The following is a 57,671-nucleotide window of genomic DNA, read 5'->3' on the forward strand; positions in this document are numbered from 1 at the left end:
GGGCGCGGCTGTCGCGGGCGGGCAGCGAAAGGGCGCTGGCGCGCTGGCAGGGACTGCCGGGGGGCGCGGCGCCCCGGGTCTGCGGCACCGTCCAGGTCGAGCGCGATGCCGGCCGGTCGGCGGCGCTGGCGGGCACCCTGGAAGCGCTGGCATTTCCGGCGGACTGGGTGCGCCAGGTGACGCGGGAAGAGGCTGGCGCATTGGCCGGACTGCCCGTGGCGCGGGGCGGCGTGTTTTTTTCACAAGGCATGCTGGTGCAGCCCGGGCTGCTGATCGAGGCGCTGCTGGCCGCGGCCGGCGCGGCGGTGATTGCCGGGCGGGCCAGCCGCGTGTCGTCCGCGGGCCAGGGGTGGCGGGTTCTGGACGCCTTGGGGACGGAACTGGCCCGGGCAGACACCGTGATCCTGGCCAATGCCGCCGGTTCGCGCGAGGTACTGGCAGCCAGCGGCTTGCTGGACCCGCTGCCCCGCGTCGCCCAGATGCACGCGCTGGCCGGCGAGGTGACGCTGATCCCCGCGGCGGCCCTGGACGGCGGTCCGCGGTGCATCGTTGGCGGCGAAGGCTATCTTCTGCCGGATATTGGCGTGGGCTGCGTGGTCGGCAGCACCTATGTCCACGGCGCCGCCGAGGCCTCGGTGGGCGCCGAAGGGCAGCGTGTCACATTGGGCAAGGCGGCGGGGCTTCTTGCCGGCCACTTCCCGGCATTCGACGCGCTGGTTCCGGGCGATCTGCCCGGCTGGGCCGGGTGGCGCGCCGTCCTGCCTGGCCGTCTGCCAGCCGTCGGCGAGCTGCCTCACGCACCGGGTCTGTGGCTGGCCGCCGGCTACGCGTCGCGCGGATTGTCGTGGTCGGCGCTGATGGGGGACCTGATCGCGGCGCGTCTGATGGGCGAACCGCTGCCGCTGGAGACCGATCTGGTCCAGCTTGTTTCACCACGATGAAAAAAAATTAATGCGCCCGGGGCGGCACGCCCGGCTGGCGTAGAATTGTAAGAATTGCCGGAATTTGGCGCCAATAGGCCGCAATTGACCTTTCGGGCCGGCAATTCGGCGACTCGGCGGCATCTGCGCGCCTGACGCAGGCCAAGGGCTTTATGCCCCTTTTTTGGATGAAATAACCGTCCAAAAGAGGGATCGAGTTTATTTCAAAGCTCAAATCCGTCAAAATAGCGTCTTTTGATGGTTTTTGGCTTAAGCCGGGGGATGCTCTGTGCCGCCCAAGTTCGACTTTGCCCATACTACCCAGCTCGATAATGCCGAGCTGCTGACGTCCCGCCCCAGTCGCATCGATTTCGACGCGGGCGATGGGTTGCATCTGGTAGTCGAGGCGCATGCGCCTGGAGTTTTTCGCCTGCGCTGCGGCGAGGCGAACCACTTCAATGATGACAAGCCGGGCGCGCGTGCGCGCGCCGTGGCCGAAATGCTGCTCGCGCGCCAGGAGGCGGTGGGCGAAGCGACCATCGCGCCTCGCGATGGCGGGGACGGCTGGCGTATCACCCAGGGCGACGTCGCCCTGGAGATCCAGGCCAATCCCGTTCGCATCGCCCTGTACCGCAACGAAGACCGTGTCTTCGAATCCGAGGTTTCCGCGCATACGCCCGCATTTGGGCACAACGCGCTGGACCAGGCCGACGACGCCGTGTGGACGGCCGGTTTCACGTTGGCCGCCGACGAGCGGGTCTACGGCCTGGGTGAAACCCCGGGGGACCTGAACCGCCGCGAGGAATCGGTGGTTTCCGACGACCCCGAACACCGCGCGCTGCCGCTGGCCTGGAGTCCCCGAGGCTGGGGCGTCTATGCCAATACGATGCGCCGCGTGGAACATTCAGTGGGCGTCGCGCCGGCGGACTCGGCCTATGTGCTGACCGTCGATGACGCGGTGCTGGACCTGTTCCTGTTCGCCGGCGAACCCGCCGAAATCCTGAATCAATACACCGCGCTGACCGGCCGCGCCGGCCAGCCCGTCCTGTGGGCCATGGGCGCGTGGCTGCAGCAGGCCGCGGGCGAAATGCCCACGCAGACGGTTGCCCTGGTGGCGCGCATGCGCGAAAACCAGATTCCGGTGGACGCCGTGACGTTGGCCCAGCCAATCGCGTGGGGCTTTCAGGCGGACAAGACGGTTTTTGAATGGGATGCCCAACGCTTTCCCGACGCCAAGCAGATGCTGGCGCTCTTTCACAAACACAACGTGCATGTGGCGGCCTCCGGCTTTCCGGGCGTCATCAAGACCAGTCCGCTCTTTGAAGAGCTGGAAGACCGCGGCTGGCTGCTGACCAAGGACGACGGCGCTGCCCAGGTGTTCGACGGCAACGCGGCGACGTCCGGCCAGCCCTACGGCCTGCTCGACCTGACCTATCGCGACATCTACAACCTGTGGGTCGAGCGCCACCGCCAATTGGTGGAAGACGGTCTGGATGCGCCCGCCTGCGACGCGCAGATCGCCATCCCCGATGGCGTGACCGCCCGCAACGGCGAGACCGGCCCGGCCCTGCGCACGATGTATCCGCTGCTGGTGCGCCGCGCGCTGTTCGACGCGGTGGCCGGATTGAAGGTGCCGCCCGAGGGCGTCGTGCCCAGCGCGGACCTCTTCCCGGCGGCCCAGCGCCTGCCGTGGCAGGTGGGACCGCAGGTCGACAACACCTGGGAAGGCCTGCGGCACACGCTGCGCACGTCCCTGTCGATCGGTTCCAGCGGCGTGCCCGTCCAGGTGCACAACATTGGTTCGGCCGCGCGCGACCGCGCCGGCATGACGCCCGAGCTTTACCTGCGCTGGCTGACCGCCGGCGTGTTCTCGGCCAATTTCGCCTTCCAGGGCGTGGAAGGGCTGATGCCCTGGGATTTCGGCGACGAAACCCTGTCCCACGCCAAGACCTGGATGCAGTGGCGCTACCGCCTGGTGCCCTACGTGCTGGGCGCCATCGAGGACTCGGCCCGCACCGGCCTGCCGGTGCAGCGCTCCATGGCGCTGTCGTTCCCGAACGATCCGCACGCCCACGAATGGGATCTGCAATACCTGCTGGGCCCGGCCCTGCTGGTGGCGCCGGTCACCGAACCGGGCAATCAGGTGCGCGTGTACCTGCCCAAGGGCGAGGCGTGGTGGGATCTGAACACCGGCCATCGCTACGAGGGCGGCACCACCTGGACCATCGATTGCGAGCTTGGCCAGTTCCCGGTGTTCGGCCGCGAAGGTCACATGCTCTGTCTCGGTCCCGCCGCGCAGCATACGGGCGAGTTCAACTCGGCCCGCATCCTGGACGAGGTCTGGATGTTCGGCATGCCGGTGCATAACCCGGTCGTCATGCGCAACAAGATCCGCGTGATGCAGATGCAGGGTTCGAGCTACATCAAGGGGCTGGAAGGGCTGCGGATCTCGCCGTCCGAAGGCCTGGAAGTGAAGCGCCGCGGCGCGGAAGTCCGCATCTCGCGCGCACGCTGAACCCGGGTCGGCCGCAAGCCGGCCGCCGAAAAGAAAGGGCAGTCAGGAAGGCTTTCCTTCCCGGCTGCCCTTTGTGTCTTTGCCGGATCGCCATTGGCGAGGCGTTTGCGCGGCTTTCCAGAAGCCTCGCGGCGTCGGGTCGGCAGTTGATATTACTTGTAGTTATTAAAAATGGAAAAAACGGTCGTTCTCTTTAGAAGAGAAAAGATACAAAATCGCTTGCCATGATTCACATCGAGAACCTATCCAAGACCTACGCCACGCCGCATGGGGAATTCCAGGCGCTGCGAGGCATCAACCTGCACATCGAGCAGGGCGAGGTCTTCGGCATCATCGGTCCCAGCGGGGCCGGTAAAAGCACGCTGGTCCAGTGCATCAACCTGCTGGAACGTCCCAACCAGGGCAACATCTCCATCGGCGGCCAGGCGCTGACCGGCCTGACCGAAGCGCAGCTGCGTGAACAGCGCCGCCGCATCGGCATGGTGTTCCAGGGATTCAATCTGCTGTCGCGGCGCACGGTTTACGGCAACGTCGCCCTCCCGCTGGAAATCGCGGGCGTGTCCAAAGCCGAAATTCCAGCGCGCGTGGAGCGTCTGCTGGCGCTGGTCGGGCTGGAACACCTGCGCGACCGTTATCCCAGCCAGATCAGCGGCGGCCAGAAACAGCGCGTCGGCATCGCCCGCGCGCTGGCCAACAACCCCGATGTGCTGCTGAGCGACGAAGCCACGTCGGCGCTGGACCCCGAAACCACGCACAACATCCTGGCGCTGCTGCGCGACATCAACCGTAAGACCGGCGTGACCGTGGTCATGATCACGCACCAGATGGAAGTCGTGCGCGAGGTCTGCGATCGCGTCGCCGTGCTGTCGCAGGGCGAGGTCGTCGAAATCGGCAGCACCCGCGAGGTCTTTGCCCAACCCCGCCATGAAGTGACCCGCAACATGGTGTCGGCCGCCACCGCCTCGGAACTGACCGACGCCACGCTGGCCGCCGTCAAGGAACGCATCCAGGCGCTGGCCGCCGCCAAACCCGGCCAGACCGTGCGCCTGTTGCGCCTGTCGCTGACCGGCACCGACGCATCGGGCGCCTTCCTGTCCGACCTGACCCGGCAATTCGGCCTGGACGTCGGGCTGGTGCAGGCGCGCGTTGAAGACATCCAGGGCGTGGCCGTCGGCACGATGTTTGTGCTGGCCCAAGGCACGCCCGCCGCGCTCAAGGACGGGATTGCCGCCTTGAACGCCCGTGACATTACCGTTGAAGAAATAGCTCATGAGTCCGCAACTGATCGACCTGCTTATTACGTCGCTGCTTGACACCCTGCTGATGGTGGGCGTGGCCAGCGCCATCGCGGTGATCATCGGCATTCCGCTTGGCGTCACGCTGACGGTGACCGCGCGTGGCAACATGCTTGAAAATCAGCCCGTGAACCACGTGCTGGGCGCCATCATCAACGCGACCCGTTCGGTGCCGTTCGTGATCCTGATGGTCGCGATCATCCCGTTCACGCGGCTGGTGGCGCAGACGTCCATCGGCACCACCGCCGCCATCGTGCCCTTGTCGGTGGCCGCCATTCCCTTCATGGCGCGCATCGCGGAAAACGCCATGCGCGAGGTCGATCCGGGCCTCATCACCGCGGCGCGCGCCATGGGCGCATCGCCGATGCAGATCATCATGAAGGTGCTGCTGCCCGAAGCCCTGCCGGGCCTCATCGCCGCCACCATCGTCACCGTGGTCAGCCTGATCGGTTATTCGGCCATGGCCGGCGCCATCGGCGGCGGCGGGCTGGGCGACCTGGCGATCCGCTATGGCTACCAGCGCTTCCAGTCCGACGTCATGGCCGCGGTCGTAATCGTGCTGATCGTTCTGGTCCAAGCCATCCAGAGCCTGGGCGACCGCTTCGTGCGCCGCATGTCGCATCGCTGATCTTCTTCGTTTTTTCCTACTTCCGTCATATCGGGATATCGCAACATGAGCATCAAGGTTTTGAAGTCGCTGGCCGCGTTCGCTTTGGGCGCCGCCGTATTCGCCCAGCCCGCGCTGGCCCAGGACAAGCCGCTGAAGGTCGGCGTCACCGCCGGCCCGCACGCCCAGATCTTTGATGTGGTCAAGGCCGAAGCCGCCAAGCAGGGCTTGAACCTGCAGGTCATCGAGTTCTCGGACTACGTGCAGCCGAACGTGGCGCTCGCCGCTGGCGACCTGGATCTGAACAGCTACCAGCACCAGCCCTACCTGGACAACGCCAATGCCGACCGCGGCTACAAGCTGGTCAGCATCGCCAAGACCGTTATCTTCCCGATCGGCATCTACAGCAAGAAGATCAAGTCGCTGTCCGAGCTGAAGGAAGGCGCCCGCATCGCGCTGCCGAACGACCCGACCAACGGCGGCCGCGCCCTGTTGCTGCTGCAGGCCAATGGCCTGATCAAGCTGCGTCCGGAAGCCGGCCTGAAGGCCACGCCGATCGACGTGGTCGAGAACCCCAAGAAGCTGCGTTTCATCGAACTGGACGCCGCCCAACTGCCGCGCTCGCTGGATGACACCGACGCTTCGGCTGTGAACACCAACTTCGCGCTGGAAGCCGGACTGAACCCGACCAAGGACGCCATCGCCCAGGAATCGCCCGACTCGCCTTACGCCAACGTGCTGGTCGTGCGTGAAAAGGACAAGGACCGTCCCGAGTTCGCCAAGCTGGTCTCCATCTATCACAGCCCGGCAGTGAAGCAGTTCATCGAAACCAAGTTCAAGGGCGCGGTGGTGGCTGCCTGGTAATCCCGCGCGCCGCACGACCCGCAAACGGCCGCCGCGAGCGGCCGTTTGCTTGCCTGGCTTCGCTGGCAGGATGGCACGCTGTCATTTTTTGACAAGCCCTTTGAATTCCGCCATAATTTCGGGCTTCGGTCGGGTTGTTAGCTCAGTCGGTAGAGCAGCGGACTTTTAATCCGTTGGTCGCGAGTTCGAGTCTCGCACAACCCACCACCCCAATTCGCGCAAGCATCGAATCGAACGCCGCTATATCGTTAGCGGCGTTTTTCGTTGGTGCCAATCTTGCGCCAAATACAAAACGCCGCTATCGAAATAGCGGCGTTTTGCTTTGCCCGGCGTTCGTGTACGTCTTAGTACCGCCAGGTCATGTGGACGGAACCGGCGTTTTCCCGGTTGCCGCCGCCAAACTGGCCGGTGTAATTCAGGCCAATGGTTGCATTGCGCGTGAGCGCGGTTTCGACGCCGAGCTCGGCCAGCGCGGCATCGCGCGCGATGGGAGCGCCGGCCACGGTGAAGGCTTGGCCGCCATCGAAGTTTCAATTCATTTGAGGCATTTCGCGTTCGATAAGTGAATTTAGCTGAGGCGGAATGGCGCAACTCTTGAAAAGAGCCATGACGCACGTGAAGGGAAGGCGGGGATGTGAGGGATGCTGTGGCCTCGATGCTCGGGAAGCCTGCGCGTTGGGGCGCGCTCAAAAGATCTTACGCTTTGCAGAGAAACTCAAAGCCAAAAAAACACGGGTGTTGACGGCTATATTTCTCATTATGGTGCGACCCCAATTTTGATGCCGAGGGCTTGGTCTTCCGTTTTTCAGGAGCATCGCGTATAACTTCTGAACGATATGTGCACCGCAACATGGCGCATATCGCAGTCACACCGATCGCAAGCTCACCCCCAGCCTCCCGCAAGGAGTTCCGCCGTGGCCCGATCCAAAGCGTCAGCGACTGCCCGCGATCCCGTCTTGATCGATCTTGCGCTGCAGGGGGGAGGCGCGCACGGCGCCTTCACCTGGGGCGTGCTGGACCGGCTGCTGGAAGAATCGTGGCTCGGCATCGACGGCATCTCCGGCACCTCGGCCGGCGCCATGAATGCCGCCGTGATGGTGCTGGGACATGCGCGCGGGGGCGCGCAGGGCGCCCGCGCCGCGCTCGAGGACTTCTGGCGCCGCGTGTCCGACGCGGCCCGCTTCAGTCCCTTTCGCCGCAGCCCGCTCGACATCCTGATGGGTTCGTGGTCGCTGGACAATTCCCCCATGTTCATCGCCTTCGACATGGCGTCGCGGGTGTTCTCTCCCTATGACCTCAGCGCGTCCGGGGCCAATCCCCTGGCCGCCATCCTGCGGGAGGTGATTGATTTCGACGAACTGGCGCGCGCGCCCATCCATCTGTTCGTCACCGCGACGAACGCGCGCACGGGCCGGGGCCGGGTGTTCAAGAATGCCGAGGTCAATGCCGACGTGCTGCTGGCGTCGGCCTGCCTGCCCACGCTGTTCCGCGCCGTGATGATCGACGGCGATCCCTATTGGGACGGCGGCTACAGCGGCAATCCGACCATCACGCCGCTGGTGCGGGACTGCCAGTCGCACGACACGATCCTGGTGCAGATCAATCCGGTGGAGCGGGCCGGGTTGCCCAGCAGCGCCCGCGAGATCATGAACCGCCTGAACGAAGTCACCTTCAACGCATCGCTCCTGAAGGAGCTGCGCATGATCGCGCTGCTGCGTCAGGTGGCCGACCCCGGCAATGGCGAGGGCAGGATGTGGGCGCAGATGCGGATACACCGGATCTCGTCCGACCTCATGGTGGAGCTGGGGTACTCGTCCAAGCTCAACGCCGAATGGCCGTTCCTGTGCATGCTGCGCGACGAGGGCAGAAAGGCGGCCGAGCGCTTCCTGGCCGAACACGGCGACGACCTGGGCAAACGGTCGTCATTGGATATCGACGAATTGCTGGGCGAGGTCTGATCATGGGTCTGTTCGGTATTCTGCTGGCGCTGGTCCTGCTGATCGGGCTGGCCTATCGCGGCTGGAGCATCCTGCTGCTGGCGCCGGCCGCGGCCATGGTGACGGCTGCCGCGGCGGGGGAACCGCTGCTGGCCCATTGGACGCAGACCTTCATGGGCGGCGCGGCCGGATTCGTCGCCCAGTTCTTTCCCTTGTTTCTACTGGGGGCGCTGTTCGGCAAGCTCATGGCCGACAGCGGCTCGGTCACGGCGATTGCCGACGCCATGACGCGCAAGCTGGGCGCGCGGCGCGCCATCCTGGCCGTGGTGCTGGCCGGGGCCATCGTGACGTACGGCGGCGTCAGCCTGTTCGTGGCGTTTTTCGTGCTGGCGCCCATGGCGCATGCGCTGTTCCGGTCGGCCGGCATTCCGGTGCGTCTGATGCCGGCGGCCATCCTGCTTGGCACGTCAACCTTCACAATGTCCGCATTGCCGGGCACGCCAGCGGTGCAGAACGCCATTCCCATGCCGTTTTTTGCGACCACGCCGTTCGCCGCGCCGGGGCTGGGCATCGTTGCCAGCGCAATCATGCTGGGCTTCGGGCTGTGGTGGTTGAGCCGGGCGGAAGCGGCCGCGCGGCGGGCGGGTGAAGGCTACGTCGCGCCCGCGGGCATGGCCGCCGACGTGGCCGGCGACGTGCTGGTGCGCGAGCGCGCCACCGTCGCGCGCGAGTTCGACCCGGCCGAAATGCAACATGGGCAGCGTAGCCCGGACGCGCCCTCGGTGCTGGTGGCGGCGACGCCGCTGGTCGTGGTGATCCTGGTCAACCTGCTCATGACGCTGATCGTCCTGCCGCGCATGGACACCGCGTGGCTTGCCGAGGCACGCTGGGGCGGCACCAGCCTGGCCGCGGTGGGCGGCGTCTGGTCGGTGATCACCGCGTTGCTGGCCGCGATCGTGGTGCTGGTGGTGTTGAATTTCCGGCGCCTGCCGTCGCTGCGCGACACGATGGACGCCGGCGTGAACGCGTCCGCGCTGCCGCTCCTGAGCGTCGCGAGCCTGGTGGGATTCGGCGCGGTGGTCGCCTCGCTGCCGTCGTTTGCGGCGGTGCGCGACTGGGTGCTGTCGATCGAGGGCGGGCCGCTGGTGTCGCTGGCCGTGGCCACCAACGTGCTGGCGGCCTTGACCGGGTCGGCGTCGGGCGGCCTGACCATCGCCCTGCAATCGCTGGCTGGCACGTACATGGAGCTGGCGCAAACCCTGGGCATCGATCCGGCGCTGATGCACCGCGTGTCGGTGATCGGCGCGGGCACGCTGGACAGCCTGCCGCACAATGGCGCTGTGGTGACCTTGCTGGCGGTGTGCGGGTCGAACCACCGGGATGGCTACATGAATATCGTCGTGGTGGGCATCGTGGGACCCATCATCGGGCTGGCGGCGGTCATCGCGCTGGGCAGCGCGGTGGGATCGTTCTGACGCGACGCCCGTCAGGACAGTGTGCGCGCGGGCAGCGCCGCCGACAGGTCGTTCAAGCTCAGGCCGCAGCACCGCGCCCGCTCGGCTAGCGTCTCGCTCTGCGCCAGGGCGCGGCTGCTTTCCTCCAGCAGCACGTCCAACTGCTCTTGCGGCGTGGCGGCCATCGCCCACGCCCGGTCCGCAAAGCGCACGGCAAACTGGTCCACGCACGATTTGCAGATGGCCGCGCCGTTCTGCTCGAGCAGCGGCGCGCCCTGCGCGAGCGTCGATTGGCAAAACTGACAGGCGAGGGCGTGGTTCATGCGTCGGGCGGCCGGGACGAGAGTTGGCAAAAACGGCCCCGGAAACGACGGGGCCTATCATTGAACAACGGCCGCGCACGCCCAGTCTTAAATCGCGGGGCTTGGCGCCTTAATCGACATTGAAGCCGCCCGGCCCCGCGTGCCCAAGCAATTCCCGGGCGCATTGGACCGCTTCTCCCGGTGTCGCGACCGCCAGGAACGGCAGGCCGAAGGCGCGAGCCATCTTTTCGCCGCGCTTGCGCAGCTTGTCCAGCGCCTGCGCATCGCGTTCGACGGCGATGAACGCCCGGCATCGCGCCCGCAGGCGCGGCATGTTGGCGGTCTGCCATTCGATCATGGCCCTGCGGTCTTCGTGCGCGGCCTCATGGCGCGTGTCGGGCACCACCATGACAAAGGTGCGCGGGTTCTCCACCAGCAGCTCCATTTCCCGGATCCACGTGGCCGAATAGCCGAGCGGCGCGCCGCCGTGCCGGGCCGTCACGATGGGAAACTGCGACAGGTCGTGAAAGAAGAATTGGTCGTGATTCATTCGAAGGCTCCGTGGGGCAGGGCAGGGTCGTCCGTGGCGCAGCCGCAGCTGCCGTAAAGCACGAGACTGTAGGAATCCAGTTCAAAGCCGCAGCGCCGCGCGATCTTCCGGACCAGCTGCGCCGTGGCGGGGTCGCTGGACTCCCGGATCTGGCCGCAGCGTGTGCAGACCAGGTGGTCGTGATGCCCCTTGTCGTTCAGTTCGAACACGTTGGTGTGCGAATCGAGCTGGGTGCGTTTGACTAGGCCGGCGTGCTCCAGTTGCGTGATCACCCGGTACACCGTGGCCAGGCCGATATTGCTGTGGTCCGAGATGAGGCGGCGGTAGATGTCCGCGGCGCTCATGTGCTCGTCGGCATGGCGGTAGAAGATGTCCAGGATCTTCAGACGCGGAAAGGTGGCTTTGATGCCGGCGTCGCGCAGCCGTGTGTGGTCCATCACATTTCTCCATTGGGGGGCGAATATCCCAATGATGAGAATGATGTCCATTTTCAAATGGACCCGCTAACGGGAACCCGTCAACCTGTACCTCAAACCTGCCAACCATGCATGAAGCGGCTGCCTCTCCCCCTCTGCCCGACGTCCTGCTGACGCCGTACAGCCTGCGCCGGCGCAGGGAGTCCAAGGGCATTTCGGTGCCCGCGCACGTCCATGCCGAGGGCATGCTGGTGCTGGTGCACGAGGGACTTGTCATGATGGAGTGGGGCGATCGCGTGTTGACGGTGCTGCCGGGCAGCCTGGGCTGGATTCCGCCCGGCGTGCGCCATGGCGCGCGCTGGTTTGGCGAGGCGCGCGGCTCGTGCCTGCACGTGCATCCCGACGTGTGCGCGCGCTTGCCGCCGCATTGCCGGGCGTGGCCGTCCTCGCGGCTGATCGAGGCGCTGGTCGAGCGCTTCATCGAAGGCACGTCGCGGGAGACCCCGGCGGCCTATCAGGCGCAACTCTTTGACGTGCTGCTGGAAGAGCTGCGACAGCGCAGCGCCGAGGCGACCGTGCCGCTGCCGATGCCGGCCGACCCGCGCCTGCAGGATCTGGCCAACACGCTGCTGGATACGCCGGACGACACAGCTGGCATCGACGAATGGGCGCAGCGGTTGAACATGTCTTCGCGCACCCTGATGCGGCGCTTTCGCCAGGAAACCGGCGTGACGCTGGGGCAGTGGCGTCAGCAGGCCAGGCTGCTGCGGGCGCTGGAGATGCTGTTTCGCGGCGGATCCGTCACGCAGGCGGCGTTGTCGGTAGGCTACGAAAGCACCAGTGCATTCATCGGCAGCTTTCGCACGGCGTTCGGCATGACGCCCACGCGCTATCTGGCGGGTCGTGCCTAGGGAATGACCGGGAAGCGTTCGCCGCGGCGCGCGTCAGGCGGCCGCGGGCTGGTCCGGATGCAGCGGGCCCTGCGGGTCGTTCTCGGCGTCGGGCCGGGGCGGCACGGGGGCGAGCCCCAATCCCAGTCGCAGGCGCTGGCAATCCGGATTGGGCGATCCGTCCGGCATCCAGATGTCGAAGTCGCGGCACGGCGTGGGCCGGTTGTCGTAGATGTCGCAGTGAATGCCGGGCTTGCCGAGTTCTCCGCGCAGCGAGATGCAGCGCCCGCCGCCCATCTCCGTGCCCTTCATGCAGGCGCGCAGGGGGCTCATCTGGGTGACCAGTTCCAGTGGCACCTGGCCGCCGTTTTCGCCGGCCAGTTCACCGACGTAAAAGGACACGCGAAAGTGCGCGCAACATGCGCCGCAGTCCAGGCAGGGATTGGCGGACGGGTCGTCGCCGGCCAGCACGGCAGGCGACACGAAGGTAACGAGCGAAGTCAGTGGCAGGGACATGGGGCGAGGTCCGAAATGGCCTGTCCGGCTCCCCGTCTTGGCGCATGCCTGGCCTGCGATGCGCCGGCCCGCCGCGCTGATCCGACGGTGCGCGCGGCACAGGCCGGCGCCGAATCAAGGCCGGAAATATTATCTGGATTTGCGTTGCGGCCGCTACGACTTTTTTCAGGGACGTTGCTGGAGTAGCATCGGTAGCCCGTCAGCCGTAAGGAGCGATCCCTTGTCCGCCAAAACCGATTTTCCAGATGGCCTTGCCCGTTGCGGCTGGGTGGACACGTCCGCCGAATACATGGCCTATCACGACACCGAATGGGGCCACCCCGAAGGCGACGATCGCGCGCTGTTCGAACAGCTTTGCCTTGAAGGTTTCCAGTCCGGGCTCAGCTGGCGAACCATCCTGAACAAGCGCGAGGCCTTCCGCCGCGGCTTCGCCAACTTCGACCCGTCCATGCTCGCCGCCTTCGGCGAACAGCAAGTCCAGGCGCTCTTGGCCGATCCGGGCATCGTGCGCCATCGCGGCAAGATCGAAGCCATGATCAACAACGCGGCCCGCGCGCTGGAAATGATCGACCGCGAAGGATCCCTGGCCGCGTATTTCTGGCGCTTCGAAGCGCCGCCCTCCAAGGTGTCCACCTACGGCGCCTCGACCTCCGAACAGTCCGAAGTCCTGTCCAAGTCGCTCAAGAAGCTGGGCTGGAAGTTCGTGGGGCCGACCACGGTGTACGCCTTCATGCAGTCCGTGGGCATGGTCAACGACCACAGCCCCGGCTGCCATTGCCACGCGCTCGTCGAGAAAAAGCGCAAGGCGTTTGTTCGGCCGGGTGTCCGGTCAGCCTAGGGCGCGGTCTGCACCGGCGCCTGCGTGGGCAAGCTGTAACGCCCCTCGCGGTAAGCCCAGCTTGGCCACAACGCGTGGGCCAGCGCCTCGGTTGCCAGTTCGGCGTTCAGCGGCGCGGGCGCGTAGTCCTCGGGCGCGGTGTAGCGGTACTGAACCGGGGGCTTGTTGGGCGCCAGCACCAGCAGGTCGTCTCCCTTCAGATAACCGTAGGTGCTGTCGTACTGCATGATGGCGCGTCCGGGCGTGCTGCGGGTCAGGTCGTGGCCGATCATCGGGTGCTCGGTATCCACGCCAATCAGCGACAGCAGGGTGGGGGGCAGGTCGATCTGGCTGATGATGCGGTCGTCGCGCCGCGCCTCGATGCCGGCGCCCAGGATCACGGCAGGAATGTGGAAGTGGCGCACCGGCACCAGGCTGGCGCCAAACACGCGCGAGTCATGGTCCGCCGCCACCAGGAAGACCGTGTTTTCCCAATACGGAGACGCCTTGGCGCGTTCGAAGAACCGGCCCAGCGCCCAGTCGGCGTAGCGTACCGTGTTCTCGACGGTGGCGGGATTGCCGTCGGTTTCGATGCGGCCCGCGGGGTACTCCCAAGGCGTATGGTTGGACACGCTGAACGCCAGCGTGAAGGTCGGCTGGTCGCCGTCTTCGCGCAGCAGGCGGTCAAGCTGGTTGAACATGTCCTCGTCCGACGCGCCCCACGTGCCGACGAACGCGGGGTCGACAAAATCAGGCCGGTCGACGATCTGCTTGAAGCCGTTGCCCAGGAAGAAGCCCTTCATGTTGTCGAAGTGCGACTCGCCGCCATAGATGAAGCGCGAGTGATAACCGTGCCGCCCCAGCAGGTCGGCCAGCGAAAAGAACCCGCGCTGCGAGCGCGGCAGTTTCAGCACTGCTTGCGCGGGGGTGGGCAGGAACCCGGTGGTGACGGCTTCCAGTCCGCGCACCGAGCGCGTGCCGGTGGCGTAAGCGCGCGTAAACGTCCAAGCCTCGCGCGCCAGCGCGTCCAGCTCCGGCGTCAGGTTGGCGCCGCCCAAGGCCGCGCTGTACTGCGCGCCCAGGCTTTCTTCAAGGATGATGACGAGATTGAGCGGGCGATGCGTCTTGCGCGTGGCCGGCTGGCGATGCAGGCTGGGGTAGTCGGGATTCGGCGGCGGATACGGCAGCCCGGACTTCGCCAGCACCAGGGCGTGCATTTCGTCGTCGTCCATGCCGCCATATACGGCGGAGGCCGACTTCTCGTTCTTCATGCTGTAGACCGCATAGAACACGTTGTACAGCGAGTTCAACGCCAGGGTGTTGAGCATGCCGTCGGAGCTGTAGGCCACCGAGGACGGGTTGATGGGACGGTGGCCCAGCGTGCCGCGGATGGCCAGGATCACCACCGCCAGGATCGCCACGCTGGCTAGCGGCATCTGCCACCACGTCAGCGGCGCATCCGGACGCGCGTGGCCCAGCAGCGCCCATGCGGCCCAGCCAATCAGCGCCAGCGCGCCCAGCCCGCCCAGCAGGGCGCCCTTGTACCCACGCCACAGCATGCCCGAGACTTCGCGCGGGTGCTTCAGGTATTCGACGAACAGGCGGTTGGGACGGGAGTCGTATTCGATGATGAAGGGCGGCGTCGCCACTTCCAGGAACGCCAGCAGGACGAACGCCACGATGTACCAGACAGCGGTGATGTCCGCCGCCACGGGTATGTGGCCGAACAGCGGCGACAGCACGGCCGGCAGGGCCGCCAGTACGGCGATCTGATGCGCATCGATGCGCAGTCCCCGCAGCAGCAATGGCGCCAGGCCGCCTGCATTGCGCACGCGCTGCCACTGCCAAAGCGCCAGCGCCAGGCGGCTGAGCGTCAGCAGCGCGAAGGCCGCCAACACGAAAATCAAAGTCGAGTGCCGCATCGGGCCTCCAGGTTGTCCTGCACTTGCGCCCGGTCAGGGCGGATTTGGTCATTTGGCATTGGAACCGCGCCGGCGTCAAAAATTCGGCAACCGGGCCGGATACGGTTACTACGACCCAGCCGCAGTCGTCTCTCTTTGTAACGGCGCGCACATTGCACGGGCACGCCGCTTGCTGCGCAGCGGTGCGGACGTTCGCGCCGTTGGCATGCCTGCATGGCGAGTTCGCCCGGAAAAATCCGCACACATTATGGCGTCGTTCCGTCCGACCGTCGCTGCCGGCCGCGATACCCTGGGGTAGTGATCCGGCCTGCGCAGTTCGGCCGGGCAGCAAAGCCAAGGATAGTAACCATGACGCGAACAAGAAAAATAGCGATCGGGATTGTAGGGGGCATTGCCCTGCTGGTGGCGGTAATGGTGATCGTGATCGCCACGTTCGACTGGAACCGCGCCAAGCCCATGATCAACGAACGGGCCACGGCGGCCATGGGCCGCCCGTTTGCCATCAATGGCGACCTGAGCGTGCGATGGCAGCGCGAGGCGGGAGAGGGCGGCTGGCGCAGCTGGGTGCCGTGGCCGCGCGTGGTCGCCAACGACATCACCATCGCCAATACCGAATGGGGCAAGGCGCCGCACTTCGCCACCCTCAAGCGCGCGGAGTTCAGTCTATCCCCCTTGCCGCTGCTGGCCCAGCACGTCGTCATCCGCCATATCCAGTTGACCGAGCCCGCGGCTGACCTGGAAAGGTTGGAAGACGGCCGCGCCAATTGGGTCTTCACGTTGCCGGAGTCCGGCGAGCCGTCCCCCTGGGTGCTGGACATCAATGAGATCGGCTTTGACAAGGGGCGCGTCGGCTATGCCGACGAAATGGCGAAGGCCGACCTGACCGTGCTGGTCGATCCGCTGGGCAAGCCCGTGCCATTCGCGGACGTGGCCGGTAAATCCTTCGTGCCCGAAGACGGTTCGGCCGTCGCGCCGCGCGACTACGTGTTCGGATGGAAGGTCGACGGCAAGTACAAGGGGCTGTCCACCAAGGGCGAGGGCAAGGTCGGCGGCATGCTGGCCCTGCAGGATCCCAAGCAGCCCTTCCCCTTGCAGGCCGACGTGGCCATCGGCGGCACGCGCGCCTCGGTCGCGGGCACGCTGACCGATCCCGCGCATCTGGGCGCGCTGGATCTGCACCTGAAACTGTCAGGCTCGTCCATGGCGCAGCTGTATCCGTTGACGGGCGTCACGCTGCCGGACACGCCGCCCTACAGCACCGACGGCCACTTGGTGGCCAAGCTGCAGAACCCCGGCGGGGCGGTGTTCGACTACAAGAATTTCAACGGCAAGGTCGGCGACAGCGATCTGCATGGCGACATCAGGTTCGCGCTGGGCGCGCCCCGTCCCAAGCTGACGGGCAAGCTGTCGTCCAAGCTGCTGCAAATGGCCGACCTGGGCCCGCTGATCGGCGTGCCGTCCGGCGGCGGTCCGAAGGCCGACACGGACAAATCCAAGGACGCGCCCGCCAAGCCCAAGGGCGGCAAGGTACTGCCCACGCAGGAGTTCCGTACCGACCGCTGGCGCGACATGGATGCGGACGTGTCGCTGGACGCGGCGCGCATCGTCCACGACAGCAAACTGCCGCTGTCCGATCTGTCGGTCCACGTCATCCTGCAGGACGGCAAGCTCACGCTTGATCCGCTGCGCTTCGGCATGGCCGGCGGGACGATGAACGCGACGGCGCGACTGGATGGCTCGAAAGCGCCGCTTACCGGCCGCATCGACATGCACGCGCGCCGGTTGCAGCTCAAGCAGCTGTTTCCGTCTGCCGAAGCCATGCAGAAAACGCTGGGCGAGCTCAACGGCGACCTGGCGATCAGCGGCACTGGCAACTCCGTGGCGGCCCTGCTGGGCACGGCGACGGGCGACGTCAAGATGCTGGTCAACGACGGCGTCATCAGCCGCAGCCTGATGGAGCTGGCGGGTCTGAACGTCGCCAACTATGTGGTCTCCAAGCTGTTCGGCGACGATGAAGTGAAGATCAACTGCGGCGCGGCCGACCTGGAGCTGAAACGGGGCGTGATGACGCCGCGCGTCTTTGTATTCGACACCGACAACGCGTTGATCACCATCACCGGCTCGGCCAGCTTCAAGGACGAGAGCCTGGATCTGGATATCGACCCGGACAGCAAGGGCTTTCGCATCTTCTCCTTGCGCTCGCCGTTGTACGTGCGCGGGACGTTCGGTTCGCCCGACGTGGGCGTGCACGTCGCGCCGCTGGCGGCGCGCGGCGCGGGCATGGTGGCGCTGGGCGTGCTGCTGACGCCGGCGGCCGGGCTGCTGGCGCTGATTGCGCCCAGCGCGAATGACGACAATGCTTGCGGGCCGTTGCTGGAGCAGATGCGCAAGCCGCCCAAGGCGCCTGCGCCGGCCAAGAAGTAAATAGGCAAGAAGGCCGGCACATTGCCGGCCTTCTCGCTGTCATCGGCGTGCGACGTTCAGGCTCAGGGCATCGTCCGGAAACCCTCCGGCGCGGTGTCGTCGGCCGCACAGACCCTGTCGCGGCCGTGATTCTTGGCGTAATAGAGCGCCTGGTCCGCGCGCTCGAACACGGCTTCCAGGGTCGCGCCCTGGTCCGGGTAATGCGCCACACCCACGGAGATCGTGATGGAAGCGGGCAGGGGTGAGCCTTCCGCGAAGGCCAGGCGCGCGCGCAGGCGCTGCGCGATCCCGATGGCCGCCGCCATGCTGGCGCCCGGCAGCAGCATGACGAATTCCTCGCCGCCCGGCCGCGTCAGCACGTCGCCGCTGCGAGAACCCTCGCGCATGACGCCGGCCAATGCCTGCAAGGCCTGATCGCCCGCCGCGTGGCCGTAGCGATCGTTGATGCGCTTGAAGTGGTCGACGTCGATCGCCACGATGGCCACCGGCGTACCCTCGGCACCCAACAGCGCCAGCGCCTCGTCCATGCCGCGGCGGTTCAGAAGGCCCGTCAGCGTGTCGGTCGTGCTCTCTTGGCGCAGGTCGCTGAGCTTGTGGTGCATCGACGCCAGACCCGTCAGCAGCGCGCGCCGCAACTGCGCGGCCTCGAAATACCATGAGCGCACGGCGCGGATCCGGTCTGCGGAATCCGGGTCCTGCATGCGCTTGGCAATACTTGCCATCTGCCCCAACGGGCGTGCGATCCAGCGCGACAGCAGCCATATCAGGACGACCGATAGCAGCAAGAGCGGCAGGGTGTTGCGCACCGTGGCCATCAGCAGGTCGGCCATCGGGCGCAGCGTGCTGTCCACCGGCCGCTGCGCGATGATGCTCCAGCCGGTGCTGGGAACCGGCGCAAAACCGGCCAGCATGTCGCGGCCATCGCTGTCGATGAAGCGCTGTTCCCCCGTTTCGCCGCGCCGTGCCGCGGCAAAGGTGTCGTTGTCGGGGGCGGGCTTGCCCAATTGGGCGCGGTTCGGGTGGTAGATCAGCGTGCCGTTGCGGTCGATGACATAGAGAAATGAACCATCGCGGTAGAAATGCTCGTCCAGCAATCGGTCCAGCACGTTGTCTTCGTGCAGGTAGAGCGACCCCGCGATGAATCCGAGGTAGCGGTAGTCGCGCGAAAAAATTGGGTGGGTATAGAGGATCTGCCAACGGCCGTTGCTGGCCTTGAAAGGCTCGCTGATCGTGGGCTGGCGGACAGCGAGCGCCTGCTTGACCGCATCGCTGACCAACTGGTGTCCTTGCAATTGCGGATATGACGGCGACACGGCCAGCACCTTGCCTTGCGGTGACGCCACGAAACTTGAGTTGAAGTGGCCCATCTGCTGTTCCAGCCGCCGCGTCTCCGCCGCCATGCGCTCGGGGTGGCTTTCCATGTCGGCCAATTCGTCGGCGCTGTAGGAAAGGTAGCGATGGATGTCGTTCAGCAGCGCATTGGTGGTCAGCGCCAGCTTGGACGCATAGATGCGATTCGTGTCCATCGCATTGCGCAAGAGCAGATCGCGCTGCACCAGATAGCTGGCATGCAGGCCGCCCGCAAGCACCACAAGGACCGACAGCAGGCTGATCCACAGGATGAGACGCCGCAGGTCGACACGGAACATGACGGCATCCGTCAGCTGCGGGCGCGGCCCGGGGGATCGCCGGAAGGCGGCGAGGCGTCGCAGGCAAGCGCGTCCCAGGCGCGCATCGCCTGCCGGGCTACCGCCTGCAATGTCTTGCGGCTGGCGCCGTCGCGGGCCTGGATCGACATGCCATGCAGCACCGTCGTGTAGAACGCGGCCAATCCCTTCAAGTCAGTCCCGGCGGGCAATTCGCCCTGCGCGGCGCCTGCGGTCAGGCGGGCAAGGATGCGGCTTTGCATCTCGCGCCGGTTGTCCCCCAGAAAATGCCCCACGCTGGCCTGGTTATCGCAACCGGCCGGCGCGCCCAGCACGATCATGCAGCCGGGAGGCAGGCCCGGCGCCGTGAAGCGCTCGGCCGAGGCAAGCAGCATTGCCTCGATGGCGTCGCGCGCAGTCGGCGCCGCAAGCAGCGCGCGCCGCGCCGAGCCGCCTTCCGTGTCGCGGTACAGCTGGACGGCTTCCCGAAAAAGGCCTTCCTTGGAACCGAATGCGCCATAGAGACTGGGCGAGTTGATACCCATCGCTTCCGTCAGATCGGTCAGCGATGCCCCTTCATATCCCTTCGACCAGAAGACTTCCATGGCCTTTTGCAAGGCTTGGTCCCGGTCGAAGTTGCGCGGGCGCCCTCGTTCAGCCATGCCGATGAGTTTACCCGTGCCGACTATTTTGTGTTGATCGATAAAAAATTCATTGACCAGTCGTGACGCGCCCGGCGATCATATTTGTACCGATCACTACAAAACGAGGTTTGACCATGCAGAACTTGAACGGCAAAGTGGCGTTCGTCACCGGCGGCAGCCGCGGCATCGGCGCCGCCATCGTGCGTCGGCTTGCGGCCGACGGCGCGGACGTGGCCTTCACGTACGTCAGCGCGTCGTCGGCCGCGCCCGCAGAGGCGCTGGTGCAGGAGCTGAAGGCGCAGGGCCGCCGCGCCGCCGCGATCCTGGCCGATTCCGCCGACGCCGCCGCGGTCAGGGGCGCCGTGGAAACCGCCATCCGCGAACTCGGACCGGTGGATGTGCTGGTCAACAACGCCGGCATCTTCCTGGCCGGGCACATCGCGGACAACACGTTGGACGACTACGAGCGGACGATGGACATCAACGTGCGCGCGCCTTTCGTCGCCATCCAGGCGGTTCAGGCCGCCATGCCCGATGGCGGACGCATCATCAACATCGGCAGTTGCCTGGCAGCCCGCGCCGGCAGGGCGGGCGTCGCGCTGTACGCGGCCAGCAAATCCGCACTGGTCGGCCTGACGCAAGGCCTGGCCCGCGACCTGGGTCCGCGCGGCATCACCGCAAACGTCGTCCACCCCGGTCCCATCGACACCGATATGAACCCGGCCGACGGCGACCGCGCCGCCGACATGGTGGCGGTGCTGTCCTTGCCCCACTACGGCCAAGCGCGCGATATCGCCGGGATGGTCGCATTCTTGGCAGGACCCGAAGGCCGCTACGTCACGGGCGCGAGCCTCGCGGTGGACGGCGGCTACGCGGCTTGATCCTGTTCGTCGAAACTTTTTCGCCACCCGACTTGCACAAATAAAAAAAGCCCCATATAATCTTTCTTCTTCGCAGCACACACATAACGAAACGCTACGGCGCACAGCGCGGCAGCAGATCAAAGTGAGTGACTCGCAGGGCTGTTAGCTCAGTTGGTAGAGCAGCGGACTCTTAATCCGTAGGTCGAGTGTTCGAGCCACTCACAGCCCACCAGAATTCTCTAGTAGTATCAAGCGCTTAGCCCACCGGAAACGGTGGGCTTTTTGCTTTCTGGGAATTTTGACCGCACTTCTAACGCACTTCGGTGTTTTGGCGGACTCTGGCAGCGACCTTCGAGCGCTGTTACAGAAAAAATTTCTACCTCCATTTGCTGGTGGTTTTCGGCGAAACGGAGCCCAGCGAAGCGAGAGCCCACCCGCGTTGGCGCCTATACCTCAATCCAAAAATTGTGAGATAGGCAAATGGCTAACATTCAAAAGCGCGGTGAGCACCAGTACCAGGCAGACATTCGTCGCAAAGGCTTCCCGCGGCAAACCCAAACATTCTTGACCAAAGAGGACGCTGAGCGGTGGGTGCGGAAGCACGAGGGGCAAATGGACGAGGGCAAGTTCAGAGACCTGCGCCCTGTCGCGAGGCTGACCCTCGGCGACGCCTTGGATCGCTACATGGACGAAGTCGTGCCGACCAAGGCCGTAGGCGGGCAGCGCAACGAGCGCAATCGAATTCGACTGCTGAAGAAGCATCCACTGGCCAGGCGTGAGCTGAGCACCCTTCAGTCCTCTGACTTTGCCAAGTATCGCAATGAGCGGACCGCACAAGTAGGCAGCGCTAACACCGTGCGGCTGGAGCTGGCACTGCTCTCGCACCTGTACACGATTGGCAAGAAGGAGTGGAACTGGCCACTCGACAATCCCTTGAAGGACGTGAGGCGGCCGTCGGCGCCCGAAGGCCGTGAGCGTCGGCTTCGTGGGGATGAGGAGTCCCGGCTCCTCTCGGGAGTCAGCGTCGAGCGCGTTCGGCAACCCGTCTGGCTGGAAGCATGCATTCGACTCTCACTGGCCACGGGTTTGCGTGCCGGGGAACTGCTGACTCTCGAGTGGTCACAGGTTGATCTGAAAGGCGGCGTCATGAACCTGACAAAGGCCCGCAATGGCAGCAAGCGATCAGTGGGCTTGAACCTCGAGGCGGTACGTGTCCTTCAGAGCATTCCTCGTTTGGCCGAGAAGGTCATCAAGGGCTATCACGAGACCGGCAAGCTGGATTGCGATTTCAAGGCAGCCTGCGTTGCTGCTGGTTTGCTTGATTTGCACTTTCACGACCTTCGTCACGAAGCGGCGACTCGCTTGGCTCCGCACATGATGCCTCAGGAGCTGGCCAAGATCATGGGCTGGAAGACCTTGCAGATGGCCATGCGCTATTACAACCCTTCGCCTAGCGAATTGGCTGCCAGGGTGAGGGCTGTGGAGGCTGCGCGCAGTGGAGGGAGTACCGAGCCAGAAGCCTCGTCGGGCAAACATGTCATCGTCGCCGCTCCTTCCTCCGACTTCTACGACGGTTCGTCCGAAATGCTCGACCATTGTGCCGTCGCGACATGCGGCAACGTAATCCGGGTCGAGTTTGCTCGACGGGGCACGGTGTCAACGCGGACAGCGCAAGCCGCCTGATCGACTGTTTGGCGATGAACAAAGCCCAAGCTGATCTAGCTTGGGCTTTGTTCTCGAAATTGAGAGCTGTCTACCGCGCAAGTAGAGAGCTCTCCTTCGATTAATTGACAGCGTTATCGGCCCGCGGGTCGGGCCAACACAGCCGACGCGCTGGCGATTCAGATCTCTTCGTCGAGAGGGCTTTGCCGGTCTCGTTTCGAAACGAAAGCCGGCCTTTCAACGTGGATCATCGTGCCCTTCGATAGGTCAAACCTGCATTTCCAACCTGTGGCATCTGTCAATGCTTCCAAAGCGAGTTTCAGCTTTTGCGCCCAGGCAGCACCTCTCATGTTCTCGCACCCCGAAAGCCGTTGCAGTGTGGCTGAGGCGAGCGGTAGCGGAATTCTATGTGTCGAGTAGAACGTGTGTAGCCAAAGCCCCAGCGCTGAGTCTCTCAGCTTGCGTCGTTGATCCAAATTGACGAGCGTATAACCTGCTGTGTACGCAGAGAGCAGGTTGGTATCAACGCTCAAAACGATGCGTGTGGATGACCCACTGACGGCTTCATCAAGGTTGATCAGGTTGCTCTCCCATCTGAATCCGGTGTCGTGCACGACGCTCACACGCGCAGCGGCCAAGCCTTGCAAACTCGTCCGCAGGGCCTGACGGTTCTTTCTGTCGCAGGTCTTATCCAGCCGCTTCAGCAGACCGTTGGCAGAAACGTCAATGGGAATGCGAGTTGCATTTGGTTGGTGGGTGGCCAGAAAGGCAATTCTGAGCAGCTCCATCCACAAGGTCCCTTCAGCTTGAGTTAGCTGCATGCCGCCTTGCTGAAAGATTTGATAGCCACGGACCGATTGCAGGAGTGAGTTCTCAGTGAACGCTCGCCGATTCTTCAAATTCGCAGGCTGGCCTGCAAATATTGCTGAACGAGCCAGAACGTTTGGGATCGCTGCCCGAACATTTCCTGGTCTCAAGTTTCGAGTGAGCCAAACATCCTGCGCCCGGGGGGGATCGGGTTGATTACTCATGACTCGCGAACTAAGAGTTTTATTGAGAATGTATAGCTCCGCTAGGGGGCCATGCCGCTTGCCTGACCTACGGAAATCCGAGTTTTTTTGACTGGGAGCGGCAACAGCGATGCCGCCGGGGGGGCGGATTGGCTCAGAGGCGGGTCAGCATGCCTACGAGCAGAGGCAAGGGGCGGAGGGGGGGGCAGACTGCCTAAGCTGGGGGGGGCAGATTGCGTCAGGCGAGCGGGGCTGTCCGATCTACTCGGAAAATCTCCTTGCGATTCATGCCTGTTTTCGAGAGTCAGCCACCGTCCTCGTTACTCCTAACTAAAAGAGTTCTTTAACTAAAAGATTCATCTCCCCTGGATGGACGATTTGCGTCAAGCGGGCGCTGTCCTATGGTGAAAGATACCTTGCTAGGTTTCGAGATGGGATGCTCGCACTTCTGGTTAGCCGTGTAAAAAAACTGGCTTACCAGAGGGGTGCGGTGGTAGCGCAGACAATTGAGATTGGGCGTCGCTGACTATGCGGCTCAGCGCGTGTTTGATAAAGTGGCCTATCGCTGAATTCGACGATAAGTCCGGCCGGGGTAACATTCCGGGCGAGGCTTGGGAGCAGAACTGGAGTCACTCAGCATCGCTGTCCAGTTGAGCGGGATGCTTCAAAGTGAGGCGCAATTTGCAAATTGCATTTTGCGGGCGCCGTTTCGATGACTTTCCTTGGGCCCACGCAATGTGTGGGCTTTGCTTTTGGATGTCCTGCTTATTTCGGGGTCCCTGTGAAGTTGCTCCATCCATTTCGGCACACATACGGGGCTCCGAGCTCCGCAGCCAGCTAAGCTGGGAGCGATGCCTGCCAAAACGAGCGTCAACGATACTGAGCGTTATCACCCTGGACTCAAATGCGAGATAGTCCGCCGTGATGGCATGAAGACTACAGGGACCGATATTAGGGCCCAGGCTTGTTAGCCCAAAACTTGGCGCTATGGTTGTTGAGTCTGCGAGGGTAGGAATCGGTTCTCGCCATGAATTCGGATGGTATCTCCGCACCATTCCCTCGTTCTTTGAGAAACTCTGCAACAGCGCTGACTCCGAGGCGCATTAAATAATCCCATTCCCTGTGCAGGGTCTCTTGTTCTTCTTCCCTTTGTTTGGCGGCGCTCACTTTTCGCGCTTGTGGAGCCGTGAAGCCTGGCCTTAAATCTGCCTCATGTAAAAACGCTATCGAGCCATGTTGCCATGCTCCGTCAACTGACGGACGCCAACGATAGTTAACACGGACGGACAGTCGGCTGCTGAAGCTGAGGGGAGGCAATATCTGGTCTTCCACAAGGAAAGTCAGCTCATCCTTTTCCTGCTCCTCGAGGCGGGCCTTCATCTGACAGACTGCACTCTCCAAATTGCTCCCGGCGCGTCGGGCATCTGACTCGGTTTCGGCCCGCTTCTTGGAAGACTTGGCATTGGAAAGCGCGGTAAGAGCTTTCTCAAAATCGCGAAACTCTCTAGCGATATAAGGACCGCAATCTTCAAGTCCCAGGCCCCGAGGGAAATATGACCGCCGTTCGTCAAAGCACTGTCTTATGGCCTCGCGCAAAACCATTTGGTCCACCCCCTTGATGGCTTCTCGTTCACGCTGAGGAATGTTAATTATGCCCATGCTTCACCGGTAGCTTTATTTTTGGTATCGAGTTTGCATCTGCTTTTAGCATTTAGGGGTATGCCATAGTTATGCTGGGAGCAGATCGTTTTATGGTATACCACTCTGCAATCTTTAGTGTGCGCATACTCAACAGCCGACAGGAGATAGGTCGTGACGATTTTGCGGGAGATTCATGCATGGTCCAAGGGCTTAGCGGCTTGGCAGCAAGATGCTATCGCGCGGCTGTATGCGAACCGGGTGTTGTCCGAACCTGAACAAGCGGATGTATATGCCTTGGCCAAGGCAGAGTATGGGATCCCCGACCCGGATAATCGGGTGCCTCGGCAGTTGAAAGATGCGGAAGTAGCTCCCCCCCAAGATCCTACGCGACTAGTGCAGTTGGTTGCCATCAAAGAGGTCTCACACGTCAATGCCTTGGCTAGAGGAGCGAAACTCCCATTGGCCAGCTCGGGACTGACCGTCATATACGGTGAGAATGGAGCGAGTAAATCTGGCTACTCTCGGATATTCAAACATGCCTGCCGGGCGAGAAGCCAATCTGAGGCCATTCTTCCAGACGCAAAGTTGGATCCGAAACAGGTCGGTACGCCGAGTGCTATCTTCGAAACTCTGATAGATGATCAGCCTACGGACTTAGCTTGGACCCATGGTCAGGCCGCGCCCGCAGCACTGGCTGATGTCTCCATCTTCGATAGCCACTGCGCTCGCGCATACATCGACAACAACGGCGACTTTGCCTATGTGCCGTACGGGCTCGATATCTTGGAGAGTCTGGTCGCGCTATGCGACAAGCTGAGGGCCAAGGTTAATGCCGAGCATCTCGCCAATACCCCCTCAAACGCTGCGTATGCCGCTTTGCTTACCGGTGGGACGGAGGTGGCTACGGCTTTGAGTAACATCCCGGCCAAGACCAAGGCGGCCGACATTACGAGGTTGGCCACGCTTACAGATGAGGAGCAGGCCAGGTTGCAGGTGTTGGTGAAGGTACTGGCTGAAGCAGATCCCAAAGCAAAAGCTCAGGCGCTGAGAGAACGAGAGATGCGCCTTGAAGGGCTAAGGACTCGAATCACGACCGCCATGGACACGGTGAGTGACCGGAACTTTAGCAACCTAAAGGAGCTGATCTCCAAGCAGAGAACGGCCACAGTCCTCGCGGATCAGGCCGCCGAAGGGTTCAAATCGATGCCAGGCCAGTTACCAGGAACGGGTGGAGAAGAGTGGCAGAAGCTCTTCATTGCCGCTCGCGAGTTTGCCGCGCTCTCCCATCACGGGCATGAATTCCCAAACTTGCCAGAGGGCTCGTCATGCCCCCTCTGCCAGAACCCGTTGGGTCATGCGGGGGTGGATCGGCTCAAGCAGTTCGATGCGTTCATTGAACAGCAGGCCGAGCGGAATGCCAGAGAAGCGCGCCAGGCAGCCAAGGACGAATACAGATCCGTTGACAAGGCAGTCCTAAGCCTCGGCCTACAGGATGGACTGAAAGAGGAGCTGGAGGGCCTAGACCCCGTCCTGGCCGCGGCCTGCGTAGCGTACGAAACGGCGCTGTCAGCTCGGCAAGCTGCCGTACGTCTGGCTGCGGGCGGCAAGCTGGCCTGGGATGATATTGCGGCGTTGCCTGACGACGTGAGGCCGACGCTTGGCAAGATTATCGAGGCCCTGCAAGCCCAAGCTAAGGCACTGATCGCCAGTGCAGATGAGAAGGCACGCGCTGTCCTTGAGACGGAAAAGACCCATCTAGATGCACGTCATAAGCTAGCCGCAGTGAAAGAGGCCGTATTGGAGGTTATCGCGAAACATGAGCTTTGCAAAAAGCTTAAGGCGTGTGCTGGCAGCATGGGTTCGATTGCCATATCCAAGAAGAGTACCGAGCTAGCCGACACAATGGCCAGTGAGGAAGTCGCCGAAGTCCTAAGGGAAGAGCTCACCAAACTTAAAGTACATGAACTCAACGTGGTGATGAAGCCGGTCACCACCAAGGGCCGACCGAAGTTCAAGCTAGTGCTGGAAATGCCAGGAGGAGCGAACCCTGCCGCAGTTCTGAGTGAAGGTGAGCAACGGGCCATCGCATTGGCCTCCTTCCTCACCGAAGTCAGGTTGGCCAGGGGAAAAGGCGGCGTTGTGTTTGACGATCCAGTGTCGTCTCTCGATCACAAACGTAGGTGGGAGGTTGCGGAGAGACTCGTAAAAGAAGCCGCGAACCGACAGGTCATCGTCTTCACGCATGACCTGTATTTCCTCTGCTTCCTTGAGCAGAAAGCAGATGCCTCGACCGTTCCCATCGTGAAGAGTTATATCCGCAAACTGAAGGGGGCCTTCGGCGTTCATTCTGAAGAGCTGCCGTTCGATGTGTTGAGCACTAAGGATCGCGTGAAGCGTCTGCGAGAGGCTTTGGTCGCGGTTGACCGGGCGAGACGAGATGGAGATGACGACGAGCAGCGCCGACTAACTAAGGAGGTCTATGGCAACCTGCGGTTAGCTTGGGAGCGGTCAGTAGAGGAGGTGTTGTTCAATGGTGCCGTCCAGCGCTTTGGAGAGGGTGTGTACACCCAGCGGCTAAGGGCAGTCATAGTCACCGATGATGACTACCGAGAGATCTATGACGGCATGACGAAAGCGTCAAAATTTGAGCATGATGCTGCGCTTGGTGTTGGGCGACTACCCGTACCGGATCCACAAGACGTGCGCGCTGATGTTGAGCGCCTAGACACTTGGAGAGAGGCGGTGCAAAAACGTCGACAGGTGGTTCAAGCGGCTCGTCCGGCATGAGAACGGCTTATAGGGATCTGTGTGCGATTGGCCTGGCCTGGTCCTCAGTAAGTGTAAACAACGCTCGAATCGAGCCTGAAGTGTTTGCGATCTTGGCCTTGTGGCTGGCTCTTGAGATCTCTGAACACGCTCACAAAAAGGATGTTTACAGTTTGGTTCGCACATCTGGCTGCTGGCGAAAGGGCGTGTTTCGTGCTTCAGCACGGCATGGGTGTCCCTAATGGCGAGCATCTGGAGGGCTCAATCCATTCGCTGACGTATATCCAGTAGGACACGCGAGAGTCCCTGGTCGGACAGCTCATAGGGATGTTCGAAACAGTCGACCCTTATCCACTGAGAGCGCTGTCCGGGATGGACATATCCTTCGAAGTCATCGACGAGAAGGCACTGTTGAACCGTTGCACCACGGATCCTTGCCAAGTCCTTGGTGGTCCCTTTCCACCACACGTATTCAATTTGCGCAAACCAGCCGGGTGCCTGGTCTTCATCAACAAGAAGTTCTGCGATTGGGCGAAACCTTGCTTCGCTCACCGTCGTGTACATCACGATCCTTGGGAAAATCTCATGGCACCGAATCAGGAAGTCGTTGAGTCCAGGTCGAGGGATTTGGCTGGTGGCGTTAGAAATTAACGTGCCCTCTAAGTCGAGGGCAAGGATGTTGGGGCGAGGCATATGTGAAGCCTTTGTAAAAAATGGAAGGGCGGCAATACTGAGGACATGCTCCAGCTCTTGAAGCGGAGGCAGGCCGCGCCGGGAGGACTGTGGAGATCATTCTTGGCCGCCATCCCCGCTGCCAGCGGGCACCGCGCTTTCCCCTGTGGCAATACGAGCTTCCAATGTGCCATCTGCACGTAGTTCGAATTGAAGTCTGTCGCCAGGCCTGAGAGACAGCTTCTCGCGGATGGCGCCGGGGATCGTCACCCTGCCTTTGGTGCTCAGCTTCGCTGAGATCTGCTCATCCGTCATGCCTTAGGTGCATTCTCACGTCGCCGAAGCTCCAGCAGTTCCGAGCGCATGGAGTTTGCTGATCTGAGGAGGTTAATGACTGAGTTCCAGTATTCCGCGCCTAAGTCCCCATCCTCATGAGCGAGTCGCCAGAGCGTTCGAACTGCCTCGTTCAGGTCGATAGGTTGGTCAGAGTTATCGCCTCCTGCGTTTGCCAGGGAAATGAGGCTTGAGTTTGAGGTCTCGATCATCTCCTTGCTTCCTGGCCAGCCTTGGTCGGATCCGGCACGAGTGTTGAATGACGCACTATCGTTTGCTACACGCGTCGGAAGAAGCGGAACAACTTTGTGCGGATGTAGAGGAAGCAGGCGTTGCAGTTCTGACGCCGACAGTCCATAGATGGGCCGAAACATTCGGTAGATCACTTCATCATGGTCTTGGGCGACATATTGGAAGACAGGGCAGCTTGCCTCTAGCGCGTCGTCGTCGCTGTCGTCATCCGGCTCAAGCAAACCCAAGGCTTTCGTGCATTCGATGAGCAGGTCCCGCATTAGCGATCGACTTTCTCGTGGCAGATCTGCTCGTCGCAGAAGTTCCTCAGCCTCCACGCGATGATGGCCGCTCTCGCCTAACTCGATTCCGATGGCCATCATTGTGCGAAGGAGTCGCTTTGCCGGATCACCTAGGTCAGAGGTGTCAAGAGCGTTGGGGTGAAAGTAGATCATCTGGGGGGCCGAGAAAATATGCTCCAGCCTACTGGTCTCTACTTGGCATGGGGGCTTTATTGCTGGGGGCAATGGGATTGCGCTGACGGCAATGCCTCATCGTGCGCCACATCTAGCTATACGCCTGTGGGCATGTGCCCGTTCTATTAGGCAAGAATTATGGAGAAAGGAAATAAGGGCCTTCGGCTCCGACACGCTTTGCGAGTTGCCATGCGCGAACGTTCGCATACTGTTTCGCAGCTGGCCGCTCACGTCGGGGTCAGTCAGAGCTACCTGTCTCAGTTGTTGAACGGTGACAAGGCGATGGATGCAGTTAGCGATCAGCATTTGCGGCGGTTCGCGGCGTATCTCGGTATGCCGCCGATCGGGGCCTTCGTGCTCGCAGGTCGGCTGGAGTTGGCCGACTTCATCGAGGACATCCCGACCTTCGAAGAGGGGATTTCGAGAGGGCTGGCTTCGATTAGCAGCAGTCCATCAGCGGCAGAGGCAGGGGTTGATCTCACGGACTTCGAACGCCTGCCTGTTCCAATGAAGGTACTTATTGTTCTGCTGAATCAGCGCGCTCAGCTTGAGGACTTCCTCCGGCCGATGGGAGGTTGGTGGTTGACGCGGAGGATCAAGCTTCAGGATTGATTTGCGTTGAACTTGGCCCCCACGCTATGTAGCAGTGGGGGTTTTTGCATGACTATCGGTTCAGGCCCGTCTTGCTCCTCCGTGTCTCAGCTAACTATCATGAGGCTGCCGGGGATACTGGCGCATCAATCTTTGGCAAAGAAGGGCTTCATATGCTCCTCATTCAGATTGAATGCCGATTCGCTCTTACGGTGGGCATAGTGTTTCAGCAGCGTTTCCAGCTTGTCGTGCAACATGCTGCCACCACCGTGAATGCCCTGGGTTCCCTTGGGCCTATTGCTTTGGGTAGCGGGGCGTCGTAGTCCTCATCTTTAGATCCATCGTTCTTGAAGCCTACCTTCCAAAAGCGAAGACGCCACGTGCCGTCCTCGGTCTGATACAGATTTGAGGCGATAGGTGTTGAAAGAGCCGACAATGTAGTAGTTGATATCGGTGACGGCCTCAGCGGGATTGGCGTAGTTCCGTTGCCAGATCCGCTCCATCTTCAATTTCAGGAAGAAGCGTCCCATCCCGGCGTCATCCCGGCAGTTCCCTTGCGACTCATGCTGGTGAGCAGGCCGTGGCGAGCCAGCAGATCGCGGTGAGCCTGGCTGGCGTACCGGCGGCCACAGTGGGTATGCCCAATCAAGCTGGGCGCGGGTTGGCGCTGCGCGATGGTGATGCGTAAGGCCGCGTAGACGAGCTCCGCATGCATGGTGGGTGCCATCACCCAGCCGACGACCTTGCGCAAGTACAGGTCCATCACGGCGGCCAGATAAAGCCAGCCACGTTTCGTGCGGATTTAGGTCATGTCGGCCACCCAGGCCCGAACAGTTGGTCTCAGCTCCAGGTTTGCCTTGAGCTACCCCTACGATCGCCTACGTTGCCCATCGCAGGTCCAGCTCCAACAAAAGAGCAGAGGGTTCTGGTCGGCGCCTCCAAAGGTACTTCGACCGTAGAGGTAGGTACGCCCTGATGTCTGAAAACCTCTCGTTCACCCTGCGAAACCGGGTAAACATGTCTGAAAAGTAGTCACTTACCGCTTTTTTTGTCTGAAAAGTGCGCGATTACTGTCCAATATGTCTGAAAACTACCGCCTAGCAAACCTTCTGTGAGCGTCCTTGTTTGCATAGCAATCATTACTTCAAGTCAGGAGCTGGTTCTCGATATGCTGGGAACTTGGCCACCTTCATCTGATAGGCAATAGATCGCACCTCCCGCTCGGTAAGCTCGGCCCGTAGAAGCTGGCTCAAGATGGGAGAGCAGCTCTGGTATGCCGGAGAGTCTTGCTGCACGAGGTCGGTGAGCGCTTGAGCCATACCGTGCAGCTTGAGCGCCTTCAAGCGCTCGATTAGGCCCAAGCTTAGCGTGGGCCCTTTTAATTGACGGTCGATGCTGTGCCAACAGTGTGCCATTCTGCCGACGTAGCGTGAGGGTGGGCGCATAGGAAAATTTGGTATCAATCCTCGGCGAAGAAGGACCTCATATGTTCTTCGTGTAGGTTGAATGCTGATTCGCTCTTGCGATGAGCGTAGTGCTTCAGCACGGTTTCCAGCTTGTCATGCAACAGGGCTGCGACCACCGTGTAATGCCCGGGGTTCCTATTCAGGAAGTCAGTCGCTACGATGTGTCGGACAGCGTGCATCCGCAGGCGTGAGACCTCCGGGATGTAATTCTGAGCCACGCCAGCCATCAACTGTCCGACGTCCTTGTGCATATTGCCGTGGAGGTTGGGAAACACCCAAGGGGCGCCTAGATTGCGCCGAATCAAAACGGGTCGGTATACGTCCAGGTACTCCTCGATCCGGGAGGCCAGGGCTTTGGGAAGTGGCGCGTCGTAGTCATCATCTTTTGATCCGTCGTTCTTGAAGTCCCCTTTCCAGAAGCGCAGGCGCCACGTGCCGTCCTCAGCTTGATAAAGGTTCGAGGCATATGCGGAGAACTCTCCCGGCTTGATGTACTTCATGATGGTCAGCGTACGGTGCCGAAGCGGGTTGGACAGGGAAATAGCAACGAGCAGAGCATCTCGCTTGTACGTAGCCTGAAACGCCGAACCCGGTGCGCAGTTCGCGGCAGCGATGTCCAGTTGCTTGATTGCCCGTTTGAACGGCACCAACGGATCGTCAAGGCTGAGCAAGTGAAGCAAGGGTGCTTTGGGGTCGCGCGATTTTTTGCCTTTCCCGGCTTGTTGCCATGATTTGCACAGGCTGTGCGTCTCATCGCACAGTTGCTGCCATGTCCGGTCGCGAGCGAATTCCTGCACCTTCTCCAGAAGCTGAGGGTGCTGCCACAGGTATCCGTCTCCCGGGTTCGTCAGGTTGCAGACGGCGCCAGCCACATTGATGTGCCCGTTGTGTATGGTGTGGCCAGAGCGTGCCTTCATGAACTGGAGGTATGCCTCTAGGTTCTCAGGGATCACCAAGTGGGCAAGTGTTTGCACCTTGTCCACGGGCAGTCCCAGCCCTGCTACGGCGGTGTTTCCTTCTTTCGGTTTGCTCAGAAACCCGAGGAACGCGCGAACGATCTGAAAGTTGCGGGAAGCGCTGGGGCTGTAGTAGCCCTCCGTGACGCAGCAGAACTGCTCACTCGAGATCTCCGGCCCCACTTGATCCTTGGCAAGCACGCGCCAGCGTCCGCGAGGTGACCGTCGCAGGCCAACCGGGTGCTCGGCGGTCTTGTAGCGCAAAAGCGCGAACCACTCAGCCTTCAGTTCGCAGCTGAATTCGCTGCGGGGCAGATAGAAGGGGTCTTTGACCAAGGAGCGCATGCGTTCGATGTACCGGTCGCCAGCCACCACCATTGCGACGCGTGTCTCCTTGCGGGGGTATTCCAGCTTACTTTCGAGGAAACCGCGTTCGAGCCCCAGGTGACGCTCCAGGCGACGTAGTGTCGGCATCCCCTTCTTTACGGGGTTCGCGCCATCCATCCAACGTGGCAGCGTCAGGGGGGCGGCACCGATCGCCTTCGCGATCTCTTCCGGCGTTTGTCCGCTGCTGGCGACGGCCAAGCGCAGCTCTTTGTGGAACATCGAAATGCCTGACACGGGTGCCAACTGGGCCTTGCGATGCAGGGTGTCCACGGTCTTCTTAATGGCCCTGAGCATGCTTAGCTTATCGGCAGCCGTCTTGCGATTGCCGCCGGAAATCAGCTGAGCGAACTCTTGCATGCGCTTGAGGAAGTCGGCGGTGAACTCGCGGCTGACGCGCTGACTCAGGTCCTTGCCACAGAACACCAGGTAGGCCTTCAGGGCGGAGGTGTGGTTGCGCAGTACCTGCTCGGAAAAGGATTCTCGTTCTTGGGTCAGGCGGGTTTTGTGGTGTTCGAGGAGTTGGTTGTATGTGATGTCCATTTCGTCTTCGGATAAAGGCGAAACGGGAGGAGCGAAACTCGGTGTGACGCGCGAGGCGAGCTGGGTTTGGTAGCTCACTGCGTACGACGAATAGTTGCCTAATTGAAAAATGCCCTGTGCTCTATGCTGTTTTTCTTCCATCGCGTCGCAGTAGTTATCTGAGAACGATGGGTACAATAACATGCTGAATATAAAATGATTCTTATATGCCAAATAGACCTGTAGTGAAAACGACTACTATATTTGATTCGTTATTTTGACCTATTTTCCGGGATTTCAGTTCTTCCGTTTCAGGTGGTTGATAGGGGACGTGCGGGGTGGCTTGAAGCCACATTCACTCGCCGAGATTAGGTATAGCGCGTGGCCAGTGGGATGTCGTAGGGAGTCGTCTTCGGCGGCCCTCCTTTAAAGTTAGTGGGCGGTTGGAGAGCAGGTTGGTTCCATTCCGAGGGAGGGCGGGCAGCAATGCCTCGCCGTGTGTATAGCGCGAGACACGGCAGATAACAGTGCAAGAAGTGGAATTCGCTACTCTCTCTGCGAACATGACCTCTGGGAGGGCGATACCAACCCACGTGGACCAGGTTTGGTCGTTGGACTTGGGGCACGACCAATTTGCCGACGGGCGCAGCCTTCAGGTGTTCAACGTGATCGATGACTTGGACTGCAAGGCGTTGGACATTGAAATTGACTTTTCGCTGCCCTCCGGGCGCGTGATTTGCACGGTCTTACAGATCATCGGCGGGCGAGGTAAGCCCTCAGCCATTCGATGCGATAACAGCCCCGAGCATCTAAGTTCGGCATCTTGCAGTGGGCCGCTGCTTGGGGGGCAAGTTCGAATACATCCAGCTTGGGAAGCCGCAGCAGGACGCCTATGTCGAGCGATTCAACAGGACTGCTCGCTACGAATGGCGGTCCCACCATCACTGGGATGGGTGTGAGAGCGACTTACGAGGGACCGATTCAAGCATATGGGCGCAGTAACTGCTACCGCCCCAAAGCCGACTGTCAAAGGAACTCTGACAGCAGCATTCTGAAGCTATCGTCCAGGTAATCTGTCGCTTTGCTCATCCAGAAGTTCGGTTTTTCCGCGGGCAGCCCGCCTACGGTTATCCTGTTTTAGTTGTCCGGTGTCACTAATGCCCTGAAGCTTAGTTGTTGAACCGGCGGTTCAGCTCCGAACGAGCTGTAGTAGATGCTGCCATCGCTGCCCCTCGGGACAAAGTTCGTTGTGGCCAGCCATCCTCGGACCCGGTGCATCGCTGAGATGACGGCCGGCATTACATCGACATACACGTCCGCGATATTGAAGCCCTCCCTGTTTGCCACAGTCGTGATGTCGGCAAAGCGCAGGTCCTGCTCCCAAAGTGCGCCGATAGTGGCCCTGTCCGCTGCCTTCAATTTAGCGTCAGGCAAACGCTTCCGGAAGTCATCGAGCGGCAGATAATAGCGGAGTACGATACGCTCAGACTCAGGCGTCAGGCTGGCGAACAAATACTTGCTTGATGGCAGTTTTTTGGTTTCCTCGTGCGCCAGAACGAAGGCCTCCCAGCTCACGAATAGATCGTGGTCGCGATGATGAATGGCGTTACGCAGCACGATGAGCAGAGCTGTGTCTGCGTGCTTGAAGTAGTTAAAGCCATGCAGGTCTTTGGTGACGTCGTACAGCGTATGAAACTTCTCAAGTTTCCCCTCGAGAGTGCGGTCCTGTCTCGTGACCGCGTCTGGGCGGTCAACCTCGTAGAGCGCAGCAAAGTCCATATGGGCTTCGACATACAGCCGTAGAGAGTTTGACAGGCTTTCCCACGCGTGTTCGATGACCGTCGTCATTCCTTCTTCCTTGCTTTCGTGCTTGAGCCACCTGCTCGCTGGTCAGTACGGTTACGCTCTGATACGTGCAACAATACCAAAGTACGCAAACTGCCGCCATACAACCCCCCGCTAAGTCGCTTGAAATACAAACTGGGCTGATGGGGGCTCGGTCTAATGCCTACGCACCTAATGCTGATCGGTCGTTCATTGTTGCTTGTGGCATGTTTGAGATAGCACTGGAGCGGGCCTTGCGGCCGCTCAGCGAACTAGCACTGAGGGTAAGAGATCGATCATTGACAGGATGAGCACCAAATCCCAGTTCAAGATGCTAAGCGAGGCAATCCCAAGCTGAACGACAATTGCAATGCGGTCCTTGAGGTGGCCCGCAAGCAGCTGGGGTTTGAACGAATATTGCATTAGCCTTGTTCACGGTTTTATCCTGTCGTTTAGCCCAGTGCTGTTTCTTCGTTCATGACGAATCCGCGCTGGTGCGGTGTCTCCGGGAGGGAGACGGCCGTCGACAATGTGCACATTGACGAGCTATTTCAAAATCTGGTGCTTGTTGCCGCGTGCTCGATTTTGCGCTTGGTGCCTCGACTCGAAAACGTCGTCGAGGACGCCGTAGCACAGCCCCACATCGAAAAATGAAGGACTACATAGATCTCGCGAAGCTACTCGGGTGAAGTGCAGCACCAGAGATCCATTTGCAAGCCAGAACAGAACTAAACCCCAACGGTCAGTCCCACCCCTCTCAATGTTCTTGTTCACGAGGGACCGCTTCCGGCCGGAATCAGCCTCAGCGAAGCGTGGTTGCCGACCCGAAGGGGGCGCGTTGGCCGTTGGGTCGGTCGGAGACTGCCATGGAGGGCAACGACTACCAAAAATAGTGGACTAGCAACCGTCAAGTGAGAGTCGTCTTTAGCGAGCTAACTCGTCGTTAGCCGAGCCCCCACAATTTGCTGGACCTTCAATATCCGTCCGTCTACGCTGTTCCATACATGATTACCGCCGCGACTGGCTTCAGCGTTGTAGTAGAAGATGTGCGCCATAGCCTTGGGGCTGAGTGCCTCCGTAACAACGTACACCGCGTACATTGCTCTGTGCTCTGGAGAAACCATTTGCTTATACTCATTCGGCGTGAGTTCGACGCAGAGTTCGCGGCCCGACAACCCTTTGACCTCCACCTTGAGCGTAACGTCACCTCCAGTCACCGTCAGGTCCCAACCTACGTTATCTTTCTCGACTGAACTAACCGTGCGATTTCCGCCTTCGTCGGACTCGTAGTAGCTGATCGCATGCCGAACCGCCGCTAACTCGATTAATTTTCGTGTGGCCGGGTCAACCTCCTTGCGGCCGCGGCCATCAAATTTTTGGGCGGGCTGGTTTACACCATACGATGCAAGGTAATTCCGAACACGTGCCACGAACGCATCATTTCCGTACCAGACTGGACTCTGCCCGAGATTGCCCGGTTGTTTTGTAGTCGGCACCGCGATAGTTCGTTGATCTGGCGATAGTAGTTTGGACTGAGCCTGAGGTGCCCGAATTTGGTACTCAATGACGTCTCCGGATGGGCGCGCCACTTCGAAATGGCAACTTTCGCGGTGTATTGAGGCGTCACGGTACCAACCGGTCACGTAGGTAACCTTATTTCGTGGATTCCGTGCTATCCAAACCACCGTCACACCATCCACTTGTTCGTCGTTTCTACCGGCTCCAAGTTTCTTAATGTTGATGCGCGCGGAACGTGGCACATAGCCGTAAACGTTGCCGCCATGCGATAGATAGTTCCAAGCTTCATGCCCGTAGTCGTGCGTCTTAAGCCAACCGTGGCCTCCCAGCGTCGGGTCGTTGGTCGGACCTTGATACGAGACCATCCAACCAACGTTTACGAACACCAACCGCTCATCCATATTTTTCCCTGTTTGTGCTATCTGTAATTGTCGATGCCACGTCGGCGGGAATTATAGGCAGATGATAGTTGGCTAAAGAGCAATCTTTGAGGGCGAGAGGCAGCGCCCCAGAATGGCTTGAGTTGTCGGTCATCCAGGCCGCCATTATGTCGTCCTTCTGGCCGCGAGCTGTCGCTCCCGACCCGACTCCCGCAAGGGTTCGGACTTAGAAAACCCCTGAACGTTGCTCATAGGGGCTTCATGCTGAAATGCCTCAAAATTTCCAAGGCCTACTATCAGGGCAATAGGAATCTGTCAGCGCAGTCGCTGGTGACCTGCTGCGCGAAGGCCTCCACGTCTCTGGCGAGGCTGGCGATAGCAGAATCCTCTATCTCGATCTTGTTGCCCCCCATGTCGGTTCCACTCCGGTGAACGATGTGGTGCCGAGTCTCCAATGGTTTCTGAAACGCCTTGACGCTCGGCAGTTGAACTTCCAGCCCCAGCTTGTAAAGGGCGCCAACCTGCTCCCATCGGTGCCACACAAGGCCCTGAAGGTAGCCTTTGACGGTCGCCTCGATCCCCGCGTGCCGGGAGTACACCTCGCTGAGTTTGAACTTCTGCTCCGCGAAAACTGGGAGACGCTCGACGCACCGCTGGAGCACCTCCGGCCGGGTACTAATCCAGTGCTGTGCCGTTTCCCAAAGGAAGGACTCCAAGACGCCAATCAGGGAGCCAAAAACCAAGCGCGCTACCAGCGGTCTGGCCACCGGGTTCGTCTGAAGCCGCAGCGTCGTGTTCAACTCTGCAATCCGCTCCCTGACGCGCAGCAGCGGGCCATCCGGCTGGACCATCTCCAAGTCGAATCGCTCGTCGAAGTAGTCTGGCGGCTCGCGAAGGATCGGTGCCCATTGGTCGCCCACCTCCATTACCAGCTCGCTCGCAACCTCATGGATCACTTCTCCAGGCACCATATTGCCGAATCGGGTATACAGTTCATCGACTGGGTCATAAGGCCCGCCGTGAATGAAAAGGTAGCCGCCTTCTCGACTGTTGTAGGGCGTGTCATTCGCCGGGTCGCAGAAGCGTGCCGTGAACCATTCCCTCACTGCGATTCGCTGTTCATCCTCGCCAGCGCGCTCGATCCATGAATTGTCTGGGTCGAACGGGCCGTCCACGTCGAACTTGTTGCCCCAAGCTTCGGGGGGAAGATTGCCAAGTTCGCTGTCATTAAGGTGGTCGTTCCAGCCCATCTTCTCGCGCCTCGAGTATCAATCACATAAACAGCCTGTAGGGGTAGACGCTGCTAGGCAGATCCCGCACGCTAGCGATGGTTTGGGCCAAGCGTTTTGAATAACGAATGCTTACGGGCACTGGGTCGTAGAGCGCGTCGTTGTTCCAATCCATCTTGGACAACGCCAGTGCCTCATGGGCGATGAGATCAAGTGCGCCTCGACCGGCATGCCGAATCAGCTGCAATGGCTTGGGGATGCTCTTCTTCCCCTGGTAGTAGTTGCCAGTGTTAGACACGCCTGGCGCATTGCCGGCTACCCAGAGAAGCGCAGAATTCCCCGATCGAACCATCATCGTGCCTCTGGGCACTGGGTAGGCGGCGGGCTTGCTGAGCGGAGGCGTGCGCCGGCCAGTCCCTAGCAGCCAAACACCACGCCAGCATGCTGCGGCACCGATCTCGATGCACTCGATTTCAGGCACTCCAGCCAGAGCGTCGAATGCTCCCTCGATTTCCTCATGCTTAAATGAGGTCGTCTTGTGGATCACTAATCGCTTGGGTAGGTTGCCGCCATTGCGGCCCTGGTAGAGCTCGAGACTGCGCGCTAAGACGGCACGCATATCATCGCGCGTCAGAAATGGATTGCGGCGCGCCTCCTCCACATCCGCCACTGGATCGCGCGCCTCGAAGGCTACAAACTGCATCCCGCCACCATCCATGTCGAATACCTGGGAGCAACAGGTCACATAGTGAGCCTCGCGCTGGTCTCCCCGGAGCGCGTAAGCCAGCCCGATGTACGCGGTGTCCTTTGGAACGCAAGGCAACGGCGCGAGTTTCCAAGGCGTGCCGGCAGCCTTCACATACAGCGCCGTCGCAAGACGCCAAGCCAGCGATGCCTTGTAATTGAAGCTGAACACTCGGTCGTTTAGGACTTGGGTAGGGATGTTGTACTTGGCCCCGAGCGCCTTTAGAGCATCGTGCGCATCGAACACCCGTGTCTTGGTTACCGGCAGCCATGAGTCCGGGAAATGCACCAGGACGACATCAAATTCGTTTCGCAGCGTCTCCAGCCGACGCAGGGCAGCATCCATCGCCTGGAATAGCCGCTGCTGAGCATCACCGTCGCCAGGGAGGCTACCGAGAGAGTCTGGCCATTTGATGTGGGCCTCCTTGGCCGCGCTAACCAACTGCACCCGGAACAACTCTTCGAACCCAGGATAGGGCGGCACGTACTCAGCCCGGTCTGAAGGCTGATGCGAACCCTTCAGCAGCTTCATAAGGTCGCCACGCTGGTAGAACGCCCCCGCAGGTCCCACCGTGGCCACGCGAATCTGCGAGGTGTACCCGCCAAAGGAGCCCTGCGAAAACGGTCCATGGTTGATGAGGCCCCTCAGTGGGTGAACATCGACCTTGGACTCGTCTAGCGGGGAGAACGAGAGCAACGGTTCATCCAGAAGACTGAACGGTGGCAATTGGGCTGGGTTCACAGGTCTCCCCATCACGACTTCCTCTCGAAGTAGCCGTGATGATGGCCGGGCCTGCTCCAGCCTGTGTAGCGGGACACCGCGAACACGGCGTCAACGCCAGCGCCGCCCTCGACGCCAAAAGCACACACGGTGCCATCCCGCGTCGAAGTGAGCATCTGGACCCATCCCTCAATGATGGCAGCCCATTCACGGTTTCGCCGATTGAACCAACGCTCACGGCGCCAGTCGCCCGCTGGGTCACCGCCCTGGCGCTCCCGCGGCAGACCAAGCCCGTCCTTCTCCGCACTCTGCGGTTCGTCCCGCTGTGCAGCAGGGTTCTCCTCGCGGGGAATCTGAACAAACGTGTACGGTTCAAACCCGCACCACCATCGCTCTTCGATTTGCTCGAGCTTTAGGAAGATGCCTTCCTGGAACGGATAGCCAAGCTTTGGCACTACCCCTGTGAGTGCACTATCGTAAGCCTTCTTGAGCCCGGCTAAGTCCTCAACACGCTTTTGGGTGCGCAGTTCGTCTTCACCCTTGCGAGGGGCTGCCACGACCAAGGAATGACCCGATGTGCGAAGCCTAGGGTTTAATGGGCGGTGCCTGGACAGCGCCTGCACCAGCGAGTCGTAGAGCAGGCCCATAGCCCAACTGTTGCGCACGGGTTCAAGCTCGACAGTTCCTGCCAGCTTCGGACCTAGGGGAGCGAGCGCAGCTAGGATAGCATCGTCCCTGCCAAACACCGCAACGTCCGTACCATTCGCGGCCACCGCGGCGCGCACATTTTGCTCTTTCAACATCGACCGTACAACCGGTGAAGTTGTGGCCTGATTGAGTGTTATACGGCGGGCGAACCGGGGCATGGACTCGATTAGCAAAGCGGAGTACCGCAGGACCGGAAATGGTCGAGCGTCACTCTGGGGCAATTGCACAGGCACCAACCGCTGCTCTGCCCTTCCTTGTTCCAGTTGGTTCATAAGAACCTTGGGGAGGTCGACATGCTTCAGCACGTCAGCGGCCAACTCGTCAAACGTCTTGCACTCCACAACGGCTACGTCCACACCCGCTAGCTGAGCGTTCGCCAGAAACTCCACCACGCCAGGAAGTAACTTCGACGATGATTGCGTGACCCAGTACAGCCCGTTCGGGAACGGCGTAGTTTCCTTCAGGACAGCATTTAACGCCTCCATTACCGACGCATCTCGGCCGCTGTAACCTACGAACACCATGCCAAGGCGCTGGCTCGCTTCGACCAGTACGTGTCGCATACGCTCGTCTTGCTTCTCGAGCTCCGAGCCGGTGTTCTTGATTTCAATGGACTGATAATCGCCGTGAAGCTTTGCAACCAGAGGCCAGTCGGCCTCGGTCAGGCACCGCTTAGCCCGATCTGCTGAATCAAGGCCTGCGACTGTCGGGCGGCGCTGGTCAGCAACCGGGAGCAACGTATTGGCCGCAACTGCTGCATCCTCTACTAAGGGGTCGAAGTTCGTGGTGAAGACGCAATCGACCTTGCCGCCGGCCATCATGCTTGCCAGGGCCTTGTGTCCGTAGCAGGGCGTGCCCTTCTTGATCGCGTCGTCGATGTACTGACGGCGCAACCGGGGGTGCGGGTACACCGCCTCGAACGCCTTGGCATATTCCGTTGGGTCACCATCCGGCGGCAGCAGGGAGGATCCGCGAAAAAAGGCGTCGATTCGCTCCGTCCATACCGGGTCACCGGTGTCAATCTCGCGTTTTGAAAGGTTATTCTCGCGGCAGAAGATTTGGGCTTTGAAGTCCCGGATCATCATATAGCCGGTCGGGATGCCAGACGCCGCCGAAGCACCTGCTCCGAGAAACCATGCAATTAAGTTCGGCCGGAGCGCGAACGCTGTGGCGAATTGCCTTGCCGAAATCGACGGAAGTGCGTCTATCAAGCCAACTCCTCCATTACGAGTGCTGCCCGAATGTGCGTCAGGTCTGCGCAACTATTGTGCGCCATCAATATAGCGTGAACCTGTGCGGAGATTCATTCAGAACGTCAAAATCCCGATCCCTCAGTCCTGTGACCGACGTTTTGTTCAGCCGGCAAACCCGCTCACTGTTAACTTAACGGAGGCCTTTATGCTAAAGCTTCGGCTCGCGGAAGTCTCACCACAGGTCTCTTCTTAAACCTTGCCAGGCGCTCAAGGGAAAGCAGTCATGCGGGCTGCCGTAGATCCGGCGCAAGACGTCAGCGTCAGCTACCCCGTCTAAGCCGGCCGTGAAATGCCGATACCGGCATCGGGCGACAATGAGCGTAATGTGCCGACACTGTGAGCCCGTCTAACGGCTCCCGTTGCGAAACAGATGCTCATTTCAATTGCTGAGCTTTCGCTTCTGGCCGGGGATTGCCTCTCAGATACGACCACAGTCGACACCTCACGGCCCGCCATTAGCCCTTTGGAAATGCGAATCGGTTCGGCCCTGTGCGAACCGCTCGACAACTCAAGCAACCCATTCCTCTCCCAACCTTTCAGCCTGCATCAGAATCAGTTCAACGGCAGTATCCGCCATGTCAGGCGGATACTTGTACTTGCGCAATATGCGCTTGACCATGAGGCGCAGACTTGCCCGCACGCTTTCGCGCTTGGACCAATCAACTGTGATGTTCTTGCGCAGGTTTTCTGTCAGTTCATGCGCGATTTTCTTTAACGTCTCGTCGGTCAACTCGCGCACAGCAGATTCGTTGTTGGCCAGAGCGTCATAGAAGCGGATCTCGTCGTCAGTTAGCCCCAGCTCTTCACCGCGCTTTGCCGCTTCACGGAACTTCTTGGCCATGTCGACCAGTTCTTCCATGACCTGAGCCGTCTCGATGCTGCGATTCTGGTAGCGCTTGATGACATTGCCGAGCATGTCGGAGAACTTGTTTTGCTGCACTAGGTTGCTGGCGAACTTGCTTTTGATTTCTCCTTCCAGCAGACGCTCCAGCAGCTCGACGGCCAGGTTGCGCTCGGGCAGGTTGCGAACCTGGGCAAGAAACTCGTCATCCAAGAGGCCGATGTTGGGCTTCTCCAGACCTACGGCGTCGAAGATGTCGACCACGCTTTCACTGACCACGGCCTGATTGATGATCTGACGGATAGCGGCTTCTCGCTGTTCGTCGGTTTTCTTTTGCGTGCTGATGTCACGCTTGGTCAGGATTACCTTGACGGCCTGCATGAACGCAACTTCGTCGCGAAGCGCCTTGGCCTCATCCAGTGTGCAGCACAGGGAGAACGCTTTGCTCAGGGCTAGCGTGTTATCAGCGAATCGCTTCTTGCCGTCCAGCTTGGCGTCCTTGTCGCCCGCAGGCGGGCGTAGCGACAGGATGTGGTTCGCGGCGCCCGCCAGGACCTTGTGGCCGCTAGTCTTGAAGCCCGAGTAATCGAAGCCATGCATCATGCCGCGCAGGACGTCGAGCTTCTCCAGCAACACGGCGAAGGCTTCGTGGGCATCGACGGTGGGTTTACCGCGGCCCTTGCTGGCGGTGTACTCCTTCATGGCGGCCTTGAGCTCATTGCCAATGCCGATGTAGTCGACCACCAGGCCGCCCTGTTTGTCCCGGAAGACACGGTTCACGCGGGCAATGGCCTGCATGAGGTTGTGGCCCTTCATGGGCTTGTCGATGTACATGGTGTGGACGCACGGCGCGTCAAAGCCTGTCAGCCACATGTCGCGCACAATGACCAGCCGCAATGGGTCCTTGGGATCTTTAAAGCGCTTCTCTAGCCGCTTCTTGACCTGACCGCTGTAGATGTGCGGGCGCAGCAAGGCTTTGTCGCTCGCGCTGCCCGTCATGATGACCTTGATAGCGCCTTTTTCTGGGTCCTTATCGTGCCAGTCGGGGCGCAGATCGATGATTTCTTTATACAGGAGCGCACAGATATCGCGGCTCATCGCGACTACCATGGCTTTGCCATCCTGCGCTTTGTTGCGCTCTTCGAAGTGCTCGACGAGGTCGGCTGCCACGCTGGCAATACGCGGCTCGGCGCCTACGACTTTTTCCAGGGCTGCCCATCTCGATTTCAGGCGAGCCTGGGTCTGCTCTTCCTCATCTTCGGCAAGTTCGTCGACCTCTTCGTCCAGCGATGCCAGATCAGCTTCCTTGAGCTTGAGCTTGGCCAGGCGCGACTCGTAGTAGATGGCCACGGTGGCGCCATCCTCTTTGGCCTGCTGCATGTCGTAGACATGGATGTAATCGCCAAACACGGCGCGCGTATCGCGATCGGTGCTGCTGACGGGCGTGCCCGTGAAGGCCACAAAGGTGGCGTTTGGCAGCGCATCCCGCAGGTGTTGGGCATAACCCACCTGATAGGTGACCGTGGGTTCTGCAACTGCCAACGCGGCGGTCACGCCAACACCCAGGTCATCGTTCGCAGCCAACTGACCGTATTCGTTGGTGCTGAAGGACTTGTTTTTGCGAGTCTTGAGCTTGGCTTCGAAACCGTACTGCGTGCGGTGGGCTTCGTCTGCAATCACAACGATATTGCCGCGGTCCGATAGGACCGGGAAGGTGTCCTCATCTTCTCCAGGCATGAACTTCTGAATGGTAGCGAAGACGATGCCGCCTGAAGGACGATTGGTCAGCAACCTACGCAGGTCCTGACGGGTATCGGCCTTTACGGGCTGTTCGCGCAGGAGGTCTCGCGACAGGCTGAATACCCCAAACAATTGGCCGTCCAAGTCATTGCGGTCGGTGATGACCACAACCGTGGGGTTCTGCATGGCCGGTTCCTGCATCACGCGGGCGGCAAAGCAGGTCATGGTGATGCTTTTGCCGCTGCCCTGGGTGTGCCATACCACGCCGCCTTTACCGCGCTGGCTCGCGCTGCCTTGTAGTTGCGACGCCTCGACCACGTGCTGGATGGCCAGCCGCACGGCGTGGTACTGGTGGTAGCCGGCAATCTTTTTGATGAGGGCGCCGTCGTCTTCAAACAGCACGAAGTAGCGCAGATAGTCGAGCAGGTATGCAGGCGCGAGCAGACCGCGCACGAGCGTTTCGAGCTCGTTGAACTGCCCCAAGGGGTCAAGCTCTACACCATCAATCGTGCGCCATTGCATGAAGCGCTCGGCATTGGCGGACAGTGAGCCATACCGGGCTTCGCTACCGTCGGACACGACCAGAATCTCGTTGTACTCGAAGACGTCTGGAATCTGTGCCTTGTATGTCTGAATCTGGTCGTAGGCCTTCCAGATGTCGGCATTCTCATTGACACTGTTCTTCAGCTCAATCAGCACCAACGGCAAGCCATTGATGAACAAAATGATGTCTGGTCGTCGCGTATGGTGCGGGCCTTTGATGGTGAACTGGCTAACCGCCCAGAATTCGTTGTTTTGCGGATTAGCCCAATCCACCAGCCGCACGAAGTCGCCACGGGTTTCGCCATCCTTTTGATACTGGACGTTCACGCCGTTGGTTAGCAGCTTGTGGAAAACGCGGTTGGCGGCCAACTGAACAGGAGTGTCTAGGTTCTCGATTTGCTTGAACGCATCATCGCGCGCGGAAGCCGGGATGTGGGGATTCAGGCGGTCGATGGCAGCCCGCAGGCGCTGGGACAGAATGACCTGTGCATAGCTTGTACGCTGGGGGTCCGGACCGTCATGGGCGATATCTGGACCGCTGCGAACCGTGTAGTCGACTTCTGCGAGCCAGCCTAGAGTTTCCTGTTCGAGTTGGTCTTCGGTCATTGCAAAGCGTTCTCTGCTTGTTCTTGGGCTTCGGAGAGGCGAAGTTGGCCGGAGATGAGACGGGGGAGTAGGGTGTCTCTAAGCTGCGCTAACGATGTCAGCGTCTTAAGATTCACGAGCACCCGTTCCATGAGAATCTCCACATTCGTTTCAAACTTGGCGATTATGCTCGGCGGTGGACTGGCCACTCTCACGCCTTTGAATGTTGCTGTGGTAATAGTGTCAAAAACTGAGCCATGGGCTTGTTGTTTAAGCTGCTCGACCAAGCGTTGCGTAGAGAAATAGGTGAAGTAAATATCATCATTTTTCCCTCTCAGTCCATAGCAAGACTGATTCATTGCCATCTCACATCCAGTAAGAGCCAATTTGCCAACCGTTCCCCGAGCGGAAATGATCGTTGTGCCAAATGGAAGCAGTTTTGTTGAAGATCCGTCCAAGCCTGCCTGAGTAATCTTCTTTTCCGTATTTACCACAAAGGTATCAGCGCCGCTCGGCACGTCAACGACGGAGTACCAGAGTATGTGACCTCCCCAGTAATCAGGATTGGAGGTCTTAGGCGTTCCCCCCCCGATGATGCGGATCGTTTCGTGGAAGGAGATTGCACTCCATTGCGTTGGAATTAATCCAAGCCCTGACTCTTCAAACGAATCAGGAAACAGCGCCGCGGTCTTTTCATCCATCCCTTCAGGCCGACGGCCTTCCATTTTGGCGCGCACCGGGTCAAAGTCCACGAACCAGGACTTGAAGATGGCTTGGGCGATGGATTCGAGGGTTTTGTTGGTTTCGCGTAGGAGGGTGATTCGGTCGTCTAGCGTTCCGAGAACCTTTGCAATCTCTCTTTGCTCACCAATTGGCGGCAACGTCACTACCGCCTCATGCAAGTGATTTCGATTGATGCCTGGCACAGCCGCTTTGTCGGAGTAGGCGTGAAAATCCAGTGTTTTAAGGAAATAACTTATATATTTTCTGTCATTTCCCTTAAAGTCTCGAACATAAAGTGTCGTGTTAAGGGGCCAGAAGTCGGTATCAACATAAAATACTTCACCAATGGTTCCATATCGCCCCGTTACGACACCGGGCCCTTTGACCATCGCAACTTCGTGGGTATCACTAATGCCAGATGACGAGATCAGGGGTACCGTGCCGAGTTTTCGTTTGGCTTTCGGCAGGTCGTAGCCGCGCTTTAACTCGATGAACTCGCCGAGTTTTCCTGTAGGCCACTCAGAACTCATAGCCCAGTCCCCCCAGCTTCTGCCGAATCAGCGCATCCAGCTCCGCCCCTTTTGCCATCTGTTCGCCTAGCTTCTCGGTCAGCTTCTGCATCTTTTCGGCAAAGGCTTCATCGTCGTGTTCGACTTCTGCTGCACCCACATAGCGGCCGGGAGTCAGCACATGCCCATGCTGGACAATCTCGGCTAGCGGCACGCTGCGGCAAAACCCTGCCACGTCTGCATACTCCATGGTGTCGGCGCCATCCTCGACTTCCCCACGCCATGCGGCCACGGTTTCTGCGATCCGAGCAATGGCTGCGTCATCCAGCTCAGCCTGCACACGGGAGATCATTTTCCCCAGCTTCCGCGCGTCGATGAAAAGCACTTCACCTTTGCGCTTTTTCTGTTTGGCCAGGAACCATAAGCAGGCCGGTATCTGGGTGTTGAAGAACAGCTGCCCGGGCAGCGCCACCATCACCTCCACCACGTCGGCATCGATCATGGCGGCGCGAATGACGCCCTCGTTGTTCTGGCTAGAGCTCATCGACCCGTTCGCCAGCACAATGCCTGCGCGGCCGTTGGGCTTCAGGTGATACAGCATGTGCTGTAGCCAGGCGTAGTTGGCATTACCGTGGGGCGGGTCGCCATACTCCCAGCGGGCATCGCCCTCCAAGCTGCCGTGCCACCAGTCGCTGATGTTGAACGGTGGGTTGGCCAAGACGAAGTCGGCTCGTAGATCCGGATGCTGATTGCGCGTGAAGGTATCAGCCGGCTCCTTGCCCAGATTGAAGTCTATGCCCCGAATCGCCAGGTTCATGGCGGCCAGGCGCCAGGTGGTGGGGTTGGACTCTTGTCCATAAATGGACACGTCGTCAATCTTGCCGCCGTGCGCCTCGATAAATTTCTCTGACTGCACGAACATACCGCCCGAGCCGCAGCAGGGGTCATACACCTGGCCTTTGTGCGGAGCAAGGACCGCCACCAGCGTCTTGACGATGCTGGCGGGAGTGTAGAACTGACCGCCTTTCTTGCCTTCGGCGCTGGCGAATTGGCCCAGGAAGTATTCGTACACCTGACCCAAGATGTCTCGGGCTGCGTTGGCATCGCTGCCGAAACCGATAGTCGACACCAAGTCTACGAGTTCGCCCAGCTTGCCGTCGGGAAGCTGGGCACGGCCATAGCGTTTGTCCAAAATGCCCTTGAGCTTTTGGTTCTCGGACTCGATGGCAGTCAGGGCATCATCAATGCGCTTGCCGATGTCGGGCTGCTTGGCGGCGGCACGCAGGCTTTCCCAACGAGCCGCCTCGGGCACCCAGAAAGTATTAGCCGCTGTGTAGTAATCGCGGTCTTCCAGCTCGGCAGTCAGCTCATCTTCGCTAGCACCGGGAAAGTGGAACTCATCGTTCTCGTCGGCGAAGCGTGCACGCAGTTCGGCCTGCCGTGCCGCGAAGGCATCCGAGATGTACTTCAGAAAGATCAGCCCTAGCACCAAGTGCTTGTATTCGGCCGCATCCATATTGGCGCGCAACTTGTCTGCTGCGGACCATAACGTCCGCTTGATGTCGTCGATCATTGGTATGTAACTAATTTTGTAGTACTGGCAACGAGGGAAAGTAGCACACTGTGGCATTACCTACGCTTCGACATTCAGTAAGGTAGAGCCGAGCTCTCTCGAGGCTTGTTGTGCCATGATCGACTGACCATGCAGCCCGCCCTTGACGTGTTTTTCCGAAATCGGGTGCAGAGCGGCGTATGGGGTGGGCTCGCTGAAAGAGAACACCACAAATGGCGGGGCTGTTTGGCCGATATACGCCTTGGCCTAATCTGGCTTTGCCAGTTGCCGTCGTTGAAGCTGTTCAGCCTTGGTTGGCCTCCCACGTCGGCGTGCAACCTGTAGCGCAGCTGTTCGCTCAGATGTTGCAAGAGCTACTTGGGGGGCATGCTGCGCTTCACGCTGTGATGCCAGCCAAGCTTGAACCTCCGCCTGCTCATAGCGCAGCAGTCTGCCCACTTTCACACAAGGAGGGAGGGGCTCTCCGCGCGTGCGCCGGTTGTACAAGGTCTGCACGGACAAGCCCAGGACGGCGGCCAGTTGAGCAGGGGTAAGAAGTTTTTCCATCTTTACTTTCGCGAAGGCACTGGCACATGCCAGCAAAAAGTATAGACAGGCATGGGTAGCCATGGCTGCCTGGCAGTACCCCCCGGTAGGCCGTACAATCTGCCCCGGCGCCATCGAAATTGACCGCACTTTTAACGCACTGACCGCAGTAAAGTGCGTTAGGTGGCGGTAAGTCCCGGTAAGCTAAGCTCATGATTTCTCTAGATATTCATGTTGGTCTGCCCCTGGCAAAACACCCCTGAAACGGACTCTTAATCCGTAGGTCGAGTGTTCGAGCCACTCACAGCCCACCAGAATTCTTTGGCAGTACATCAAAAAGCCCACCGGTTTCGGTGGGCTTTTTGCATTGCTTCGCAACTAGTGGCTTGGCGCGCGTAGTAACACTTACGCCAATATCCGCAGCGCCGTCTCTATCCCAAACGCCTGCGCAAACTGCTGCGCCGGCAGCGGCCTGCCGAACAGATACCCTTGTCCCTCTTCGCAATGCTCGGCCAGCAGCCATTCGCGTTGCGCATCCGTTTCGATGCCTTCGGCGATGGTGTTCAGGTCGAAACTGCGCGCCACGTCCACGATGGCGCGGATCACGGTGGCGTCGCGGTTCGAGTCCAGCATGCCGCTGACAAACGAGCGGTCGATCTTGATGCGCGTGATGGGATGGGTCTTCAACAGGCTCAGCGACGCATACCCCGTGCCGAAGTCGTCGAACGAAATGCCCACGCCTTGCGCACGCAGGCGCTGCAGCATTTCCAGCACCGTGTCGTCGTGGTTCAGCACGATGTTTTCGGTGATTTCCAGTTCCAGCGCCTCGGGGGGCAGGCCGTGCCGGGCTAGCGTCTGCGCGACCTCTGCCGCCAGGTCTCCTTCGCGGAACTGCGCGCCGAAAAGGTTCACGGCGATGCGAAAGTCGTGCAAGCCGCTGCGGCGCCAGAACGCGGCTTGGCCGCACGCTTCGTTCAGCACCCATGAGCCCACCGTGGCCGCCAGCGGTCCGCCCTCCAAGGAGGGAAGAAAGGCGGCGGGCGCCAGCAGGCCTAGCTGGGGATGACGCCAGCGCAACAGCGCTTCGGCGCCGGTCAGCGCACCGGTGGCCAGGTTGATCTGCGGCTGGTAGAAGAGCAGGAATTCGCCTTTGGCGACCGCGCGGTGCAGTTCCATGCCATACAGGCGGCGTGCGACGGCTTCCAGGCGCAGGTTGGGGGCGAAGACGGAGACGCGGCCGCGGCCGACCGCCTTGGCCTTGACCAGGGCGAGATCGGCGTTGCCGACGAGCTCGAGCGCTTCGTGGGCGTGCAGCGGTGCAATGGCCACACCGCAGCTTGCGGTAAGCCGAAGCTCCTGCCCGCCGATATGGAAGGGTTCGGCAATCCGCGCGAGGGCCAGTTGCGCCAACTCCGTCGCCTGCGTCAGGTCGCCGACGTCTTGCTGCAGGATGGCGAATTCGTCGCTGCCCAGGCGGGCGACGGTGTCGCAGGGATCCGCCGTGCGCTCCAGGCGCGCCGCAAGTTCGCGCAGGATCGCGTCGCCGATGGCGTTGCCCAGGGTGTCGTTGATGTCCTTGAAGCCATCCAGGTCCAGCATCAGGATGGCGGCGGGACACGGGCGCGCCAGGACTTCTTCCACGCGCCGATAGAAGACGCCGCGGTTGGCCAGCCCGGTCAGCGGATCGAAGCCGGTGAATTTGCGTGCGTCCTCGTCATGCCGCATGGGCGCGGGTTCCGCGCCGGCTCGTGGCGCGGCCAGATGCGTCTGCCGCTCGACCGAGGCCAGATCGCTTATCTTTCGGGCGCGTTCGGCGTTGACCTCGACACGCCGAAGCTCCAGGCGGTCGGAGGCCATTCGGGCCAGTTCGCGCAGCCGGTCCTTGTCTTCCTCGCTGAAGTCGGTGTGCGGTTCCGTATCGATGATGCACAACGCGCCCAGCGGATGGCCTTCGGGGGAATTCAACGGCACGCCGGCATAGAACCGGATGCTTGCCGCCCCGCAGACGAGGGGATTGTCGTGAAAGCGATCGTCCAGCCGGGCATCCGGCACGACCATGACGTCGTCCTGCAAGACGGCGTGGGCACAAAACGAGACGTCGCGGCGCATGTCCGTCTCTTCAAAGCCCGTGCTGGCCGCAAAGAAGACGTGATCGCTGCCGATCATGTTGATGGCCGACACCGGCATGTTGAACATGCGCGACGCGATGCGGACCACCGGATCAAGACTGGGGAGCGCGCGCCGCGCATCCAGCCCATATTCCGACAGGGCGCGCAATCTTTCGGTCTCGCTTGGCAAAGGTGGGGGGCATTTCATCTACAGCCTCCTTTTTATTTCTCCTTGTCCTGCGCGTTCTGGATTTCCCGGCGTTGCTTGGCCGAGCCGCGCAACGTATCACCGTCCTGGCCGGTGGCCTGTTCGGGCGCGCGGGAGGTGCCGAAGAACCAGTATCGAAGTGTGACGCGATCCTCAAAGATTCACCGACACACCTGTAACTGAATATTCCGTTTTCGAATTTAGCGCAGCTTTCTTCCGTTTGCCAGCGCGCGGCGGGACGCGATTGCGCGATTACTCGGGGCGACATGGTCGCGCGCGCGAGCCCGCGCGGTACGCACAAAACGAGTCAAAACCATTACCCGTCGGTTGAAAACAATCATTTTTTTGCGTGGAAGGTTTTCAGCTTGCATTCATCGTTGCGTCATGCGCGGCACACAGAATGCGGGCCTCGAACAGCTTCCACGGGAAAAAGGAAATGAAGTTCTGGAATCGGAAGGCGCTCGCCTGCGCCGTCATGAGTGCGATGACGCTGATTGCGGGGTGCGGCGGCGACAATGGCAGCGATGACGAGACGCCGCCGGTCATCGAGGAGCCGCCCGCGCAGGCCCGGCCGCTGGAACTGACGATCCTTCACATCAATGACCACCATTCCACGCTGGACGGCAAGGACAAGACGCTGACCTTGAAGAATGCGGCCGGGGTCGATACCGACGTGACCGTGTCGGCCGCGGGCATGCCGCGCGTGAAAGCCGCCATCGACCAGCTGGCCGCGAATTCGCCGAACGTGCTGAAGCTGCATGCGGGCGATGCGCAGACCGGGACGCTGTATTTCAACCGCGCCGGCGCGCCGGGCGAGGCCGATACCGCGCTGATGACCACGGTCTGCTTCGATGCCATGGCGGTGGGCAATCATGAATTCGACAAGGGCGACGACGGGCTGAAGCGCTTTGTGGACTTCTTGCATGCCGGTACGTGCCAGACGCCCGTCCTGAGTGCGAACGTCGCGTTTGGCGCTAGTTCGCCGCTGCAGGGCACCGATCTGATCAAGCCTGCCATCGTCGTCGAACGCGACGCCCAGAAGATCGGCATCGTCGGCCTGACCATCGCCAGCAAGACCAAAGAATCGTCGAGCCCCAATGCGGACACGACGTTCACCGACGAAGCCGTGGCCGCGCAGGGGCAGATCGACGCGCTGCGCGCCGATGGCGTCAACAAGATCATCCTGCTCAGCCACATCGGCTACGGCTATGACAAGGAAGTGATTGCCAAGCTGAGCGGTGTGGACGTGGTGGTGGGCGGCGATTCGCACACGCTGCTGGGTCCCGACTCGATGAAGACGATGGCCGTGGGCACGCCGGGCGGCGCCTATCCGACCCGTCTGGCCGACAAGGACGGCAAACCTGTCTGCCTGGTGCAGGCATGGGAATACTCGCAAGTCGTGGGCGAACTGAAGGTCAGCTTCGACGCCAACGGCGACGTGACGAACTGCGCCGGCACGCCCCACGTGCTGATCGACACCGACTACCGCGTCAAGTCGGGCAGCGCCCTGGTTGCGGCCTCCGATGCCGACCGCGTCGCCTTCAAGGCCGAGGTTGCGGCCAGCGGTTTCCTGCGTGAGCAGACGCCGGACGCTGCGGCGTTGTCGGTGCTGCAACCCTTCAAGGACAAGATCGACGTCTTCAGCAAGACCAACGTTGCGCAGGTGCCGCTGGAGCTGTGCTTTCGCCGCATTCCGGGCCCCACGCCCGCCAGCAATGCAGCCAGTCCGGCTTGCGAAAGCGAAGGCAACGTCGCCCTGCGCGGCGGCGACATCCAGCAGCTGGTGGCGCAAGCGTATCTTGATGTGGCCAACGCCGAATACGGCGGCGCCGACATGACGCTGCAAAGCGGCGGCGGTGTGCGGCGGGCCCTGAATGGCACCGTGACGGCGGCCGACGTGATCGCTGTCGTGCCGTTCGGCAACATGCTGTGGCGCCTGGACCTGACCGCCAATGAGGTCCGGTCCATGATCGAGGACGGCCTGGACGCGACGTACAAGCCGGGCGGCAAGGACGGTCCTTACCCCTACGCGGCGGGCCTGCGCTGGGACGTGACGGCCTCCAACGCGAAGGGCAGCCGCGCCAGCAACTTTCAGTACCTGGATCAGGCAACCCGCACGTGGCTGCCGCTGGACAATGCGCGCACCTATCGACTCTTCGTGCTGAGCTTCAATGCGACGGGCGGCGACGGCTACGCCACCCTGGCCAACGTGCCGTCCGAGCGCCGTTCCGACATCGGTGTGCTGGACGCCGACGTGTTCCAGGCCTACATCGACATGCAGACCAAGGACGCGGGCACCGGACTGCCGATCCTGAACCGCATCGACAACGACCGCTACAGCACGCATAACTGGCAGCCGTGATCGTGGGCGGGGCGTCAGGGCATACAAAATGTTGCCCGACGCCCCGGAGCCCCTTGCTAGCATGATCCTCGCCGGAATGAACCGGTATCTGGATGGACAGTGGAGGTTGCCATGAACTCAAGAACAATCAACCGGATCGCCGTGCTTGCGACCGCGGGCGTGCTGCTGGCCGGTTGCGCGACGCAACAGCAAACGAATACCGCTGTCGGTACGGGCGCGGGCGCGGCGTTGGGCGCTGGCATTGGCGCGCTGATCGGGCACGGCAAGGGCGCGGCGATCGGCGCGGGCATCGGTGCGGTGGCCGGCGGCCTCGTGGGCTACAACTGGAAGGTGGTCAAGGAGGACGTGCAGAGTTCCGGCGCCTCGTCGCTGGGCATCGACGTCGTGGAAATGCCCGACGGCAGCCTGAAGGTCAATATTCCGAGCGGCGTGTCGTTCGATACGGACAAGACGCAGCTCAAGCCGGCGTTGCTGCCGGTGCTCGATAGCGTGGCGCGTTCGCTGAACCAGCATCCCGAGCTGCGGGCCAAGGTGGTCGGCCATACCGACAGCACGGGTTCGCTTGCGCACAACCAGACGCTGTCGGTGAACCGCGCCAAGAGCGTGACCGATTACCTGGCCAAGCAGGGGGTGGCGGGCACGCGTCTGTCGGTGGAAGGCCGCGGTCCGAACGATCCGATCGGCGACAATGCAACGGCCGAAGGGCGCGCGCTGAACCGGCGCGTGGAGATCTACCTGTACGCGGTCCGGCAGTAAGCGCGGGCGCGTTCCTTGCTGTCAGGCGGCTGGCGCGATGCGCGGCCGCCTTTTCTTTCCGGAGTCTGTCATGAGCGATTTTCCTCCCGCCTGCATCGGTACCGATACCGCGGTTGCCGCGCTCACCGGCTGGCAGGCCGTGGCCATGCGCGATGCCATCGAAAAGCGCTATCGCTTTCCCAACTTCAACGCCGCGTTCGGGTTCATGGCGCGGGTGGCGATGTTCGCGGAAAAGCTGAATCATCATCCCGAGTGGACCAATGTCTACAACCGCGTGGACGTGACGCTGACCACGCACGACGCGGGCGGTGTCACCGAGCTGGACGTGCGGATGGCGCAGTTCATGGATGAGGCGGCCGAACACGCGGGCGCGACGGCGCCCAAAGCGCAGCCCTGACCTTGGCGGCCGGCGGAGTGGCCCGGCTGAACGGCCCGCTGCTCAGTCCGCCGTGTCGCCGGCCTCGGTTTGCAGGTGGCCGATCAGGCGGTCCAGCATGTCGCCGAATTGCTGCTGTTCGTCGGCGGTCAGGCAGCCGAAGATTTCGTCGTTGCGGCGCGCAATGAGGTCGACGATGCGGCGGTACTGGGTCATGCCGTCGTTAGTGGGCGCCAGCACCACGCCGCGTCCGTCGGACGCGGAGACCGTCTTTTCGACAAGCCCGCGATCCACCAGCGCCTGCGCCGAGCGGCTGGCCTGGCCCTTGTTCAGGTTGGCGGCGCGCGCCAGGTCGTTGACGGACAGCGGCGCAAACCGGCCAATGGCGGCGAGGCACCGCGCCTCGCCCAGCGGAATGTCGCAGTCCTTGAGATAGGCCCGATTCGTGTCGCGGTCCGTGATCTTGTTGAGCACGTGAAGGCGATAGGTGAGGAATCGTTCCAGGGCGGGCGTTTTCACGTCGGACGGGCGGGATCGGCGCCCGCGCAAGATGAGGCCGGATAGTTTGCCACAGCGCCGTCATCCAGGCTGGCCGCTTCGGCCTGCGCCAGCAGCGACAGGGCTTCTTCGGAAGACGGCAGGCGGCTGAGCAGCGACAAACCGAGTATCGACAGAAAAAGCGGCGCGCGCGATTCGCCGACGCGCGTGAGCGTCTGCGCCATGCTGGTGTAGACCTGGTCCAGGGCTTCGGGATTCATGCTTGGCCTTTCGAGGTAGCGGTGGAGTTGAGCGAGGGGTAGTAGGGCGCCAACGCGGCGCGCAGGTCGGCGGCGGCGGGCGCAACCCAGCGTCCCAGCACGTAGCCGTCGGGGCGCAGCAGGTAGACGGCGCCGGCCTGGTGGCCGTAACGCGAGGCGAGCTGGCCGTGGGGGTCGGCCAGGCCGCCCGGGCCGGCGCGCAACACCTGTAGTGGTCGCGGGGCATCCTGCGTGGCCGCGGCCAGCGCATCCAGCGCGGTCGACACGGCCGGGTCAGGCGAAATGGCCAGCGCCACGAAGCCCGCGCCGAAATGGGCGGTCAGGTATTGCGGCGCGTCGCCATCCTGCAGCAGCACGTCGGGCGCGGGTTGGCCCGGCGCGGCGGCCGGGCCGGCCTCGGGGGCGCGGTCCTCGCGGTTCAAGGGCGAGGTGTCGTACGAGATGGGCGCGGACTGGCGCGGATTGATGAGCGATCGCACGCCGTCGTCCACCAGCGCAAGGCACAGTGCGGCCTCGCGCATGAGCCGGAAGCCGAAGTCCGGCGGCGCCATGAATTCCGTGCTCTTGGCGCCGTAGGCCAGGTTCTGGCGCGTGGCATGGACGCGCTCGATGCTGTAGCTGTCCAGCAGGGCTTCGGGCGACTGGCCCTTCAGCACCCAGGCAAGTTTCCAGGCCAGGTTGCCGGCGTCGTCCAGCCCGGAATTCAGGCCGCGCACGCCGAAGATCGGCACGAGGTGGCCCGCGTCGCCCGCGAACAGCACGCGGCCGTGGCGGTAGCGATCCAGCGTCAGGCACTTGGCGTTGTAGATCGAGATCCAGAGCGGCCTCCAGGGCGCGGTCTCGCCGATCATGTCCAGGTGGCTCTGCACGCGCGGCAGCACGTTTTCCGGCTTGACGGCTTCGTCGGGGTCTTCGTCGTCGCGGATCTGGTAGTCGACGCGCCACACGTTGCCGGGCTGGCGATGCATCAGCAGCGTGGATCCGGGATTGGAGGGGGGATCGAACCACGCAAGGCGTTCGACGGGCCGTTGCGATTCCTGTTCGATGTCGACGATGACGTAGCGCCCCTCGTACTGCATGCCTTCCAGCTTCAAGCCCATCGCGTCGCGCACGGTGCTGCGGCCGCCGTCGCAGGCGACGAGCCAATCGGCGCGCACCGTCTGGCGGGCGCCGTCCGCCTCCACCTCGACCGATACGCCGTCCGGACCGGGCTGCACGGCCGTGACGCGTGCCGACCAGGCAAGCGTGGCGAGGCCGGGATGGCGCCGCATGGCCTGGTGCGCGAATTCCTCCACGTAGTACTGCTGGATGTTCACCATCGGGGCATACCGCTGCAGGGGATCGTGCGGCATCTGAAAGTGCAGGACTTCGCGGTCGCGGTAGTAGCTTCGCCCGCCCGTCCAGGCCAGACCCGTGTCGATCAGCGGCCGGTCGGCGCCGATCCAGCCCAGGATCTCCTGCGACCGGCGCGACATGCAGATGGCGCGGCTGCCGCTGCAATAGCCTTCATCGGCCTCAACAGTGAGGGAGGCGATGCCGTACTCGGCGAGCAGGGCGGCCAGGGTCAGACCGACCGGACCGCCGCCGGCGATCAGGACGGGAACGTGCGAGGGGAGCGTCATGCTGTCTCCAAAATTTGGTTGTTTGCGCAACTATATGCCCGGGATGTTGCGTACGCAACCAATTTTTGAAGGCGATAAAAAACCCGCCGAGGGGCGGGTTTGGGGCCGGTTCAGGCCGATGGCGGCCTTCAGTGGCGCATGTCAGTTGCGTACGTTGTAGATGCGCATCGCCTGCTGCTTCTGGTTGGCGTCCAGCACGCGCAACACCACGACCTTGGCGGTGAAACCGTCGGGCAGCTTGAGCTGGCCCAGCGCGTAGTCGTAGCGGTCGACCGTCAGTGCGGGGCCTTCCGGCGTCACGGTGGCGGAGCGGCCGTTGGGGTAAGAGCCTTCGATGGCGAAGGTGAGCGTGCCCTTGAAGGGCGCGCCCGTGCGTTCTTCGCGCATCACCAGCACCTGGTAGTCGAGCAGGCCGGGGGCGCGCTTGAAGGTGGCCGAGCGGATGCCGAGGTTGCCGCCGCGGGGGTCGGGCGGCATGGCGTCCTGGAACAGCACCAGTTCCTTGTTCAGGGTTTCGATCTTGGCGCGGCTTTCCGCCAGGTCGGTGGTCAGCTTTTCGTGGCCGGCCTTGTTGGCGTCGCGCTGCTGGGTAGCTTCTTCAAGCTGGGTCTGCAGGCGCTGGCGCTCCATGTTGGAGGCGCTGAGCTCGCTGTGCAGCTGTTCGGATTGTTCGACGGTCAGGCGTTGCGGACCGTAGTTGGTTTGCAGGAAGAGCACGCCGCCCGCGCCAAGCGCAATGCCAACCAGCAGCAGAACGAGCCAGCGCGGCATGC

At 61.4% G+C, this 57,671-nt stretch carries 46 protein-coding genes, 2 tRNA genes and 2 pseudogenes (1 of these 50 running past the window's edge); 20 read left to right on the forward strand and 30 right to left on the reverse strand.

Features of this window, described 5'->3' with window-relative positions; all coding sequences use genetic code 11:
- From HV786_RS24705 to HV786_RS24730, 6 genes are all read left to right on the forward strand, one after another.
- The coding region (locus HV786_RS24705; RefSeq protein WP_175211973.1) for an FAD-dependent oxidoreductase at positions 1-941 on the forward strand (941 nt) is incomplete at its 5' end.
- Between the two features lie 268 nt (positions 942-1,209).
- Positions 1,210-3,435 carry a glycoside hydrolase family 31 protein gene (locus tag HV786_RS24710; protein ID WP_056320825.1) on the forward strand — a complete coding sequence of 742 codons (2,226 nt, stop codon included), beginning with the start codon at positions 1,210-1,212 and terminating at the stop codon, positions 3,433-3,435.
- A 224-nt stretch (positions 3,436-3,659) separates the two neighbouring features.
- Complete coding sequence (locus HV786_RS24715; RefSeq protein ID WP_062841658.1) at positions 3,660-4,748, forward strand: methionine ABC transporter ATP-binding protein; 1,089 nt, start codon at positions 3,660-3,662, stop codon at positions 4,746-4,748.
- On the forward strand, positions 4,705-5,358 hold the full coding sequence (locus HV786_RS24720; protein ID WP_062841659.1) for a methionine ABC transporter permease: 654 nt from the start codon (positions 4,705-4,707) through the stop codon (positions 5,356-5,358). The genes HV786_RS24715 and HV786_RS24720 overlap by 44 nt, the downstream gene beginning before the upstream one ends.
- Positions 5,359-5,403: 45 nt before the next feature.
- On the forward strand, positions 5,404-6,201 hold the full coding sequence (locus tag HV786_RS24725; protein WP_056320831.1) for a MetQ/NlpA family ABC transporter substrate-binding protein: 798 nt from the start codon (positions 5,404-5,406) through the stop codon (positions 6,199-6,201).
- 131 nt (positions 6,202-6,332) lie between these two features.
- Positions 6,333-6,408 (forward strand) — tRNA-Lys (locus HV786_RS24730).
- Between the two features lie 137 nt (positions 6,409-6,545).
- Here the strand turns inward: HV786_RS24730 and HV786_RS24735 are convergent.
- Positions 6,546-6,704, reverse strand: coding sequence for an autotransporter outer membrane beta-barrel domain-containing protein (locus HV786_RS24735; protein ID WP_128829971.1), 159 nt, complete (start codon positions 6,702-6,704; stop codon positions 6,546-6,548).
- Between the two features lie 411 nt (positions 6,705-7,115).
- Here HV786_RS24735 and HV786_RS24740 point away from each other — a divergent pair, with 411 nt between their 5' ends.
- Complete coding sequence (locus HV786_RS24740; protein ID WP_252870399.1) at positions 7,116-8,159, forward strand: patatin-like phospholipase family protein; 1,044 nt, start codon at positions 7,116-7,118, stop codon at positions 8,157-8,159.
- Positions 8,160-8,161: 2 nt separating this feature from the next.
- On the forward strand, positions 8,162-9,613 hold the full coding sequence (locus tag HV786_RS24745; RefSeq protein ID WP_175211974.1) for a GntP family permease: 1,452 nt from the start codon (positions 8,162-8,164) through the stop codon (positions 9,611-9,613).
- An 11-nt stretch (positions 9,614-9,624) separates the two neighbouring features.
- On the opposite strand, the gene HV786_RS24750 is transcribed toward HV786_RS24745, so the two are convergent.
- From HV786_RS24750 to HV786_RS24760, 3 genes are all read right to left on the reverse strand, one after another.
- The gene (locus HV786_RS24750) at positions 9,625-9,915 is read right to left on the reverse strand and encodes a ClpX C4-type zinc finger protein (protein WP_056320842.1); all 291 of its coding nucleotides are present in this window, start codon (positions 9,913-9,915) and stop codon (positions 9,625-9,627) included.
- 109 nt (positions 9,916-10,024) lie between these two features.
- Positions 10,025-10,444 (reverse strand): hypothetical protein, encoded by a 420-nt coding sequence (locus HV786_RS24755; RefSeq protein ID WP_056320845.1) that lies wholly within the window; start codon positions 10,442-10,444, stop codon positions 10,025-10,027.
- On the reverse strand, positions 10,441-10,881 hold the full coding sequence (locus HV786_RS24760) for a ferric uptake regulation protein (protein ID WP_128829973.1): 441 nt from the start codon (positions 10,879-10,881) through the stop codon (positions 10,441-10,443). The genes HV786_RS24755 and HV786_RS24760 overlap by 4 nt, the downstream gene beginning before the upstream one ends.
- 107 nt (positions 10,882-10,988) lie before the next feature.
- On the opposite strand from HV786_RS24760, the gene HV786_RS24765 reads away from it, so the two are divergent.
- Entirely contained in the window at positions 10,989-11,771 is a 783-nt protein-coding gene (locus HV786_RS24765) for a helix-turn-helix domain-containing protein (RefSeq protein ID WP_128829974.1), read from the forward strand.
- Between the two features lie 33 nt (positions 11,772-11,804).
- Here the strand turns inward: HV786_RS24765 and HV786_RS24770 are convergent, their stop codons facing one another.
- Positions 11,805-12,266: a YkgJ family cysteine cluster protein gene (locus HV786_RS24770; protein ID WP_056320849.1), complete on the reverse strand. Its 462-nt coding sequence runs from the start codon at positions 12,264-12,266 to the stop codon at positions 11,805-11,807.
- A gap of 220 nt (positions 12,267-12,486) precedes the next feature.
- On the opposite strand from HV786_RS24770, the gene HV786_RS24775 reads away from it, so the two are divergent.
- Complete coding sequence (locus tag HV786_RS24775) at positions 12,487-13,104, forward strand: DNA-3-methyladenine glycosylase I (RefSeq protein WP_128829975.1); 618 nt, start codon at positions 12,487-12,489, stop codon at positions 13,102-13,104.
- Here the strand turns inward: HV786_RS24775 and HV786_RS24780 are convergent.
- Complete coding sequence (locus HV786_RS24780; RefSeq protein WP_128829976.1) at positions 13,101-15,005, reverse strand: LTA synthase family protein; 1,905 nt, start codon at positions 15,003-15,005, stop codon at positions 13,101-13,103. The two genes, HV786_RS24775 and HV786_RS24780, sit on opposite strands and share 4 nt — an antisense overlap.
- Positions 15,006-15,353: 348 nt before the next feature.
- On the opposite strand from HV786_RS24780, the gene HV786_RS24785 reads away from it, so the two are divergent.
- On the forward strand, positions 15,354-17,429 hold the full coding sequence (locus tag HV786_RS24785; protein WP_128829977.1) for an AsmA family protein: 2,076 nt from the start codon (positions 15,354-15,356) through the stop codon (positions 17,427-17,429).
- Between the two features lie 62 nt (positions 17,430-17,491).
- Here the strand turns inward: HV786_RS24785 and HV786_RS24790 are convergent, their stop codons facing one another.
- Positions 17,492-19,078 carry a sensor domain-containing diguanylate cyclase gene (locus tag HV786_RS24790; RefSeq protein WP_128829978.1) on the reverse strand — a complete coding sequence of 529 codons (1,587 nt, stop codon included), beginning with the start codon at positions 19,076-19,078 and terminating at the stop codon, positions 17,492-17,494.
- An 11-nt stretch (positions 19,079-19,089) separates the two neighbouring features.
- Positions 19,090-19,737: a TetR/AcrR family transcriptional regulator gene (locus tag HV786_RS24795; protein WP_175157430.1), complete on the reverse strand. Its 648-nt coding sequence runs from the start codon at positions 19,735-19,737 to the stop codon at positions 19,090-19,092.
- Positions 19,738-19,853: 116 nt separating this feature from the next.
- Between HV786_RS24795 and HV786_RS24800 the strand changes: the two genes are divergently transcribed.
- The 3 genes from HV786_RS24800 (at position 19,854) to HV786_RS24810 (ending at position 22,265) form a co-directional block, all read left to right on the forward strand.
- A complete protein-coding gene (locus HV786_RS24800; protein ID WP_175211975.1) occupies positions 19,854-20,600 on the forward strand; it encodes an SDR family oxidoreductase in 747 nt (248 codons plus the stop codon).
- A 138-nt stretch (positions 20,601-20,738) separates the two neighbouring features.
- Positions 20,739-20,814, forward strand: a tRNA-Lys gene (locus tag HV786_RS24805).
- Positions 20,815-21,062: 248 nt separating this feature from the next.
- Complete coding sequence (locus tag HV786_RS24810) at positions 21,063-22,265, forward strand: tyrosine-type recombinase/integrase (RefSeq protein ID WP_128829604.1); 1,203 nt, start codon at positions 21,063-21,065, stop codon at positions 22,263-22,265.
- A 158-nt stretch (positions 22,266-22,423) separates the two neighbouring features.
- On the opposite strand, the gene trfA is transcribed toward HV786_RS24810, so the two are convergent.
- Together trfA and HV786_RS24820 are read right to left on the reverse strand one after the other, a co-directional pair.
- Positions 22,424-23,275 (reverse strand): plasmid replication initiator TrfA, encoded by an 852-nt coding sequence (gene trfA / locus HV786_RS24815; protein ID WP_128829603.1) that lies wholly within the window; start codon positions 23,273-23,275, stop codon positions 22,424-22,426.
- Positions 23,276-24,205: 930 nt separating this feature from the next.
- Complete coding sequence (locus tag HV786_RS24820; protein ID WP_128829602.1) at positions 24,206-24,913, reverse strand: hypothetical protein; 708 nt, start codon at positions 24,911-24,913, stop codon at positions 24,206-24,208.
- A 153-nt stretch (positions 24,914-25,066) separates the two neighbouring features.
- On the opposite strand from HV786_RS24820, the gene HV786_RS24825 reads away from it, so the two are divergent.
- Positions 25,067-27,682: an AAA family ATPase gene (locus HV786_RS24825; protein ID WP_128829601.1), complete on the forward strand. Its 2,616-nt coding sequence runs from the start codon at positions 25,067-25,069 to the stop codon at positions 27,680-27,682.
- Positions 27,683-27,922: 240 nt separating this feature from the next.
- Here HV786_RS24825 and HV786_RS24830 read toward each other — a convergent pair whose 3' ends face one another.
- The 3 genes from HV786_RS24830 to HV786_RS27390 form a co-directional block, all read right to left on the reverse strand.
- Positions 27,923-28,354, reverse strand: a complete 432-nt coding sequence (locus tag HV786_RS24830) for an NIF family HAD-type phosphatase (RefSeq protein WP_128829600.1) — start codon at positions 28,352-28,354, stop codon at positions 27,923-27,925.
- A gap of 96 nt (positions 28,355-28,450) precedes the next feature.
- Complete coding sequence (locus tag HV786_RS27595) at positions 28,451-28,648, reverse strand: AbrB/MazE/SpoVT family DNA-binding domain-containing protein (RefSeq protein WP_128829599.1); 198 nt, start codon at positions 28,646-28,648, stop codon at positions 28,451-28,453.
- Positions 28,645-29,352, reverse strand: a complete 708-nt coding sequence (locus tag HV786_RS27390) for a hypothetical protein (RefSeq protein ID WP_254599512.1) — start codon at positions 29,350-29,352, stop codon at positions 28,645-28,647. The genes HV786_RS27595 and HV786_RS27390 overlap by 4 nt, the downstream gene beginning before the upstream one ends.
- A gap of 159 nt (positions 29,353-29,511) precedes the next feature.
- On the opposite strand from HV786_RS27390, the gene HV786_RS24845 reads away from it, so the two are divergent.
- Positions 29,512-29,985 (forward strand): helix-turn-helix domain-containing protein, encoded by a 474-nt coding sequence (locus tag HV786_RS24845; RefSeq protein ID WP_128829598.1) that lies wholly within the window; start codon positions 29,512-29,514, stop codon positions 29,983-29,985.
- A gap of 380 nt (positions 29,986-30,365) precedes the next feature.
- Here the strand turns inward: HV786_RS24845 and HV786_RS27395 are convergent.
- The 3 genes and pseudogenes from HV786_RS27395 to HV786_RS24855 form a co-directional block, all read right to left on the reverse strand.
- Positions 30,366-30,790: pseudogene (locus HV786_RS27395) on the reverse strand (transposase); the annotation flags it as partial.
- Between the two features lie 334 nt (positions 30,791-31,124).
- A pseudogene (locus HV786_RS27240) lies at positions 31,125-31,379 on the reverse strand (ATP-binding protein); the annotation flags it as partial.
- Positions 31,380-31,423: 44 nt separating this feature from the next.
- Positions 31,424-33,454, reverse strand: a complete 2,031-nt coding sequence (locus HV786_RS24855) for a site-specific integrase (protein WP_158216743.1) — start codon at positions 33,452-33,454, stop codon at positions 31,424-31,426.
- A gap of 666 nt (positions 33,455-34,120) precedes the next feature.
- On the opposite strand from HV786_RS24855, the gene HV786_RS27600 reads away from it, so the two are divergent.
- Complete coding sequence (locus HV786_RS27600; RefSeq protein ID WP_128829595.1) at positions 34,121-34,294, forward strand: integrase core domain-containing protein; 174 nt, start codon at positions 34,121-34,123, stop codon at positions 34,292-34,294.
- Between the two features lie 135 nt (positions 34,295-34,429).
- Here the strand turns inward: HV786_RS27600 and HV786_RS24865 are convergent, their stop codons facing one another.
- The 10 genes from HV786_RS24865 to HV786_RS24910 form a co-directional block, all read right to left on the reverse strand.
- Positions 34,430-35,140, reverse strand: coding sequence for a hypothetical protein (locus tag HV786_RS24865; protein ID WP_128829594.1), 711 nt, complete (start codon positions 35,138-35,140; stop codon positions 34,430-34,432).
- 908 nt (positions 35,141-36,048) lie between these two features.
- A complete protein-coding gene (locus HV786_RS24870) occupies positions 36,049-37,035 on the reverse strand; it encodes a protein NO VEIN domain-containing protein (protein ID WP_128829593.1) in 987 nt (328 codons plus the stop codon).
- A gap of 275 nt (positions 37,036-37,310) precedes the next feature.
- Positions 37,311-38,264, reverse strand: a complete 954-nt coding sequence (locus tag HV786_RS24875) for a hypothetical protein (protein WP_128829592.1) — start codon at positions 38,262-38,264, stop codon at positions 37,311-37,313.
- 22 nt (positions 38,265-38,286) lie between these two features.
- Positions 38,287-39,519 (reverse strand): argonaute/piwi family protein, encoded by a 1,233-nt coding sequence (locus HV786_RS24880; protein WP_252870360.1) that lies wholly within the window; start codon positions 39,517-39,519, stop codon positions 38,287-38,289.
- 221 nt (positions 39,520-39,740) lie between these two features.
- On the reverse strand, positions 39,741-41,627 hold the full coding sequence (locus tag HV786_RS24885) for an SIR2 family protein (RefSeq protein WP_252870359.1): 1,887 nt from the start codon (positions 41,625-41,627) through the stop codon (positions 39,741-39,743).
- Positions 41,628-42,177: 550 nt separating this feature from the next.
- On the reverse strand, positions 42,178-45,399 hold the full coding sequence (locus HV786_RS24890; RefSeq protein WP_128829590.1) for a type I restriction endonuclease subunit R: 3,222 nt from the start codon (positions 45,397-45,399) through the stop codon (positions 42,178-42,180).
- Positions 45,396-46,631, reverse strand: coding sequence for a restriction endonuclease subunit S (locus tag HV786_RS24895; RefSeq protein WP_128829589.1), 1,236 nt, complete (start codon positions 46,629-46,631; stop codon positions 45,396-45,398). The genes HV786_RS24890 and HV786_RS24895 overlap by 4 nt, the downstream gene beginning before the upstream one ends.
- Positions 46,621-48,183: a class I SAM-dependent DNA methyltransferase gene (locus HV786_RS24900; RefSeq protein ID WP_128829588.1), complete on the reverse strand. Its 1,563-nt coding sequence runs from the start codon at positions 48,181-48,183 to the stop codon at positions 46,621-46,623. The genes HV786_RS24895 and HV786_RS24900 overlap by 11 nt, the downstream gene beginning before the upstream one ends.
- 246 nt (positions 48,184-48,429) lie before the next feature.
- The gene (locus HV786_RS24905; protein WP_338076564.1) at positions 48,430-48,843 is read right to left on the reverse strand and encodes a helix-turn-helix transcriptional regulator; all 414 of its coding nucleotides are present in this window, start codon (positions 48,841-48,843) and stop codon (positions 48,430-48,432) included.
- Between the two features lie 270 nt (positions 48,844-49,113).
- Positions 49,114-51,024 (reverse strand): putative bifunctional diguanylate cyclase/phosphodiesterase, encoded by a 1,911-nt coding sequence (locus HV786_RS24910; protein WP_128829587.1) that lies wholly within the window; start codon positions 51,022-51,024, stop codon positions 49,114-49,116.
- A 436-nt stretch (positions 51,025-51,460) separates the two neighbouring features.
- On the opposite strand from HV786_RS24910, the gene HV786_RS24915 reads away from it, so the two are divergent.
- The 3 genes from HV786_RS24915 to HV786_RS24925 all read left to right on the forward strand — a co-directional run bounded on the left by HV786_RS24915 (position 51,461) and on the right by HV786_RS24925 (position 54,539).
- Positions 51,461-53,386, forward strand: coding sequence for a bifunctional metallophosphatase/5'-nucleotidase (locus HV786_RS24915; RefSeq protein WP_128829586.1), 1,926 nt, complete (start codon positions 51,461-51,463; stop codon positions 53,384-53,386).
- A gap of 111 nt (positions 53,387-53,497) precedes the next feature.
- Positions 53,498-54,142: a YiaD family glycine zipper/OmpA-like lipoprotein gene (locus HV786_RS24920; protein WP_056320876.1), complete on the forward strand. Its 645-nt coding sequence runs from the start codon at positions 53,498-53,500 to the stop codon at positions 54,140-54,142.
- A gap of 70 nt (positions 54,143-54,212) precedes the next feature.
- Complete coding sequence (locus HV786_RS24925) at positions 54,213-54,539, forward strand: 4a-hydroxytetrahydrobiopterin dehydratase (protein ID WP_062841672.1); 327 nt, start codon at positions 54,213-54,215, stop codon at positions 54,537-54,539.
- Positions 54,540-54,581: 42 nt separating this feature from the next.
- On the opposite strand, the gene HV786_RS24930 is transcribed toward HV786_RS24925, so the two are convergent.
- From HV786_RS24930 to HV786_RS24945, 4 genes are all read right to left on the reverse strand, one after another.
- Positions 54,582-55,037 (reverse strand): MarR family winged helix-turn-helix transcriptional regulator, encoded by a 456-nt coding sequence (locus tag HV786_RS24930; protein ID WP_128829584.1) that lies wholly within the window; start codon positions 55,035-55,037, stop codon positions 54,582-54,584.
- A complete protein-coding gene (locus HV786_RS24935; RefSeq protein ID WP_175211976.1) occupies positions 55,034-55,276 on the reverse strand; it encodes a hypothetical protein in 243 nt (80 codons plus the stop codon). The genes HV786_RS24930 and HV786_RS24935 overlap by 4 nt, the downstream gene beginning before the upstream one ends.
- Complete coding sequence (locus HV786_RS24940; protein ID WP_175211977.1) at positions 55,273-56,898, reverse strand: FAD-dependent monooxygenase; 1,626 nt, start codon at positions 56,896-56,898, stop codon at positions 55,273-55,275. The genes HV786_RS24935 and HV786_RS24940 overlap by 4 nt, the downstream gene beginning before the upstream one ends.
- A 141-nt stretch (positions 56,899-57,039) precedes the next feature.
- Positions 57,040-57,671, reverse strand: partial view of a DUF6776 family protein gene (locus HV786_RS24945; protein WP_056320887.1) — the 3' portion only. Its footprint extends 67 nt past the window's final position; only the last 632 of its 699 coding nucleotides appear in the window; the start codon falls outside the window, past its right edge — the gene reads right to left on this strand; the stop codon is at positions 57,040-57,042.

The sequence above is a fragment of the Achromobacter mucicolens genome (assembly GCF_902859725.1).
Lineage (GTDB): Bacteria > Pseudomonadota > Gammaproteobacteria > Burkholderiales > Burkholderiaceae_B > Achromobacter > Achromobacter mucicolens.

What these genes read in the sequence shown, in the direction of transcription:
- HV786_RS24715 (WP_062841658.1), top strand. Translation starts at nt 3,660, where the DNA reads ATGATTCACATCGAGAACCTATCCAAGACCTACGCCACGCCGCATGGG.
- HV786_RS24905 (WP_338076564.1), bottom strand. Translation starts at nt 48,843, where the DNA reads ATGGCGCCGGGGCAGATTGTACGGCCTACCGGGGGGTACTGCCAGGCA.
- HV786_RS24865 (WP_128829594.1), bottom strand. Translation starts at nt 35,140, where the DNA reads ATGACGACGGTCATCGAACACGCGTGGGAAAGCCTGTCAAACTCTCTA.
- HV786_RS24765 (WP_128829974.1), top strand. Translation starts at nt 10,989, where the DNA reads ATGCATGAAGCGGCTGCCTCTCCCCCTCTGCCCGACGTCCTGCTGACG.
- HV786_RS24880 (WP_252870360.1), bottom strand. Translation starts at nt 39,519, where the DNA reads ATGAAGCTGCTGAAGGGTTCGCATCAGCCTTCAGACCGGGCTGAGTAC.
- HV786_RS24895 (WP_128829589.1), bottom strand. Translation starts at nt 46,631, where the DNA reads ATGAGTTCTGAGTGGCCTACAGGAAAACTCGGCGAGTTCATCGAGTTA.
- HV786_RS24795 (WP_175157430.1), bottom strand. Translation starts at nt 19,737, where the DNA reads ATGGCTGAACGAGGGCGCCCGCGCAACTTCGACCGGGACCAAGCCTTG.
- HV786_RS24870 (WP_128829593.1), bottom strand. Translation starts at nt 37,035, where the DNA reads ATGGATGAGCGGTTGGTGTTCGTAAACGTTGGTTGGATGGTCTCGTAT.
- HV786_RS27595 (WP_128829599.1), bottom strand. Translation starts at nt 28,648, where the DNA reads ATGACGGATGAGCAGATCTCAGCGAAGCTGAGCACCAAAGGCAGGGTG.
- HV786_RS24810 (WP_128829604.1), top strand. Translation starts at nt 21,063, where the DNA reads ATGGCTAACATTCAAAAGCGCGGTGAGCACCAGTACCAGGCAGACATT.
- HV786_RS24800 (WP_175211975.1), top strand. Translation starts at nt 19,854, where the DNA reads ATGCAGAACTTGAACGGCAAAGTGGCGTTCGTCACCGGCGGCAGCCGC.
- HV786_RS24785 (WP_128829977.1), top strand. Translation starts at nt 15,354, where the DNA reads ATGACGCGAACAAGAAAAATAGCGATCGGGATTGTAGGGGGCATTGCC.
- HV786_RS24720 (WP_062841659.1), top strand. Translation starts at nt 4,705, where the DNA reads ATGAGTCCGCAACTGATCGACCTGCTTATTACGTCGCTGCTTGACACC.
- HV786_RS24845 (WP_128829598.1), top strand. Translation starts at nt 29,512, where the DNA reads ATGGAGAAAGGAAATAAGGGCCTTCGGCTCCGACACGCTTTGCGAGTT.
- HV786_RS24900 (WP_128829588.1), bottom strand. Translation starts at nt 48,183, where the DNA reads ATGATCGACGACATCAAGCGGACGTTATGGTCCGCAGCAGACAAGTTG.
- HV786_RS24875 (WP_128829592.1), bottom strand. Translation starts at nt 38,264, where the DNA reads ATGGGCTGGAACGACCACCTTAATGACAGCGAACTTGGCAATCTTCCC.
- HV786_RS24925 (WP_062841672.1), top strand. Translation starts at nt 54,213, where the DNA reads ATGAGCGATTTTCCTCCCGCCTGCATCGGTACCGATACCGCGGTTGCC.
- HV786_RS24890 (WP_128829590.1), bottom strand. Translation starts at nt 45,399, where the DNA reads ATGACCGAAGACCAACTCGAACAGGAAACTCTAGGCTGGCTCGCAGAA.
- HV786_RS24780 (WP_128829976.1), bottom strand. Translation starts at nt 15,005, where the DNA reads ATGCGGCACTCGACTTTGATTTTCGTGTTGGCGGCCTTCGCGCTGCTG.
- HV786_RS24820 (WP_128829602.1), bottom strand. Translation starts at nt 24,913, where the DNA reads ATGGGCATAATTAACATTCCTCAGCGTGAACGAGAAGCCATCAAGGGG.
- HV786_RS24830 (WP_128829600.1), bottom strand. Translation starts at nt 28,354, where the DNA reads ATGCCTCGCCCCAACATCCTTGCCCTCGACTTAGAGGGCACGTTAATT.
- trfA (WP_128829603.1), bottom strand. Translation starts at nt 23,275, where the DNA reads ATGAGTAATCAACCCGATCCCCCCCGGGCGCAGGATGTTTGGCTCACT.
- HV786_RS24940 (WP_175211977.1), bottom strand. Translation starts at nt 56,898, where the DNA reads ATGACGCTCCCCTCGCACGTTCCCGTCCTGATCGCCGGCGGCGGTCCG.
- HV786_RS24915 (WP_128829586.1), top strand. Translation starts at nt 51,461, where the DNA reads ATGAAGTTCTGGAATCGGAAGGCGCTCGCCTGCGCCGTCATGAGTGCG.
- HV786_RS24910 (WP_128829587.1), bottom strand. Translation starts at nt 51,024, where the DNA reads ATGAAATGCCCCCCACCTTTGCCAAGCGAGACCGAAAGATTGCGCGCC.
- HV786_RS24935 (WP_175211976.1), bottom strand. Translation starts at nt 55,276, where the DNA reads ATGAATCCCGAAGCCCTGGACCAGGTCTACACCAGCATGGCGCAGACG.
- HV786_RS24760 (WP_128829973.1), bottom strand. Translation starts at nt 10,881, where the DNA reads ATGGACCACACACGGCTGCGCGACGCCGGCATCAAAGCCACCTTTCCG.
- HV786_RS24855 (WP_158216743.1), bottom strand. Translation starts at nt 33,454, where the DNA reads ATGGAAGAAAAACAGCATAGAGCACAGGGCATTTTTCAATTAGGCAAC.
- HV786_RS24755 (WP_056320845.1), bottom strand. Translation starts at nt 10,444, where the DNA reads ATGAATCACGACCAATTCTTCTTTCACGACCTGTCGCAGTTTCCCATC.
- HV786_RS24725 (WP_056320831.1), top strand. Translation starts at nt 5,404, where the DNA reads ATGAGCATCAAGGTTTTGAAGTCGCTGGCCGCGTTCGCTTTGGGCGCC.
- HV786_RS24750 (WP_056320842.1), bottom strand. Translation starts at nt 9,915, where the DNA reads ATGAACCACGCCCTCGCCTGTCAGTTTTGCCAATCGACGCTCGCGCAG.
- HV786_RS24790 (WP_128829978.1), bottom strand. Translation starts at nt 19,078, where the DNA reads ATGTTCCGTGTCGACCTGCGGCGTCTCATCCTGTGGATCAGCCTGCTG.
- HV786_RS27390 (WP_254599512.1), bottom strand. Translation starts at nt 29,352, where the DNA reads ATGATCTACTTTCACCCCAACGCTCTTGACACCTCTGACCTAGGTGAT.
- HV786_RS24920 (WP_056320876.1), top strand. Translation starts at nt 53,498, where the DNA reads ATGAACTCAAGAACAATCAACCGGATCGCCGTGCTTGCGACCGCGGGC.
- HV786_RS24770 (WP_056320849.1), bottom strand. Translation starts at nt 12,266, where the DNA reads ATGTCCCTGCCACTGACTTCGCTCGTTACCTTCGTGTCGCCTGCCGTG.
- HV786_RS24745 (WP_175211974.1), top strand. Translation starts at nt 8,162, where the DNA reads ATGGGTCTGTTCGGTATTCTGCTGGCGCTGGTCCTGCTGATCGGGCTG.